The sequence below is a fragment of the Mesorhizobium sp. B3-1-9 genome, from assembly GCF_006439595.1.
In the GTDB taxonomy this organism is placed as follows: Bacteria; Pseudomonadota; Alphaproteobacteria; order Rhizobiales; family Rhizobiaceae; genus Mesorhizobium.
In genome coordinates this window covers 1-57671 of sequence record NZ_VFTJ01000018.1, presented here as the reverse complement: position 1 = coordinate 57671, position 57671 = coordinate 1, and the positions used below count along the sequence as shown (strand labels likewise).

The 57671-nt window shown below is 63.5% G+C and carries 51 protein-coding genes, 1 tRNA gene and 1 pseudogene (1 of these 53 running past the window's edge); 28 read left to right on the top strand and 25 right to left on the bottom strand.

The features are described 5' to 3' along the window. The 4 genes in view from FJW07_RS24880 to FJW07_RS24865 are tightly spaced (at most 46 nt apart) and all read right to left on the bottom strand, a layout consistent with a single transcriptional unit that may run on beyond the window. Nucleotides 1-288, bottom strand: partial view of an SDR family oxidoreductase gene (locus FJW07_RS24880; RefSeq protein ID WP_140859147.1) — the beginning only. 489 nt of this gene lie to the left of the window's left edge; only the first 288 of its 777 coding nucleotides appear in the window; its start codon is at nt 286-288; its stop codon lies off the left edge, out of view. 18 nt (nt 289-306) lie between these two features. Continuing rightward, nucleotides 307-1344 (bottom strand): phosphotransferase family protein, encoded by a 1038-nt coding sequence (locus FJW07_RS24875; RefSeq protein WP_140859146.1) that lies wholly within the window; start codon nt 1342-1344, stop codon nt 307-309. After that, nucleotides 1341-1826, bottom strand: coding sequence for a MaoC family dehydratase (locus FJW07_RS24870; protein ID WP_281405136.1), 486 nt, complete (start codon nt 1824-1826; stop codon nt 1341-1343). The genes FJW07_RS24875 and FJW07_RS24870 overlap by 4 nt, the downstream gene beginning before the upstream one ends. A 46-nt stretch (nt 1827-1872) precedes the next feature. After that, nucleotides 1873-2688, bottom strand: coding sequence for an SDR family oxidoreductase (locus FJW07_RS24865; RefSeq protein WP_140784376.1), 816 nt, complete (start codon nt 2686-2688; stop codon nt 1873-1875). A gap of 120 nt (nt 2689-2808) precedes the next feature. On the opposite strand from FJW07_RS24865, the gene FJW07_RS24860 reads away from it, so the two are divergent. From FJW07_RS24860 to FJW07_RS24835, 6 genes are all read left to right on the top strand, one after another. After that, nucleotides 2809-4050: an acyl-CoA dehydrogenase family protein gene (locus FJW07_RS24860; RefSeq protein WP_140859145.1), complete on the top strand. Its 1242-nt coding sequence runs from the start codon at nt 2809-2811 to the stop codon at nt 4048-4050. 5 nt (nt 4051-4055) lie between these two features. After that, a complete protein-coding gene (locus FJW07_RS24855) occupies nt 4056-5093 on the top strand; it encodes a zinc-binding dehydrogenase (protein ID WP_140859144.1) in 1038 nt (345 codons plus the stop codon). 230 nt (nt 5094-5323) lie between these two features. Beyond that, nucleotides 5324-6490, top strand: coding sequence for a glycosyltransferase family 87 protein (locus tag FJW07_RS24850; protein ID WP_140859143.1), 1167 nt, complete (start codon nt 5324-5326; stop codon nt 6488-6490). After that, on the top strand, nt 6483-7451 hold the full coding sequence (locus FJW07_RS24845; RefSeq protein WP_140859142.1) for a glycosyltransferase family 2 protein: 969 nt from the start codon (nt 6483-6485) through the stop codon (nt 7449-7451). Before FJW07_RS24850 ends, FJW07_RS24845 begins: the two co-directional genes overlap by 8 nt. After that, a complete protein-coding gene (locus FJW07_RS24840; protein WP_140859141.1) occupies nt 7448-8266 on the top strand; it encodes a ChbG/HpnK family deacetylase in 819 nt (272 codons plus the stop codon). Before FJW07_RS24845 ends, FJW07_RS24840 begins: the two co-directional genes overlap by 4 nt. Beyond that, entirely contained in the window at nt 8263-8670 is a 408-nt protein-coding gene (locus FJW07_RS24835; RefSeq protein WP_140859140.1) for a GtrA family protein, read from the top strand. The genes FJW07_RS24840 and FJW07_RS24835 overlap by 4 nt, the downstream gene beginning before the upstream one ends. A gap of 1 nt (nt 8671) precedes the next feature. On the opposite strand, the gene FJW07_RS24830 is transcribed toward FJW07_RS24835, so the two are convergent. The 3 genes from FJW07_RS24830 to FJW07_RS24820 form a co-directional block, all read right to left on the bottom strand. Continuing rightward, entirely contained in the window at nt 8672-11803 is a 3132-nt protein-coding gene (locus tag FJW07_RS24830) for an efflux RND transporter permease subunit (protein ID WP_140859139.1), read from the bottom strand. Beyond that, on the bottom strand, nt 11800-12954 hold the full coding sequence (locus FJW07_RS24825) for an efflux RND transporter periplasmic adaptor subunit (protein ID WP_140859138.1): 1155 nt from the start codon (nt 12952-12954) through the stop codon (nt 11800-11802). Before FJW07_RS24825 ends, FJW07_RS24830 begins: the two co-directional genes overlap by 4 nt. A 335-nt stretch (nt 12955-13289) precedes the next feature. Then, the gene (locus FJW07_RS24820) at nt 13290-14138 is read right to left on the bottom strand and encodes an SH3 domain-containing protein (RefSeq protein WP_246680861.1); all 849 of its coding nucleotides are present in this window, start codon (nt 14136-14138) and stop codon (nt 13290-13292) included. Nucleotides 14139-14578: 440 nt separating this feature from the next. Between FJW07_RS24820 and FJW07_RS24815 the strand changes: the two genes are divergently transcribed. Continuing rightward, entirely contained in the window at nt 14579-15391 is an 813-nt protein-coding gene (locus tag FJW07_RS24815; protein WP_140859136.1) for a hypothetical protein, read from the top strand. Between the two features lie 111 nt (nt 15392-15502). Here FJW07_RS24815 and FJW07_RS24810 read toward each other — a convergent pair whose 3' ends face one another. Then, a complete protein-coding gene (locus FJW07_RS24810) occupies nt 15503-16327 on the bottom strand; it encodes a MurR/RpiR family transcriptional regulator (RefSeq protein WP_140642359.1) in 825 nt (274 codons plus the stop codon). A 146-nt stretch (nt 16328-16473) separates the two neighbouring features. Here FJW07_RS24810 and FJW07_RS24805 point away from each other — a divergent pair, with 146 nt between their 5' ends. From FJW07_RS24805 to FJW07_RS24745, 13 genes are all read left to right on the top strand, one after another. Further along, on the top strand, nt 16474-17301 hold the full coding sequence (locus FJW07_RS24805; RefSeq protein WP_140651442.1) for an N-formylglutamate amidohydrolase: 828 nt from the start codon (nt 16474-16476) through the stop codon (nt 17299-17301). Between the two features lie 12 nt (nt 17302-17313). Continuing rightward, complete coding sequence (locus FJW07_RS24800; protein ID WP_140784366.1) at nt 17314-18852, top strand: amino acid permease; 1539 nt, start codon at nt 17314-17316, stop codon at nt 18850-18852. 89 nt (nt 18853-18941) lie between these two features. Continuing rightward, nucleotides 18942-20498: an amino acid permease gene (locus tag FJW07_RS24795; protein ID WP_140859135.1), complete on the top strand. Its 1557-nt coding sequence runs from the start codon at nt 18942-18944 to the stop codon at nt 20496-20498. Nucleotides 20499-20582: 84 nt separating this feature from the next. Beyond that, nucleotides 20583-21953, top strand: a complete 1371-nt coding sequence (locus tag FJW07_RS24790) for a glutamine synthetase family protein (protein ID WP_140859134.1) — start codon at nt 20583-20585, stop codon at nt 21951-21953. Nucleotides 21954-22130: 177 nt separating this feature from the next. After that, on the top strand, nt 22131-23519 hold the full coding sequence (locus FJW07_RS24785; protein ID WP_140859133.1) for an aldehyde dehydrogenase family protein: 1389 nt from the start codon (nt 22131-22133) through the stop codon (nt 23517-23519). Nucleotides 23520-23537: 18 nt separating this feature from the next. After that, a complete protein-coding gene (locus FJW07_RS24780; protein WP_140651450.1) occupies nt 23538-24710 on the top strand; it encodes an iron-containing alcohol dehydrogenase in 1173 nt (390 codons plus the stop codon). Nucleotides 24711-24955: 245 nt separating this feature from the next. Next, nucleotides 24956-26062 (top strand): ABC transporter substrate-binding protein, encoded by a 1107-nt coding sequence (locus FJW07_RS24775; protein WP_140859132.1) that lies wholly within the window; start codon nt 24956-24958, stop codon nt 26060-26062. A gap of 187 nt (nt 26063-26249) precedes the next feature. Then, a complete protein-coding gene (locus FJW07_RS24770) occupies nt 26250-27044 on the top strand; it encodes an ABC transporter permease subunit (protein WP_226892226.1) in 795 nt (264 codons plus the stop codon). Beyond that, nucleotides 27041-27832, top strand: a complete 792-nt coding sequence (locus FJW07_RS24765) for an ABC transporter permease (protein ID WP_140651453.1) — start codon at nt 27041-27043, stop codon at nt 27830-27832. The genes FJW07_RS24770 and FJW07_RS24765 overlap by 4 nt, the downstream gene beginning before the upstream one ends. Nucleotides 27833-27847: 15 nt before the next feature. Continuing rightward, the gene (locus tag FJW07_RS24760) at nt 27848-28912 is read left to right on the top strand and encodes an ABC transporter ATP-binding protein (RefSeq protein ID WP_140642338.1); all 1065 of its coding nucleotides are present in this window, start codon (nt 27848-27850) and stop codon (nt 28910-28912) included. Nucleotides 28913-29086: 174 nt separating this feature from the next. Beyond that, the gene (locus tag FJW07_RS24755) at nt 29087-30640 is read left to right on the top strand and encodes a sodium:proton antiporter (RefSeq protein WP_140859131.1); all 1554 of its coding nucleotides are present in this window, start codon (nt 29087-29089) and stop codon (nt 30638-30640) included. A 203-nt stretch (nt 30641-30843) separates the two neighbouring features. Continuing rightward, complete coding sequence (locus FJW07_RS24750) at nt 30844-31764, top strand: endonuclease/exonuclease/phosphatase family protein (protein ID WP_140859130.1); 921 nt, start codon at nt 30844-30846, stop codon at nt 31762-31764. Then, on the top strand, nt 31761-32606 hold the full coding sequence (locus FJW07_RS24745) for an EamA family transporter (RefSeq protein ID WP_140859129.1): 846 nt from the start codon (nt 31761-31763) through the stop codon (nt 32604-32606). Before FJW07_RS24750 ends, FJW07_RS24745 begins: the two co-directional genes overlap by 4 nt. Before the next feature lie 90 nt (nt 32607-32696). On the opposite strand, the gene FJW07_RS24740 is transcribed toward FJW07_RS24745, so the two are convergent. The 14 genes from FJW07_RS24740 to FJW07_RS24670 form a co-directional block, all read right to left on the bottom strand. Beyond that, complete coding sequence (locus FJW07_RS24740) at nt 32697-33944, bottom strand: MFS transporter (protein WP_140859128.1); 1248 nt, start codon at nt 33942-33944, stop codon at nt 32697-32699. Nucleotides 33945-34038: 94 nt separating this feature from the next. After that, the gene (locus FJW07_RS24735; protein WP_140784356.1) at nt 34039-34356 is read right to left on the bottom strand and encodes a Dabb family protein; all 318 of its coding nucleotides are present in this window, start codon (nt 34354-34356) and stop codon (nt 34039-34041) included. Between the two features lie 10 nt (nt 34357-34366). Continuing rightward, entirely contained in the window at nt 34367-35995 is a 1629-nt protein-coding gene (locus FJW07_RS24730; protein WP_140859127.1) for a choline dehydrogenase, read from the bottom strand. A gap of 6 nt (nt 35996-36001) precedes the next feature. Next, nucleotides 36002-36763 (bottom strand): 3-ketoacyl-ACP reductase, encoded by a 762-nt coding sequence (locus tag FJW07_RS24725; RefSeq protein WP_140859126.1) that lies wholly within the window; start codon nt 36761-36763, stop codon nt 36002-36004. A 208-nt stretch (nt 36764-36971) separates the two neighbouring features. Next, entirely contained in the window at nt 36972-38474 is a 1503-nt protein-coding gene (locus FJW07_RS24720) for a GMC family oxidoreductase (RefSeq protein ID WP_140859125.1), read from the bottom strand. Between the two features lie 61 nt (nt 38475-38535). Further along, a complete protein-coding gene (locus FJW07_RS24710) occupies nt 38536-39651 on the bottom strand; it encodes an ABC transporter ATP-binding protein (RefSeq protein ID WP_140859124.1) in 1116 nt (371 codons plus the stop codon). Between the two features lie 23 nt (nt 39652-39674). Then, nucleotides 39675-40619: a carbohydrate ABC transporter permease gene (locus FJW07_RS24705; RefSeq protein ID WP_140642314.1), complete on the bottom strand. Its 945-nt coding sequence runs from the start codon at nt 40617-40619 to the stop codon at nt 39675-39677. Continuing rightward, on the bottom strand, nt 40616-41575 hold the full coding sequence (locus FJW07_RS24700; RefSeq protein WP_140642312.1) for a sugar ABC transporter permease: 960 nt from the start codon (nt 41573-41575) through the stop codon (nt 40616-40618). The genes FJW07_RS24705 and FJW07_RS24700 overlap by 4 nt, the downstream gene beginning before the upstream one ends. Nucleotides 41576-41703: 128 nt before the next feature. Then, the gene (locus FJW07_RS24695; RefSeq protein ID WP_140642310.1) at nt 41704-42957 is read right to left on the bottom strand and encodes an ABC transporter substrate-binding protein; all 1254 of its coding nucleotides are present in this window, start codon (nt 42955-42957) and stop codon (nt 41704-41706) included. Nucleotides 42958-43015: 58 nt separating this feature from the next. Next, nucleotides 43016-44527 carry an aldehyde dehydrogenase family protein gene (locus tag FJW07_RS24690; RefSeq protein ID WP_140859123.1) on the bottom strand — a complete coding sequence of 504 codons (1512 nt, stop codon included), beginning with the start codon at nt 44525-44527 and terminating at the stop codon, nt 43016-43018. A gap of 10 nt (nt 44528-44537) precedes the next feature. Beyond that, entirely contained in the window at nt 44538-45314 is a 777-nt protein-coding gene (locus tag FJW07_RS24685) for an enoyl-CoA hydratase/isomerase family protein (protein ID WP_140859122.1), read from the bottom strand. Next, entirely contained in the window at nt 45307-46908 is a 1602-nt protein-coding gene (locus FJW07_RS24680; protein ID WP_140859121.1) for an acyl CoA:acetate/3-ketoacid CoA transferase, read from the bottom strand. The genes FJW07_RS24685 and FJW07_RS24680 overlap by 8 nt, the downstream gene beginning before the upstream one ends. Beyond that, on the bottom strand, nt 46905-47921 hold the full coding sequence (locus tag FJW07_RS24675; protein ID WP_140859120.1) for a Gfo/Idh/MocA family oxidoreductase: 1017 nt from the start codon (nt 47919-47921) through the stop codon (nt 46905-46907). Before FJW07_RS24675 ends, FJW07_RS24680 begins: the two co-directional genes overlap by 4 nt. Then, nucleotides 47918-48961, bottom strand: coding sequence for a LacI family DNA-binding transcriptional regulator (locus FJW07_RS24670; protein ID WP_140642298.1), 1044 nt, complete (start codon nt 48959-48961; stop codon nt 47918-47920). The genes FJW07_RS24675 and FJW07_RS24670 overlap by 4 nt, the downstream gene beginning before the upstream one ends. 243 nt (nt 48962-49204) lie before the next feature. Here FJW07_RS24670 and FJW07_RS24665 point away from each other — a divergent pair, with 243 nt between their 5' ends. From FJW07_RS24665 to FJW07_RS31800, 4 genes and pseudogenes are all read left to right on the top strand, one after another. Continuing rightward, entirely contained in the window at nt 49205-50359 is a 1155-nt protein-coding gene (locus FJW07_RS24665) for a dihydrodipicolinate synthase family protein (protein WP_140859119.1), read from the top strand. A 210-nt stretch (nt 50360-50569) separates the two neighbouring features. Continuing rightward, nucleotides 50570-50815 (top strand): annotated as a pseudogene (locus FJW07_RS24660) (DUF1330 domain-containing protein); the annotation flags it as partial. Nucleotides 50816-51192: 377 nt separating this feature from the next. Further along, entirely contained in the window at nt 51193-51606 is a 414-nt protein-coding gene (locus FJW07_RS24655; RefSeq protein WP_140859117.1) for a hypothetical protein, read from the top strand. Nucleotides 51607-51675: 69 nt separating this feature from the next. Next, a complete protein-coding gene (locus FJW07_RS31800; protein ID WP_181175468.1) occupies nt 51676-51843 on the top strand; it encodes a hypothetical protein in 168 nt (55 codons plus the stop codon). A 616-nt stretch (nt 51844-52459) separates the two neighbouring features. On the opposite strand, the gene FJW07_RS24650 is transcribed toward FJW07_RS31800, so the two are convergent. Together FJW07_RS24650 and FJW07_RS24645 are read right to left on the bottom strand one after the other, a co-directional pair. After that, nucleotides 52460-52534: transfer RNA gene (locus tag FJW07_RS24650), tRNA-Val, on the bottom strand. 127 nt (nt 52535-52661) lie between these two features. Further along, a complete protein-coding gene (locus tag FJW07_RS24645) occupies nt 52662-53024 on the bottom strand; it encodes a response regulator (protein ID WP_006199474.1) in 363 nt (120 codons plus the stop codon). A 164-nt stretch (nt 53025-53188) separates the two neighbouring features. Between FJW07_RS24645 and FJW07_RS24640 the strand changes: the two genes are divergently transcribed. Together FJW07_RS24640 and hisN are read left to right on the top strand one after the other, a co-directional pair. After that, a complete protein-coding gene (locus FJW07_RS24640) occupies nt 53189-54130 on the top strand; it encodes an N-formylglutamate amidohydrolase (RefSeq protein ID WP_140859116.1) in 942 nt (313 codons plus the stop codon). 356 nt (nt 54131-54486) lie between these two features. Then, on the top strand, nt 54487-55260 hold the full coding sequence (hisN, locus tag FJW07_RS24635; protein WP_140859115.1) for a histidinol-phosphatase: 774 nt from the start codon (nt 54487-54489) through the stop codon (nt 55258-55260). Nucleotides 55261-55305: 45 nt separating this feature from the next. On the opposite strand, the gene FJW07_RS24630 is transcribed toward hisN, so the two are convergent. Continuing rightward, nucleotides 55306-56262: an alpha/beta hydrolase gene (locus FJW07_RS24630; RefSeq protein ID WP_140642286.1), complete on the bottom strand. Its 957-nt coding sequence runs from the start codon at nt 56260-56262 to the stop codon at nt 55306-55308. Nucleotides 56263-56781: 519 nt separating this feature from the next. Between FJW07_RS24630 and FJW07_RS24625 the strand changes: the two genes are divergently transcribed. Beyond that, on the top strand, nt 56782-57249 hold the full coding sequence (locus FJW07_RS24625) for an Hsp20 family protein (RefSeq protein WP_140642283.1): 468 nt from the start codon (nt 56782-56784) through the stop codon (nt 57247-57249). Between the two features lie 117 nt (nt 57250-57366). After that, on the top strand, nt 57367-57671 hold a 305-nt coding region (locus FJW07_RS24620), incomplete at its 3' end, for a transposase (protein WP_140859114.1).

Sequence of the window (57671 nt, the reverse complement as noted above, 5' to 3'; positions counted from 1 at the left end):
GCGCACGAAGTTGTGTACGATGCCGGCATTGTTGACGGCGATGTCGAGCCGGCCGAATTTCTCGACGGCCAGTTGCACCAGATCCTCCGAGAGCTTTTCGTCGGCGATGTTGCCGGTAAGGTGAGCGGTCTCGGCGTCGAGCGTCGCCGCAAAATCGCCGAGCGCCGGCTCGTCGAGATCGGAGAGCACGAGCCGCGCGCCTTCCGCCGCGAAAGCCTTTGCCGCGCCGCTGCCAAGGCCGCCCGTCGCGCCGGTGACCAGCACCGTCATCCCATCGAAACGGCCCATCGCTCAGCTTTCCTTTCTTCAGTTCTTCCCGCCGCTCAGCTCCGCCGCGAGTATCGCGATCAGCTTAACCGCTTGCCCATAGGTCTTTGCCTTTTCCGGATTGGAGGCATTGCCGTCCAGCGCGCGGCGATAGACGCCCTGGCAGATCGCCGCCAGCCGGAAGAAGGAGAAGGCGAGGAAGAAGGTCCAGTTGTCGATCTTCCCGATGTCGCGCCGTTTGCAATAGGCTGCGACATAGGCCTCCTCGGACGGCAGGCCGGCAGCGGCGCGGTCGACGCCGCCGAGGCCGCGAAAGCCGGAGGCATGCGGCAGGCGCCATTGCATGCATTGATAGGCGAGGTCGGCGAAGGGGTGGCCGAGCGTCGACAGCTCCCAGTCGAGCAGCGCGATGACTTTCGGCGCATCCAGCGCGAACATCATGTTGTCCAGCCGGTAGTCGCCATGGACAAGCGAAACGCGGCCGTCATTGGCCGGTATATGGGTTTCGAGCCACGCAATCAGCCTGTCGATATCGGCTATGGCTTCGGTTTCGGAGGCCCGGTATTGGCCGGTCCAGCGCGCGAGCTGGCGCTCGAAATAGCTGCCGGGCTTGCCGAAATCGCCAAGGCCGACGGCGCCGACATCGACATCGTGCAGGGCGGCGAGCGTCGCGTTCATCGCGTCGTAGATCGCGGCGCGCTCGTCATTGCCGGAAACGTCAGGCAGCGACGGATCCCAGAAGATGCGGCCGTCGAGATATTCCATGACGTAGAACATGCGGCCGGTGGGGGAGTCTTCGCGCGACAGATGCAGCATGCGCGGCACCGGCACAGCCGTGCCGGCAAGCGCCTGCATGACCCGGAATTCGCGGTCGACCTGATGCGCGGATTTCAGCAATTGTCCCGGCGGCTTGGCGCGCAGCACATAGCGGCCGCTGGCGGCGGTCAAAAGATAGGTCGGATTGGATTGTCCGGATTTGAATTTTTCAATCGCGGACAGGCCGGTAAAACCCGGGATATGCGCCTCGAGATAGGGCGCAAGCGCCGCCTGGTCTATGGCGCCGGCCTCGCCGCTCATGCGTTTTCGGGCTGGCGCTCGATCAGCGTCAAGGTCAGCCAGCGCGCCGTCAGCGCCGGCTTCTTCGAGCCTTCGATCTCGATGGTCACATCATGCGCCGTCTGCACCCAGCCGGACGGCCGCACCTTGACGTCCGCCAGCACGAAGCGGGTGCGGATGCGCGAGCCCGTCTTCACCGGCGCCAGGAAACGCAGCGTGTCGAAGCCGTGGTTGACGCCCATCTTGGTGTTTTCCAGCGGCGGCATCGTCTCGAAGGTCATTGCCGACAGAAGCGATAGCGACAGGAAACCATGAGCGATGGTGCCGCCGAAGGGCGTTTCGCGCTCGGCGCGCTCCGGATCGCAATGGATGAACTGGTGGTCGTCGGTCGCATCGGCGAACTGGTCGATCATGCGCTGCGTCACCGTTCGCCAGGGCGAGACGCCGACCTCCTTGCCGACGCTTGCCACAAGCGTATCGAGACTGATCGGTTCCACGCTGATGTCCTCCGCACCCCCGCCCGGATTACGATTCCTCGAACCGGGCACCTTATTCCTTGAACAAAGTCATTCCATGCTGCACCGACTGGCCGCCGTCGATCGGCAGGATGGCGCCGGTGACATAGCTGCCGGCCCGGCTGCACAAATAAAGCGTTGCGCCGGCAATGTCATCCGCCACGCCGATGCGGCCGAGCGGAACATGGTTACCAACATGTTTCGCCTGCTCCTCGGTCGCGGTGGCAAACGCCGTCATACGGCTCTGGAAAGGACCGGGCGCAAAGGCGTTGACGGTGATGCGGCGGGCCGCGAACTCGATCGCCAGCGTGCGCGTCAAATGATGCACCGCCGCTTTCGATGCCGCGTAGGAATAGGCGTCGTCGGCCAGCGGCTGGGTGCCCATCACCGAGCCGAGATTGACGACGCGGGCAGGATCCTCGTCGCTCGCGGCGGCATCGAGCAACGGCAAGAGCTCCCGTGTCAGGTGGAAGACGGCGGTGACATTGACACCGAACACCTTGGCCCAGGCGTGGTAAGGGAAATCCTGCAGCGGCGCGCCCCAGGAAATGCCGGCATTGTTGACCAGGATGTGCAGGCGCTCCGCGCGCGCCTTGACCTCGGCGACCAGAGCGGCGATGCCCGCTTCGCTGGACACGTCGCCGGCAAAGCCCTCGGCATGGCCGGAGCCGCCGAGCGCGTTCAATTCGTTGGCGACTTTGGCGCAATCCCCGCCCTTGCGCGAGACGATCATCACATGAGCGCCGGCGCGTACCAGTCCGGTCGCCACCATGCGGCCGATGCCGGTCGCAGCACCCGTCACCAGCGCGGTCTTGCCGGCGACCGAGAACAGCTTGTCCAGATAGCTCATCGTGTTTCTCCGCATCCGGCCAGGCCGGGGACTCGCCCAAGGACTCGCGTTGACAAGGCTAGCCGAAGTACGGTCATCCTTGCCACGGGTAAAGATTTATCTTCGGAAAGGCCGGAAGCGATGACGGACATGAATCTCGGCATGACCGAGCGGCTGAGGCCAATCCACCAGCGAGTGGCGGCGATGGTGCGCGACGAGATCGCGCCGCTCGGCGAAGAATTTCTCGCCGAGATCGGCAAGGGTGGCGACCGCTGGTCCTATACGGCCAGGCAGACGGAAATCCTCGAAGGCTTGAAGAAGACGGCGCGCGAGCGCGGCCTGTGGAACTTCTGGCTGACCGATTCCAAGCGCGGCTATGGCCTTTCCACCGTCGAATACGCCTATCTGGCGGAGGAGATGGGCAAGGCGCATCTCGGCGCCGAGACCTTCAACTGCTCGGCGCCCGACACCGGCAACATGGAAGTGCTGGAGCGTTACGGCTCGCAAGGGCACAAGCGGGACTGGCTGGAGCCGCTGCTCGAGGGCAAGATTCGTTCGGCCTATCTGATGACCGAGCCTGACGTCGCCTCTTCGGACGCGACCAACATTTCGATGCGCTGCGAGCGGCAGGGCGACGACTATGTGCTGAACGGCGAGAAATGGTGGGCTTCCGGCGCGGGCGATCCGCGCTGCGCCATCTATATCGTCATGGTCAGGACCGGATCGGACGAAGAGCCGCAGCATCGCCGGCATTCGATGATCCTGGTGCCTTCCGACAGCAAGGGCATCACCAGGCTGCGGCCCATGCAGGTCTATGGCGACGATGACGCCCCGCACGGCCATATGCATCTGAGATTCGAGAATGTGCGGGTGCCGGCGGCGAACCTGATCCTCGGCGAGGGCAGGGGTTTCGAGATCGCGCAGGGGCGGCTGGGGCCTGGCCGCATCCATCACTGCATGCGCGCCATCGGCCAGGCCGAGATGGCGCTGGAGATGCTGTGCCAGCGCTCGGTGCGGCGCGAAGCCTTCGGTCAGTCGCTGGCCAAGCTCGGCGCGAATTTCGACATCATCGCCGAATGCCGGATGGAGATCGAGATGGCGCGGCTGCTCTGCCTCAAGGCCGCCTGGATGATCGACCAGGGCGACGCGCGCGCCGCCGCGCCCTGGATCAGCCAGATCAAGGTGGTGGCGCCGCGCGTCGCGCTGAAAGTCACGGACGAGGCGGTGCAGATGTTCGGCGCGCAAGGCATCAGCCAGGATACCCCGCTCGCCCGCTCCTGGACGCATCTGAGGACGCTGCGGCTGGCCGACGGGCCGGACGCGGTGCACCGGCGGCAGGTGGCGCGCACGGAACTCAGGAAATACACGCAGGAAAAGGTCTGACGATCATGACGCTTCCATCGCAAATGCGGGGCTTGCTGCTTGTCGGCGACGGTTACACCAGGACGCCTTCGCCGGCTGCGCTCGAAGCGATGGAGCCTTATCTCCAGCCCGGCAGCGTCGCCGTGCCCGCGCCCGGTCCCTCGCAGGCGCTCATCAAGGTCAGCCTCGCCTCGATCAACCCGTCCGACATCGCCTTCATCAAGGGGCGGTACGGCCAGCCGCGGGTCAAGGGCCGTCCGGCGGGTTTCGAGGGCGTCGGCATTGTCGTCGCCACGGGCGATGATCCCTATGCAAGGAGCCTCGCAGGGAAACGCGTCGCCTTCGCCACCGGCGTGTCGAACTGGGGCGCCTGGGCGGAATATGCCGTCGCCGAGGCGGCGTCCTGCATCCCGCTCCTCGACACGGTGCGCGACGAGGACGGCGCCGCGATGATCGTCAATCCGCTGACGGCCTTGGCCATGTTCGACATCGTCAGAGAGGAGGGCGAAAAATCCTTCATCATGACCGCGGGCGCCAGCCAGCTCAGCAAGCTGATCATCGGGCTGGCGAAGGAGGAAGGTTTCCGCCCGATCGTCACCGTGCGTCGCGACGAGCAGATTCCGCAGCTGGCGGAGCTCGGCGCCGCCCATGTGCTCAACGAGAAAGCGGCGGATTTCGAGACGGCGTTGCGCGAGGCGATGAAGGCCGAGCAGCCGCGCATCTTCCTCGACGCGGTCACCGGCCCGCTGGCTTCGACCATCTTCAATGCCATGCCGAAACGCGCGCGCTGGATCGTCTATGGAAGGCTCGACGCCGAGCCGACGGTGATCCGCGAGCCCGGCCAACTGATCTTCCAGCATAAGCGCGTCGAAGGTTTCTGGCTGGCCGAATGGATGCGCCAGTTCCGCGACAGGCTGGGCCCGGCGGTTCTGGAAGCGCAGAAGCGCTTTTCCGATGGACGCTGGTCGACCGACGTCGCGGCAGTGGTGCCGCTGGACGAGGCGATGGCGCGGCTGCCGGCCGAGCTCGCCAAGCCCAACGGAAAGGTGTTCATCAAACCGTAAGCTCCCCCGGGGCGCTGATCGTAGCTGTTCAGACCACGGCCAACGCCTTGAACACAAATCTGTGATCGACAAGGTGGCGGCGGAAAAACGCCGCTGTTGCGCCGTCCTTTGCCCCCGCGCCGGTAACAGTCACGCTCGTATGTTCTATTTCATTTCGATGTGATATCTCGCCGGCGCTGAAGGCTAGGCGGCGATGGGAACGCCATCCTGGTCGGAACGCGGGGTGCGCTATGACGGTAACCAAGCCGGTTTTCGACCGTTTGGGGTTTTGGCTGTGGGTCGGGTCGTTTCTGATTGTGCTTGGCCTGGTGCTATGGTCGCCCGATACGCGTTCGGTGGTCTATATTTACAGACATGGCAGCGAAGCTTTCCTGAGCCGTGAACCGCTGTATCACGTCCAGGCCGCGATGGGGTATCTCTACGCGCCCGCCTTCGCCGCCCTTTACGTTCCCCTGGTGAAGCTCGGGCCGCATCTGGGCAGCGTTTTGTGGCACGTGCTGGGCTTCGGCGCGCTGACTTTCGCCGCAATGCGTCAGGTGCGCAGGATCGACGGCCAGGAGCAGACATGGCTGCTGTCCTTCGGCCTGTTCCTTGCCTTGCCGATGGCGCTGGCGGCGCTTCGCAACGGCCAGGCGACGATCCTGCTCACCGGAGCGTGCTGGTTTCTCACGCTCTCGGCGCTCGAGGGGCGCCGGGCTGAAAGCTTCTTCTGGGCCACGCTTGCGGTCATAGCCAAGCCCACTGCGATCATCATGCTGCTTCTGGTGGGAGCGCTGCGTCCCCGGCTGATACCGGTGCTGGTGCTGGCGGTGCTCGTCGTGCTCGCCATCCCCTATGGTTTTGCGCCCGCGGACTACATCAACGCCCAGTACCACGATTTCTTCCGCATGCTGACGTCGATGACGGTCAACCCAACCGGTCCCTTCGTTCCGGCCGACTTCACAGCGCCTTTCACGCGGTTTGGGATGCCGCTGTCCGAAGCCGAGGCGACGATCGTGCGCGTCGTCGTGGGGTTGCTTGCGCTTTGGGCGGTGCTCCAGTTGGACCGCAGGCTGGACTCCAACATCGGCGGACTGGCCATCTTCCTCATTGCGGCGTTCTACATGTGCGTCTTCAATCCGCGGGTCGAGCAGAACACCTATGCCATGGTGGCGGTGCCAGCCGGCCTTTCCATCGCCCTGGTGTGGCGGAGGAAGGAAAACGCGGCCATGCGCTGGTTGCCGGCGATACTCCTCTTCGTTACCGGACTGACCAGTGTCGATCTCCGGCGGCACGATCTTTTCCACTTGTGGCTGTGGCCTATCAGCACCAGCATAGTCGCCTGCATGCTTGTCGCCTGGTTCTGGGGGCGAGGCGGGGACAAAGTGCCGACCCCCGGAGCCGTCGCGCATGGCTGAGATGCTCGACGTCATCGCGCCGTTCTTCAACGAGGCCGAATCCGCGATCGCCTTCGTCGGGTTGCTCGACAGGCTGGAAGTGGCCGTGGCGGAGCGCTTCGGCATGACCGTCCGCAAGATACTCGTCGACGACGGCAGCCGCGACGGCAGCGCCGAGACATTCGCCGCGACGTTGTCGGGCTCGTGGGAAATCGTGCGGCTCAGCCGCAATTTCGGCAAGGAAGCGGCGGTGCTCGCCGGCCTCGATCATTCCCGCGGCGACATGGTCCTGATCATGGACTCCGACCTCCAGCATTCCATGGATATCAGCCTGAGGATGATCGGTGAGCTGGTCGAGAATCCCGAAATCGATGTCGTCTACGCCCAGAACGACCGGCGCGAGGGGAGCTGGCGGCGCAGCCAGCTGGCGCGGCTCTTCTACAGGCTGATCAACAGCAGCCAGCGCTTCGATATTCCCGAGAATGCCGGAGACTTCCGTGTCATGCGCGGCGCGGTGGCACGTGCCTTGACCAGCGTGCGCGACAAGCGGCGTTTCAACAAGGGCCTATTCGCCTGGGCCGGCTTTCGCCAGAAGGCGGTGCTTTACTCGCCGGAAAACCGCTCCGGCGGCACGTCGAAATGGACCAGGTTCAACCTGATCGCGTTCTCGCTTGAAGGGTTCACCTCGTTTTCCGTGATCCCGCTGCGCGTCATCAGCCTCATCGGATTGCTCGCGGCATTCGCAGGTCTCGCGTATGGCGTGAAGGTGCTCTTCGAGGTGCTGTTCTATGGCATCGCCGTGCCCGGCTACCCCAGCATCATGGTCGCCGTCGTGCTTTTTGGAGGCCTCAACCTGGCGCTGCTCGGCCTGATCGGCGAGTATGTCTGGGTCACGCTCAGCGAAAGCAAGGACCGGCCCGTCTACATCGTGCGCGACGTGTTGCATGGCAATGCCGCCGAGCAGGTTGCTTCCGAGAGATGACCAGGTCGATCCGCCTGATCGCCGACGACTACGGGCTGGCGCCGGGGGTATCGGGTGCGATCCTCGACCTCATCGAGCGCGGCCGCCTGACCGGGACCAGTTGCATGACCGGCTTTCCCGAATGGGAAGAGGCGGCGGCGCGCATCAGGCCGTTCCGTCAACGCGCCGCCGTCGGGCTGCACCTGACCCTGACCGATCAGATAGCCGTGACCGGATCGTCCAGCCTGGCGCCGGAAGGCAAGTTGCCCGGGCTTGCCTCTCTTGCGCTGCCGGTGCGGCGCGAGCGTATCGACGAGCGGGACATTCATGCCGAGCTCGACGCCCAGTACGACCACTTCACCGAAGCGCTGGTTGGCCCGCCCGATCACATCGATGGGCACCAGCACGTGCATTTTCTTCCCGTGGTGCGGAATTGGCTGCTCGCCCGGTTTGGGGAAAGCGCACACAAGCCCGCGCTACGCGGCGCGCCCGGGCTTGCCGGCCTGGACGCGGCGGCCAAGATCGCGGCGATCGCTGCTCTGGCCGTGGGGTTCAACAGGTCGATGCAGCGGGCCGGCTTCAGCGTGATGACGCCGCTCTGCGGCATCTATGACTGGCGGCAGCCGCAAAAATTCGCTCCGACGCTGCGCGCCGCGGTCGACACCTTGCCCGAACAAGGGGTGTTCATGTGCCATCCGGGTCAAGTCGATGACATTTTACGGGCGCGAGACCCGATGCAGGGCGCGCGTGAGGTCGAGTTCACGGTTCTGAGTTCTGAGGATTTCGGCGCCAGCCTCGAACGGCCCGGAATGCGCGTCATGGACGGCAAAACATGAGCGCCGGCCAGCCGCAGCGTTCGACCGGCAACAAGATCGTTCGTTTCGCCTTGGTCGGGCTGGTCAACAGCGGCATCGACCTCGCCGCATTCTTCCTGCTGCTCAAGCTCGCGGTACCGGCTCTGGCCGCCAATATCGGCGCCTGGTTCGTCGCGGTCCTTTTCTCCTTCGCGGCGAACGGCTTCTGGTCGTTCGAGCGCGACCCGGGCATCCGGCTCCGCCAGTCCTTCCTGCGCTTCGTCTCGCTGGGCGCGTTGATTTCGCTTGGCGTTTCCAGCCTGTCGATCGCCGCTCTCGCGGGGGCAATCGGCGTGTGGCCGGCCAAGATCGTCGGTGTCGTGGTGGCCGCTGTGCTGAACTTCCTGGCAGCACGCTGGTCGATCGAGGGTCGGCTGTTGAGATAGTCTACTCGGCCGGCTCCGCGTCGACATACACGGCTTCCTCGAGCTCGCGCTTCAGCCTCGCTTCCTCATGCGCTTTCGGCGTGACGAAGCGGCCAAGCAAGAGATAAGCGACAGGCGTCAGGAACAAAGTCGAGACAGTGGCGAGCCCAAGGCCGCCGACGATGACCCAGCCCAGCGCGACGCGCGCCTCGGCGCCGGCGCCGGCGGCGAGCACCAGCGGCACGCCGCCGAGCACGGTGCAGATCATGGTCATCATCACCGGGCGCAGCCGGATGGTCGAAGCCTGTTCGATCGCCTCGCGCACGCCGAGCCCGCGGTCGCGCAGCTGATTGGCGAACTCGACGATCAGGATGCCGTTCTTGGCCATGACGCCGACCAGAAGCACCAGTCCGATCTGGCTGTAGGCATTGAGGCTGGTGCCCGACAGGAGCAGCGCGAAAATGGCGCAGGCGAGCCCGAGCGGCACCGTCGCCATGATGATGAGGGCGCTGACGAAGCTTTCGAACTGGGCCGCCAGCACCAGAAGGATGATGACCAGCGCGAAGCTGAAGACGGCGATCATGGCGTTGTTGCTCTCGCCGAGCGTCGCGGCTTCGGCGAGCGGCAGGATGCGCGCGCCGGGCGGCAGCAGCGGCGCCGCGATCTGATCGGCGCGGGTCAGCGCCTCGCCGAGCGCGAAGCCGCTGCCGAGATTGGCGGTGATCGCGACCGAGGGCTGCTGCTGCTCGCGCGTCAGCGACGGCGGCACGGCGCGCTCGGTCAGCGTGGCGATGGTCGACATCGGCACGAAACGGCCATCGGACGTCTTCAGGAAGATGTTTTCCAGGTCGGTCGGGTCGTTGATCGGGTTGGTGGTCGAGACCAGCTTCACGCCATAGCTGCGGTCGGCGATGTAGACGTCGACGACATCGTTGCCGTCGAGCATGGCCTGCAGCGTGTCGGCCAGCCCGGTGATGTCGATGCCGAGATCGGAGGCGCGTTCGCGATCGATGGCCACGGCAAGCTGCGGCTGCGTCGGGTCGACGGAGAGGCGCGGCGTCTGGAAGCGCGGGTCCTGACGCATCTCGTCGACGATCTTCACCGCCGCCTCGCTCAGCGCCTTGCGGTCATTGCCGACCAGCGCGAATTGCAGGCCGTTGCCGGCGCCGCGAATGCCGAGGCTGTTCGGCTGCACCGGAAAGACGCGCACGCTCGGCACCTGCCTGGTCAGGCGGCTGATGTCGGCCATGATCTCCTGCTGGCTGCGGCTGCGCTCGTCCCAGGGCGCCAGCGTCATCACCATGAAGCCCGAATTGTAGGAGCCGTTGTTGCCGGCGTTTTCGAAGGTTGAGCGGATCTCGCCGGAATCGCGCAGCGGCTGGATCAGCCGCTCGATCTTGCGCATCTGCTCGGTGGTGTAGTCGAGGCTGACGCCTTGCGGCGCGCTGATGCGCAACAGCACCACGGCACGGTCTTCCGGCGGCGTCAGTTCCTGGCGGATGGTGCCGAACAGCGTGAAGGCGGTGCCGGCGAAAATGAGCGCGACCAGGACGACGATCCAGGGCGCGTCGAGGCAAAGACGCAGGCAATGCTTGTAGAGCCCGTGCAAGGCGCCGCCGATGCGCGCGCCGATGCCGGTACCGCCTTCATGGTGAAGCGATGCGCTGGTCAGCATGCGCGAGGCAAGCATGGGGCAGAGCGTCAGCGCGACCACGCAGGAGAGCAGCACCGACATCGCCAGCACGAAACCGAATTCGCGGAACAGGCCGCCTGTCTGTCCCGGCAGGAAGGAGATCGGCACGAAGACTGCGACCAGCGTCAGCGTGGTGGCGACGACGGCGAAGAACACTTCCTGCGTGCCAAGCACCGCCGCCGCGCGGGGCCCCATGCCTTCGTTGCGGCGGCGCACGATGTTTTCGAGCACGACGATGGCGTCGTCAACGACAAGGCCGGTCGCCAGCACCAGCGCCAGCAGCGTCAGGATGTTGACGGAGAAGCCGGCGAGATAGATCGCGGCGATGGTGCCGATCATGGCGACCGGCATCGCCAGGCCGGGGATCAGCGTGGCGCGCCAGTCGAGCAGGAAAGCGTAGATGACGACGAGCACGATCGAGACCGACAGCGCCAGCGCGATCTCGACTTCGTGCACGGCGCCATTGACGAAGACGGCGTCGTCGCTGGTCACCTTGATGGACATGCCGGCGGGCAACGTCTCTTGCAGCTTCGCGACGGCGGCCCTCACGCCGGTCGAGATGTCGAGCGTGTTCGATTCCGCCTGGCGTATGATGCCTAGGCCGATACCGGTCTTGCCGTCGGAGCGCAGCGAGGTCTGGCCGATATCGGGCCCGAGCGTCACGGTGGCGACGTCGCGGATACGGGTCGCGCCGCCGATGACGATGTTCTCGAACTCCTCCGGCGTGGTCACGTCGGCGGTCGTGCGAACGATGAGGTCCTGATTGGTCGTGGTGATCGAGCCGGCCGGGGAATCGAAGGCGACCGAGGCAAGAGCCTTTCGAAGGTCGGCGACGGTGAAGCCCAGGCTCGCCAGCTTGTTCTGGTCGACGTCGATGCGGAAGATCTTGTCGCGGTCGCCGGAGACCTGGACGTCGGCGACACCCGGCACCGCGGCGAGCTCGTCCTCGATGCGGTCCTGCACGAACACTGTCATGTCCTGCACCGACATGGTGTCGGAGGTGACGGCCAGCCGCATCACCGGGTCCGAATTCGCGTCGGCCTTGACGATGCGCGGCGCGTCGGCAGTCTCGGGCAACTGATTGGTGATCCGGCTGACGGAATCGCGCACGTCGGAGGCCGCGACGTTGAGGTCGACGCCGTCGTTGAATTCGATGGTGACGCGGCTTTGGCCGAAGGAGGAGGTGGACGAGATCGACTTGACGCCCGAAACGCGCGCGACCGCGCCTTCGATCGCGTCGGTCAGCTCACGGTCGACGGTTTCGGCGGCCGCGCCGTCGAAGGTGGTGTTGACGGTGATGACGGGGCGGTCGACATCCGGCAATTCGCGGATCTCGACGCCCCAGAATGCGGCAAGCCCGGCCACCGCGATCAGCGTGTTGAGTACGAAGGCCATGACCGGCCTGCGGATGAAAAGCGCCGTCAGGCCAGATCCCGCGGCGGCGTCGCCGGCGCCGCTCATGAGCCCTCGGTCCCGGCGGCGCGATCCTCGCCGGCGATGCGGACATCGCCGCCTTCGCTGACGCTCTGCGTGCCTTCGGTCACCACCATGTCGCCGCTCACGACCGGAGCATCGATCAGCACGGTCTCGGTGTTGCGCTGGATGATGCGTACCGGAACGCGCTTGGCCTTGCCGTTGTCGACGGCCCAGATATAGGCGCCGTCGGTCCCCCACTGGATGGCGAGCGGGCTGACTGCCGGATAGGTATCACCGGGGAAGCGCATGCCGATCTGGAAGGACATGCCGGCGCGCAGCGAATCGGCGGGGTTGGCGATCGTCGCTTTCACGAGCAGCGTGCGGCTGTTCTCGTCGATATGGTTGTCGATGGCCGAGACGGTGCCGGTATAGACCTGGTTGGGGTTGGCCAGAGGCGTGGCCGACAGCTGGGCGCCAACCTTGACCGCGGCGGCGAAGCGTTCCGGCACCCAGAAATCGACCAGGATGCTGGAGCGGTCGTCGAGTGTGGCGATCGCCGATTGATTGGTGACATAGTTGCCGGCGGCGATCGGCAGGATGCCGACGGTGCCTTCGATCGGCGCCATGATCGAGCGGCGCTCGAGCGCGAGCTCGGCATCGCGCAGCGCCAGCCTGGCGTTGGCGAGCGTCACCTGGGCGTCGGCGACGGCTACAGGCGTGGCCGCATTGGACGCCCTGAGCGATTTTACCCGGTCGAGCTTGGACTGGGCATCCTCTATCGCCACCTGGGCGCGGTCGCGCGCGATCACTTCCGTCTCGGAATCGAGCCTGGCGATGACATCGCCCTTTTCGACATGCGTGCCGGACTGGACCAGCAGTTCGGTGAGGCGTCCGGATGAGTATGGATTGACGGTGACGGTCGCGTTGGCGCGGCCGGTGCCGATCGCCTGCAGCCTGTCGTTGATGGTGGCGGTGCCGGCAGGCGAGGCGACGATGGTGACGATCTGACCGCCGCGGTTGCGTGCGGACTGGCCGGTGCCGGCGGCGCTTTCCGTCGCGGGAGGTGTCGCGGCGATGGCCCAATCCATTCCCCAACGCGCCAGTATCTGAGGCGCGCCGGGATAAAAGCGTGCCCAGGCGGCCACGGCGGCGACCAGAATCACAAATGCTGCAACAATCTGTTTCCAGCTCGACATCGACACTCCAGCGGCAGGATTCGTCTGCCGGATTCCAGCGGAAGCAGGCACTTCGACGATACGGGCTGGGGGCGAAAACCGGCCACGCCACACCCCGATATCAGCGGTTTATGGCAATTATCACGCAATCGTGCACATTAAATCTCGGTAACGTGAGGCCCGGACGCGGTTCATTAGCTCCATTTCCGATGTGCTGGAACGGGATCAAGTCCTTCAATTTGAGCATGATCTTTTCCGAAAACCGGGTTCAACTTTGCGGGGGCACGCTCTAGGAGCGCGCCTTCAAGAACTTCGAGGTTAAGGCGCCACACTTTCCGCCCATCTCCCCATGATGCCTACTGGCAGCACACCTTGCGAACGTAGGTGTTGCCGAAGGTCGCGTAGGCGTCGTCGGGGATTGCACCACGGGCCTTCATCTCGCTGACCAAGGTGCTGGCCATTGGCTCGTCGTAGGTGTTGTCGAGTGTGATCGCGAACCACCCGTTGGTGGCAAGATACGCGGAGACTGGTATGGCCGATGTTCGGACGTAGGCCTCTGCCTCAGCGTAGTTGTCGAAGCTCTTGACTTGGATGTGGCGTCGTCCGAATGGGCCGCTGTCGTACTGATCGACGTGAACCCAGGTGTCGTGCATGTAACCGATCTGGTTCCCGGCCTGGACTCGGTACCAGCGGCCGCTGGCGCCAAGGATTGCCACCGGACTTCCATTCCTCAGCACCGCTACGTTAGGTGACTTTCCCCCCGGCAACGCCTTGAGGGGTGCAGAACCTCTAGGGTGTCCAATCCTGCCAGAATGAGCCTCTGGAATCATGAGCGATGGATTTGCAGGAGGTGGCGGTGTGGAGATCGCGGTCGATGGTGTGGGCTGAGGCGGCGGCATCGGGGACGGCTCCGCACTTGCAACTGTTGCTTGACCCGCGTCGGGGGTGAAAGTGACGACCTTGTACTTCGCCATCTCGCTCATGGAGAGGTAGCGGATATCGTTGCTGTCGTATTGCAGTGAGAGTTGGAGCAGCGCAGGGTCCACACCCATCTCGATCATGTAGGTAATAACGTCGGCGGTGACTTGCTGAACGGCGGAGACAGCCTCTTGGGCACTGAGCGGAATGTCGCCCTGAAAGGACGACTTGTGGACGCCTATGGACCCCGCCTCGGCAAAGCGTATCACTCCGCCGAGGAAGGCCAACGAGCAAGCGGACTCGCACTCAGAGGCTCTAAACTGCGCGGTCCCCAGGCCCAGCCGTCGAATGAGCCGGCCCAGGTCCATAGCCTTCTGAATGTTGCCGCCCGGGGAACGAAATGTAACTGCCGTGGAAGCGTTGGTTCGCACTAGGGCCTCAAAGACCGATAGGTCATCTTGAAAGGCAAAATCCCCCGACACCAAAATGTAGTGGAGCCCGCCGTCAGTCTGTCTGGCCTCGAACTGCAACCCAGCGCAAGCGGACGAAGCACCGAACAACGCCGACGCGAGGCACAGCACAATCAGAATTGAGAAAACGCGAAACATGGCCCCGAGCACTACCCCAGATCGAAGTCTAGCGTTGTCAGAGCGAAGTTGTCGAATCCTTGTTGCGAAAATAATGAATTTCAGCGCCGAGTCTGATTGTCAGAGGCGGAGCGATTCGAATGGGCGAGGCCAAGCAGCGAAAAACATTCTCCCAGCGGATCAGAGAAGACCAGCCGTTCTGCATTTTTTGTGGCGGCCAGACTTCGAGTGAGACCGTCGAGCATTACCCGCCGCGCAGCATCTTTGATGGCAAGCATCGTCCCCGTGGTCTGGAGTTTGGAGCGTGTAAGGCGTGTAATGAGGCATCGCGGGAGGCCGACCTCGTTGTAGCTATGTTGAGCCGCATGATGCCCGACACCAAGACTGAGGCTGGGCGGGCAGAGGTGCAGAGGCTGATCAATTCGGCGCTTCGCATACCGGGGCTCTCCAAGGAGGTGCGCCCTGAAAGGGACCAACTTGGCACCTTGATCCGCTATCGGGACATTGCGGACCAACTCCCCACTTGGAAATTCCTCAGGATCGACGGGCCCATCGTGGCGAGGTCCATGACGATATTCGGCTCGAAGTTAGGACTAGCTTTGCACCGGGCCACCACCGGGCGCATCCTCTCAACCTCCGGGGTCATCAGCATCCAGTGGTACTCCAACCTCCAGGCCTATCAAGACGCACTGCCGAAGGAGTTTCTTGCCATGTGCGGCCCCGGCAGGACCCTTCGCCAGGGCAACTTCGAGGTAGGGCAGCAGTTTCGGGTCGCCAATGTGGTTCCGGACAACAGTGGCTTAATGTCGGGACACTTCGCCGTCTTCAGGGAGTCGTTCGCCGTCTTGATGTTTGCCACCGAGGAGCCCGAGGAAGCGCATAAGGGTTGGTCAGTGTCGCCTGGGTTCCTGAAGCGCCCCCTCACGGTGGTCCCGGTGCAACAGACGCCGTAGCGGCTTCATCCCCGTCGTGGCCTCAATGCAATGCGAGAGCTCGGTATTTAAAGCACTCATATTGAGCACCTACTCCAAGTGACCGTCGGCAGAGCGGCGACCTTCAACCCCCTAGCGCAAGCTCTCTAGATCGCGGATGCGTTTGGCGCCGGCCGCTTCCAATTGCCTGGTCACGGCGCCGATAAGGGTTTCGGCGACCACGAACAGGGCGGCGGAGGAATCCCAGGCCGAAGGCACGGCGGTGCGCCCGGCGATCACATGGCGGGCGAAGCGGGCGATCGGCGAAAGCCACTGGTCGGTAAAGAGAATGATCTGCACGCCGCGGTGATGCGCCTTCTCGGCGAAGCGGACGAGACTTTCCTGGTAGCGGCGGATGTCGAAGATCACCAGAACGTCGCGCTTGCCCATGTCGATCAGGCGGTCGCGCCAGATGCTCTCCTGGCCGGCGAGGTGATAGACATCGGGCTGGATGATGGCGAGATGGGCGGCCATGTAGCGGGCCAGCGGATCGGTGAAGCGACCGCCGATGAGGAAGGTCTTGCCGCGCCGCTCGGCAAGCCGTGCGGCTATGTCGGCAAGCTGTTTGTCGGTGAGGTGCCGGAAGGTCTCGCGCATGTTGTCGAGCGTCGCCTCGAGCATCGGCGAGACGGCGCCACCGGCCGAGCTTGGATCGAGCGTGCGCGAAGCGGGCGACTGCAATTGCGCCGCCAACTCATCCTGCAGCGCCGACTGGAATTCAGGATAGTTCTGGAAGCCGAGCCTGGCGACGAAGCGCAAGATCGTCGGCGAGGACACGCCGGCCGCGGCCGAGAATTCGGCGACCGTCTTCAGCCCGGTCAAAGGATAGTTGGCAATCAGCGTCTGGGCCGCGCGGCGCTCGCCGGCCGGCATCGTCCCGATGCGGTCCGAGATCAGTTCGGCAATGCTGGAAATCATGTTTTCCCCCGCCTGTTGGCCGCCCGCCGCCGTTTTCCCGAATTCGCGTTTGACAAAGCCGGTCAAACTGTATGAAATCATTCACAGGGACGCAATGAGACAAAATACGTAACATACGATACAGCGCTCCCCCAGGGGACGGCAGCATGGAGAAAGCACGGCCTGTCAGCCTTGCACCGTCTGAAACCGTAAGGGTGACCAACCCTGGCGGCTCAAGCCCCTTCGTCATCACTTGCGACCACGCTTCCAACGTCCTTCCCGCCGAGTTTGGGACGCTCGGCCTCCCGGCCGCGGACCTTTCGCGCCATATCGCCTGGGACCCGGGCGCGCTTCCCGTCGCACGCCGCATGGCCGAAGCGCTCGATGCCACTTTGATCGAGACCCGCGTGTCGCGGCTCGTCATCGATTGCAACCGGCCGCTGGACGCGCCGGACCTCGTTCCGCCGGTCAGCGAGACGACAGCCATTCCCGGCAATTCGGGCCTGTCCGACAAGCAGCGCGCTACGCGGATCGACCTTGCCTGGCGCCCATTCCACGACACGATCGCCCGGATCATCGACGAGCGGCTGGCGCGCGGCCAGGAGACGCGGCTGGTGTCGGTGCACTCCTTCACGCCGATCTACAAGGGCAAGAGCCGGCCATGGCATATCGGCATCATCCATGACGAGGATCGCCGCTTGGCGGCGCCGCTGATATCGGCGCTGCAGCGGCTCTCCGGCGTCACTGTCGGCGTCAACGAACCCTATTCGCCGGCCGACCGCGTCTATTTCACGCTGGAACGGCACGCGCGTTCGCGCGGCCTCGCCTGCGCGATGATCGAAATCCGCAACGACGAAATCGCCGGCGATGCCGGGCAGCGGAAATGGGCGGATCTGCTCACAGGCATATTCTCGAATCTGGAGCCCGACGAGGCCAGGGGCTTCCGACCGCGCGCAATGGGAAAGTCAGTAGGAACGGCCAGCCAAGAACGATAGGGGAACTCCAACATGACAACAGATCACGCAGAGAAATCGGAGGACGTAAAAATCCTTCACAGCATGGGCTATGCCCAGGAATTGGCCCGCCGCATGAGCGGCTTCTCCAACTTCGCCATTTCCTTTTCGATCATTTGCATTCTAGCCGGCGGCATCACGTCGTTCCCGCTGGCGATGGGCACCGGCAGCGGTTTCGAGGCGACCATCGGCTGGGTTATAGGCGGTCTGTTCGCCCTTGTGGTCGCGGCTTCGCTCGGCCAGATCGGTTCGGCCTATCCTACCGCCGGCGGGCTTTACCATTGGTCGTCGATCTTGGGCGGGCGCGGCTGGGGCTGGGCAACGGCCTGGATCAACCTGCTCGGCCTGATCTTCGTCGTCGCTTCGGTGAATGTCGGCGTCTACCTGTTGTTTTCCGGGCTCGTTGCGGGACCGATCCTTGGCCTGGACACATCGACCTGGGGTTTCTGGCAGCAGACGACGGCGGTTGTCATCATCACCGTCACCCAAGGCCTGTTCAACCATCTCGGCATCAAGACGACGACGATGTTGACCGACTTTTCAGGATACCTCATCCTCGTTGTCGCGGTCGTGCTGACGCTGACCTTCCTGATCTGGGGCGCGCATGGCTTCGATCTTTCGCGGTTGACGACTTTCGTCAACACGACCGGCGATGCCGGCGGTGGCTATGTTCCGACGGCCCGCACGGCGCTGGTGGCCTTCCTGATCGGCCTTCTCTACCCACTTTATACGATCACCGGCTTTGACGCCTCGGCGCACACCGCCGAGGAGACGCACAATGCTCGCACCGCAGTGCCCAGGGGCATGATCCACGCAGTCCTGTGGTCTCTCGTCTTTGGCTTCGTCATGGCGGTCTCCTTCGTCCTCGCGAGCCCCGATCTCGTGGCTACCGCAAAGGACGGCGGCAATGCCTGGTTCAACCTGTTCAACAACCTGCCGGCGCCAACCTGGCTGAAGGATCTGCTCGGCATCTGCATCGTGCTGGCGAATTATCTGTGCGCGCTGGCCGGGCTCACTTCGACCTCGCGTATGATCTTCGCCTTCTCGCGTGACGGAGGCCTGCCGGGGTCGTCTTTGTGGAAGCAGGTTTCGCCGACCTGGCGCACGCCCGTCCCGGCCATCTGGCTTGGCGTCGTGCTGTCGATCGCGGCCACGCTCTATTCGCCGGCCTTCGCGGCGTTGGCAGCAGGCTGCGCTCTCTTCCTTTACGTGTCCTATGCCATGCCGGTGGCGGCAGGCCTGTTTGCGGAAGGCAAGACTTGGACAGAGTTCGGCCCGTTCCGTCTCGGCGTCTGGTCAAAGCCTTTCGCCATCGTCACCGTGCTCGGGGTCCTGGTGCTGATGTATGCCGGCATCCAACCGCCCTTCGACATCCTGATCAACTACGCCATCGGATTGATCATTCTGCTGGCCGTTCTGTGGTTCGGTATCGAATCGCGGCGCTTCAAGGGGCCGCCGATCGGTGCCGACATTGCTCGTCGCGCGGCGGAGATCGCGGCCGCGGAAAAAGCAGTCGGCCAGACAGCGGGCTAACGGCAAACGCAATATCGCCCGGTCGGCTCAGGTCGATCGGGCATCACGGTGCAGGACCGGCCAGCCAAGAACCATAGGGGAATTCCAACATGACGACACCGGGTTATACAGACGTCGACAAGGCGGAGGACGTGAAAGCCCTCCACAGCATGGGCTATGCCCAGGAACTGGAGCGGCGGCTCAGCCGCTTCTCGAATTTCGCGGTTTCGTTCTCGATCATCTGCATCCTGTCGGGCGGCATCAATTCGCTGGCCCAGGCCACGTCGGGCGCCGGCGGCATCGGCATCGGCATCGGCTGGCTGGTCGGCTGCTTCGTGTCGCTCACCTTCGCGGTTGCCATGTCGCAGATCAGCTCGGCCTATCCGACGGCCGGCGGCCTCTATCACTGGGGCTCGATCCTCGGCAATCGCGGCACCGGCTGGGTGACGGCCTGGCTCAACCTGCTCGGCCTGATCACCGTGCTGGGCGCCATCAATGTCGGCACCTGGACCTTCTTCATCGGCGCCTTCGGACCGGCGCTCGGCATCGAGGGCACGCTGACCAACCAGATGATCTTCCTGGTCGTCATCACCGGCGCCCAGGCGCTGATCAACCATCTCGGCATCAAGCTGACAGCGAAACTGACCGATTTCTCGGGCTATCTCATCTTCTTCGGCTCGATCCTGATCGCAGTGGTCTGCCTGCTTTCGGCCGAGACCTGGGATTTCAGCCGCCTCTTCACCTTCCATAACTACTCCGGCGACGCCGGCGGCGTTGTGTGGCCATCGGTTTCGAACGCCTGGGTGTTCGCGCTCGGCCTCCTGCTGCCGATCTACACGATCACCGGCTACGACGCCTCGGCGCATACGTCGGAAGAGACCATCAAGGCAGCCTCTTCGGTGCCGCGCGCGATGGTGATGTCGGTCGTCTGGTCGGCGCTGTTCGGCTACCTGTTCCTGGCCGCCTTCGTGCTGATGATCCCGAACATGGACGACGCCGCCAAGCAGGGCTGGAACGTGTTCTTCTGGGCTTTCGACCAGCGCGTCAGCCCCGGCCTCAAGGAGTTCGTCTACCTCGTCGTGTTCATCGCGCAGCTGCTGTGCGGTCTTGCCACCGTCACCTCGGCCTCGCGCATGATCTTCGCCTTCTCGCGTGACGGCGGCCTGCCGGGCTCGGCAGCGCTTGCCAAGGTCAGCCCGACCTATCGCACGCCGGTGGCGGCGATCTGGACGGCCTCGATCCTGTCGGTGCTGTTCGTGTGGGGTTCGACCCTGGTTTCGGTCGCCGGCACCTCGGCCTATACGATCGTTGTATCCTGCACGGTCATCTTCCTGTTTTTGTCCTTCATTGTGCCTATCGTGCTTGGCATGATGGCCTGGGGAACGCCGAAGTGGGACAAGATGGGCCCGTGGAACATGGGGCGCGCCGTCTTCATGCTGTTCGGCGTTCTCTCGATCCTGTCGATGATCCTGATCTTCGTCATCGGCATCCAGCCGCCGAACGACTGGGCGCTCTATATCACCGTCGGTTTCTTCATCCTGACGGCGATCGTCTGGTTCGCCTTCGAGCGCAACCGCTTCCAAGGTCCGCCGCTTGGCGACATCATCGCGGCGCGCCAGGCAGCGATCAAGGCGGCCGAACAGGCGGTCGGCGAGACCGGCCACTGATACTTCGCCTCATGGCCATGGCCGGCGCAACGCCGGCCATGGTTTTGTTTCCCCTCAATCGACAAGCGCTGGAGTGCCAAAGGAATGGCCGGGAATTTCTCGTTCGATCAGTTGAAGAAAGCGGTCTCGAACGGCGAGATCGACACGGTGCTGGCCTGCATCGTCGATATGCAGGGCCGGCTCTCGGGAAAACGCTTCCTGGCCCAGTATTTCGTGGATTCCGCGCATGGCGAGACGCATGGCTGCAACTATCTCTTGGCCTGCGACATCGATATGGAACCGGTGCCGGGCTACAAGGCGGCGAGCTGGTCGAAGGGCTATGGCGACTTCGTCATGAAGCCGGACCTGTCGACGCTGCGGCGCATTCCGTGGCTGGAGAAGACGGCGCTGGTCATCTGCGACGTGCTCGACCATCACGACCATGAGGATTTGGCACACTCGCCGCGCGCCATCCTGAAGAAGCAGGTCAAGCGTCTGCAGGAGCGCGGCTATATCGGCTATTTCGCATCCGAGCTCGAATTCTATCTGTTCAGCGAGACCTACGAGTCCGCCCGCAAGAAGCACTGGCAGGGGCTCGATAGCGCTTCGCCCTATATCGGCGACTACCAGATCGGCATCACCAGCAAGGAAGAAGGCGTCATGCGCCGGCTGCGCAACGAGATGGAAGCCGCCGGCATCCCGATCGAAAATTCCAAGGGCGAGTGGGGCCCTGGGCAGGAAGAGATCAACGTGCGCTATGCCGAAGCGCTCGACATGGCCGACCGCCACGTCATCCTGAAGAATGGCGCCAAGGAGATCGCCGATTCCGAGGGCAAGGCCATCTCCTTCATGGCCAAGTACAATTACGGGCTCGCCGGCAATTCCAGCCACATCCACAATTCGTTGTGGAGCGCGGACGGCAAGACGCCGCTGTTCTTCGACAAGAAGGCCGATTGGACGCTGTCGAGCCTCGGCCAGCAATGGGCGGCCGGGCAGCTCAAATACGCCAAGGAATTCACCTGGTTCCTGGCGCCCTACATCAATTCCTACAAGCGCTTCCAGGCCGGCACCTTCGCGCCGACCAAGATCATGTGGAGCGAGGACAACCGCACCGCCGGCTTCCGGCTCTGCGGCGAGGGCACCAAGGGCATCCGCATGGAATGCCGCATAGGCGGCGCCGATCTCAATCCGTATCTCGCCTTCGCCGCCCTGATCGCGTCCGGCCTTGCCGGCATCGATGAGAAGCTGGAGCTGCAGAAGCCTTTCGTCGGCGACGCCTACCAGGCCTCGCGCCTGCCCGAGATTCCGAAGACGTTGCGCGACGCCACCGAGACGCTGGCCAAGTCGAAGATGCTGAAGCAGGCCTTCGGCGACGACGTGATCGAGCACTATGTGCACACCGCCCGCTGGGAGCAGTTCGAATACGACCGCCGCATCACGGATTGGGAGCTGCACCGGGGCTTCGAGCGGTACTAGGTGGCCGGGTTAGCGTCGGCGCTGCCCCTCACCCTTACCCTCTCCGTGAAGAACGGGGAGAGGGGTCGCCAGCGCGGGAGCTTCCCCCGTGACTATACGGGGAGAAGGTGCCGGCAGGCGGATGAGGGGCGGCGCCAAGCCAAGTGATTTCGATTGTTGTAAAACTGCGAGGAAGAAATGACCGAAACGGTCAAACTCAAATCCCCCATCGACGGCTCGATCTATGCCGAACGTCCCGTCGCCAGCGACCAGGCGATCAACGCCGCGGTCGAGCGCGCCAGGGCCGCGCAGGAGAAGTGGGCTGAGACGCCGGTCGTCGAGCGCGGCAAATACATGCTGGCGATGCTGGAGGCGCTGGTCGCCATGAGCGACGAGATCGTGCCCGAGATCGCCTGGCAGATGGGCCGGCCGGTGCGCTATGGCGGCGAGTTCGGCGGCGTCAAGGAACGCACCAACTACATGGTCGAGATCGCCGAAGCCGCGCTGAAGCCGGTGCTTGCCTCCAATACGAAGGACGGCTTCCGCCGCTATGTGAAGAAGGTGCCGCTCGGCGTCGTGCTGGTGATCGCGCCGTGGAACTATCCCTATCTCACAGCGGTCAACACCATCGTGCCGGCGCTGATGGCGGGCAGCGCCGTCATCCTCAAGCATGCCGCGCAGACGCTGCTGGTCGGCGAACGCTTCAGCCAAGCCTTCGACAAGGCCGGCCTGCCGAAGGGACTGTTCCAGAACCTGGTCATGAACCACGCCCAGACCGAGAAGCTGCTCGGCTCGGGCAAGATCGACCATGTCAATTTCACCGGCTCCGTCGGCGGCGGCCGCGCCATCGAGAAGGCGGCCGCCGGCACTTTCATGACGCTCGGCCTCGAACTCGGCGGCAAGGACCCGGCCTATGTGCTGCCCGACGCCAAGATTGACCATGCTGTCGCCAATCTGGTCGACGGCGCCTTCTACAATTCAGGCCAGTGCTGCTGCGGCATCGAGCGCGTCTATGTGCATGAGAAGGTCTATGACGAGTTCGTCGAGGGTTTCGTCGCCGAGACCAGGAATTATGTCGTCGGCAATCCGCTGGACCAGGCGACCACGATGGGTCCGATGGCGCAGGCGCGCTTCGCCGACCTGATCCGCGAACAGAAGGCAGAAGCGCTGCGCAAGGGCGCCAAGGCGCATATCAACATGAAGGTCGAGAACGACAAGCCGGGCTCGCCCTATCTGGCGCCGGAAGTGCTGACCGAAGTCGATCACCAGATGAGCGTCATGCGCGAGGAGAGCTTCGGGCCGATCGTCGGCATCATGAAGGTGCGCAACGACGAGGAGGCGATCGCCCTGATGAACGACAGCCCCTATGGGCTGACCGCCTCGATCTGGACGCGCGACACGGAGCGCGCAATTGCCATCGGCGACCGCGTCGAAACCGGCACGGTGTTCATGAACCGCTGCGACTATCTCGACCCGGCGCTGGTCTGGACCGGCGTCAAGGACACCGGCAAGGGCGCCGCGCTCTCGGCCATCGGCTACGACAATTTGACGAGGCCGAAATCCTATCACCTGCGTGAAGCGATCTGACTTTTTGAAAGACAAGACATGTCCAAGCTCATCTCCAAATGGAACTATCCCACCACCGTTCGCTTCGGCGCCGGCCGCATCAAGGAACTGCCGGACGTACTGGCTGCGGCGGGTATCAAGCGCCCGCTCTTCGTCACCGACCCGGGTCTGGCAAAGCTTCCGGTTGTCGCCTCGACGCTGAAAATCCTCGACGACGCCAAGGTTCCCTATGGCGTGTTTTCGGAGGTGAAGCCGAACCCGGTCGAGTCCAACCTGACCGCCGGCATCGCCGTGTTCAAGAAGGGCAAGCATGACGGCGTGATCGCCTTCGGCGGCGGCTCGGCGCTCGACCTCGGCAAGCTGATCGCCTTCCAGGCCGGGCAGACCCGGCCGGTATGGGATTTCGAGGACGTCGGCGACTGGTGGACCAGGGCCAACTCGGACGCGATCGCGCCGATCATCGCCGTGCCGACCACGGCGGGAACCGGCTCCGAGGTCGGCCGCGCCGGCGTCATCACCAATGAGGCGACCCACACCAAGAAGGTCATCTTCCATCCGAAGCTTCTGCCGGCGATCGTCATTGCCGATCCGGAGCTGTCGGTCGGCATGCCGGCCTTCATCACCGCCGGCACGGGCATGGACGCGCTGGCCCATTGCCTGGAGGCCTATTGCGCGCCGGGCTATCACCCGATGGCTGACGGCATCGCGGTGGAAGGCATCCGGCTGGTGTTCGAGAATCTGCCCAAGGCCTTCGCCAACGGCAAGGATCTGGTCGCCCGCGCCCACATGATGAGTGCCGCCGCCATGGGCGCCGCCGCCTTCCAGAAGGGGCTCGGCGCCATCCATTCGCTGTCGCATCCGATCGGCGCGCTCTACGACACCCATCACGGCATGACCAATGCCGTGTTCATGCCCTATGTGCTCGCCTTCAACAGGGAGAGCATCGAGGAGCGCATCGCCCGGCTCGCCGCCTATTGCGGCATCAAGGGCGGCTTCGACGGCTTCGCCAAGGCGATCATCAAATTGCGCAAGGAATTGAAGGTGCCGCACGCGCTGCCGGGCCTGATCAAGGGCCTCGACATGGACAAGAAGCGCAAGGCACTGATCGCCGACATGGCGGTGGTCGATCCGACCGCCGGCGGCAATCCGGTCAAGCTCACCAAGAAAGCGGCGCTGACGCTGCTCGAAAATGCGATCGCCGGCTCCGTCTGAGAGCCGGCTTTCAATGCCGAAGAGTTGAATGAAGGGGCGTTCCAGAGCGGAGGGGGAGGGCAAAAGGCAAGGCGACTAACCATTAGCCGGAAAATTAAGCGCGGGCTAATTGCTACAGTCCGTTAAAAAGAGTTAACTTTTTTGGCCGCGGGGCTCGGGTTTCAAAAAGTCTTCATCTGGCTGTCACACGAAAACGATACCCGCATCGCAGGCGCTTAAACGCGCCAGTTCAACGGAGAGAACACATGTTCAAGTTCACGGGGAAAGTGCTTTCCCTCTCGGCCGCGGCGCTCCTTGCGTCGACGGTGATTTCGTCCGCGGATTCGCTGGACGATCTCGTCAAGGCCGCGAAGGCTGAAGGCCAGCTCACCACCATCGCGCTTCCGCATGACTGGTGTGGCTACGGGGCAGTGATCGACGCTTTCAAGGCTAAGTATCCGGAAATCAAGATCAACGAACTCAACCCGGACGCCGGCTCGGGCGACGAGGTCGAGGCGATCAAGGCCAATAAGGACAACAAGGGCCCGCAAGCGCCCGACGTCATCGACGTCGGTCTGTCGTTCGGCCCGACCGCCAAGGCCGACGGCCTGCTGATGCCTTACAAGGTGTCGACCTGGGACTCGATTCCGGACAGCGCCAAGGATGCCGATGGCGCCTGGTACGGCGACTATTACGGCGTGCTGTCGTTCATGGTGAACAAGGACCTGGTCAAGGAATCGCCGGCCGACTGGGCCGACCTGCTGAAGCCGGAATTCGCCAATTCGGTCGCGCTCGCCGGTGATCCGCGCGCTTCGAACCAGGCCATCCAGGCGGTCTATGCCTCCGGTCTGTCGTCGGGCGCCGCCGCTGGTGAAGCCGCCGGCACCGCTGGTCTCGACTTCTTCAAGAAGCTCAATGCCGCCGGCAACTTCGTTCCGGTCGTCGGCAAGCCGGCGACGCTGGCCCAGGGCCAGACGCCGATCCTGATCAACTGGGACTACAACGCGCTTGCCGGCCGCGACACGCTGAAGGGCAACCCGCCCGTCGACGTGATCGTGCCGAAGACCGGCGTTGTCGCCGGTGTCTATGTGCAGGCGATCAGCGCTTACGCGCCGCATCCGAATGCCGCGAAGCTGTGGATGGAATACCTCTATTCCGACGAAGGCCAGATCGGCTGGCTGAAGGGCTACTGTCACCCGATCCGTTTCAACGATCTCGCCAAGAACGGCAAGATCCCGGCGGACGTGCTGGCCAAGCTGCCGCCGGCTGAGTCCTACGCCTCGGCGGCTTTCCCGACGCTCGACGAGCAGGGCAAGGCCAAGGAAGCCATCAGCAAGAACTGGGACGCCACTGTCGGCGCCAACGTCAAGTAAGACTTGAAGTGCACCGGGCGGCCACTTGGCCGCCCGGCTTTCCCTCGAAGACGGTGCCGGGCGCATGACCGATCTATCGCTTTCAAATCAGTCAGTTGCCACCAAGCCCGTGCCGCCGAACGCGGCGACCGCTTTTCGCCTGCCGACGCAATGGATCGGTGTGGCGCCATTCTTCGTCTTCACCCTGATGTTCCTGATCATGCCGACGCTTTATCTCGTCATCGGCGCGTTTCAGACCGGGGAAGGCGGGTTCACGCTCGACAACATCCTGCAATTGGTGAGCGATCCTTCAATCAGCAATTCCTATTGGGTTTCGATCAAGATCAGCTTCTGGTCGGCCATCGTCGGCGCATTTGCCGGACTGGCGATCGCCGTGGCCATCGTGCGCGGCGGCCTGCCCAGCTGGGTTCGCTCCGCGACGCTGACCTTCTCGGGCGTCGCCTCGAATTTTGCCGGCTTGCCGCTTGCCTTCGCGTTCATCGCCACGCTTGGCCGCGTCGGCATCGTGACGGTGCTGCTGCGCGACATATTCAATCTCAACATCTATGCGATGGGGTTCAATTTCCTGACCACGTGGGGCCTGATCGTGGTCTATCTCTTCTTCCAGATCCCGCTGATGGTGGTCATCATCGTGCCGGCGATCGACGGTTTGAAGAAGGAATGGAACGAGGCCGCCGCCACGCTTGGCGCCACCCAGTGGCAGTACTGGCGCATGGTGGTGATACCGGTGCTGTTTCCGAGCTTCCTCGGCACCGTCATCCTTCTGTTCGCCAACGCCTTCGGCGCCATCGCAACGGCCTATGCGTTCGCCGGCCCGCAGCTCAACATCGTTCCCATCAAGCTCTATTCGCAGATCAACGGCGATGTGCTGCACAACCCGCAGCTCGGCTACGCGATCGCCTTCGGCATGATCGTCATCACCGGACTGGCGAATGTCTTCTACATCTGGTTCCGGACCCGTTCCGAGAGGTGGCTGAAATGAAGTCGGGCAAATTCTGGGCCTGGGTCGTCTTCGGAATCGGCACGGCCTATTTCTTCATCCCGCTGCTGGCGACGTTCGAGTTTTCGCTGCGCATGCGGCGCGGCGTCCATTCCTTCGACGCCTATCAAGTCGTGCTCGGCGATCCGCGCTTCCAGGCGACGTTCCTGTATTCGGTGGTCGCCGCGATCTTCACCATCATTCTCGGCGTGCTGATCGTGGTGCCGGCCGCCTATTGGATCCGTCTCCGTTTGCCTCAAATCAGACCGATCGTCGAATTCATCACGCTGCTGCCGCTGGTCATTCCGGCGATCGTCATCGTGTTCGGCTATATCCGCATGTACGGCTCGAATTCGCCGCTGCCGTTCCTGGCCAGCGATCTCGGCGCCAGCGCCTTGCTGGTGATCGGCTATGCGACGCTGGCGTTGCCCTATATGTACCGCGCCGTCGACACCGGTCTTCGTACCATCGATGTCAGAACGCTGACGGAAGCCGCCCAAATCCTCGGCGCCGGTTGGGCCACGATCATCACCCGGGTCATTCTTCCCAATGTACTGATCGCCGTTCTGTCGGGCGCCTTCCTGACCTTCGCCATCGTCATCGGCGAGTTCACGATAGCCAGCCTGCTGAACCGTCCGGCCTTCGGCCCCTATCTGCAGAACATCGGCGCCAACCGCGCCTACGAGCCGGCGGCACTTGCCATCATCGCCTTCGCCATTACCTGGGGCTGCATGTCGCTGATCCAAATCCTGTCCCGTTTCGCGCCGAAATCGGCGAACCGCCCGAATTGACCTGAGAGAAAAGCCATGGCCGAGCCATTCCTGTCTATCCAGCATGTGCGAAAGTCCTACGGCGCCAACACCGTGGTGCAGGATTTCAGCCTCGACGTCGAGCCCGGCGAGTTCGTCTCCTTCCTGGGGCCATCCGGCTGCGGCAAGACCACTGTGCTGCGCATGGTCGCCGGGTTCGAGGAGCCCTCGGCCGGCAAGATCGTCGTCGCCGGCAAGGACATCACCAGGCTGAAGCCCAATCAGCGCAATGTCGGCATGGTGTTCCAGGCCTACGCGCTGTTCCCGAACCTGACGGTGGCGCAAAACATCGCCTTCGGTCTGAAGGTGGCCGGCATGTCGAAGCCTGACGCGGACAAGCGCGTTGCAGAGATGCTCGACATGATCAAGCTGCCGCAGATGGCCGATCGCTATCCCTATCAGCTGTCCGGCGGCCAGCAGCAGCGCATCGCGCTCGCGCGGGCAATTGCTCCGAAACCCAAACTGCTTTTGCTCGACGAGCCGCTGTCGGCGCTCGACGCCAAGGTGCGCGTGTCGCTGCGCGAGGAAATCCGCTCGATCCAGAAGAAGCTCGACATCACCACCATCTTCGTCACCCATGACCAGGAAGAGGCGCTGTCGATCTCGGACCGCATCGCGGTGATGTATGGCGGCAAGGCCGAACAGGTCGGCACGCCATTCGAGATCTACAACCGGCCGGCGACCAAGTTCGTCGCCAATTTCGTCGGCACGCTCAACGTGCTCGAAGGCAAGGTCACCGACGCTTCAACGGGCAAGGTGCAGGTCAACGCCCAGGAAGTCTCGCTCAAGGGCAAGCTCAATGGCTCGAAGTCCGGCGATACGCTGTCGCTGGCGCTGCGGCCGGAAGCGATTTCGCTGGCGCGCCAGCCCGGGCACGATACCAGCCTTTCGGGCGAGATCGCCGAAGTGCATTTCCTCGGCTCGGTCATCCGGGTGCGCGTCGGCATCGGCGGCAACACGGTGTCGCTCGACACCTTCAACAACTCGACGACACCGCCGCCGATCGTTGGCGACAAGGCGGATATTTCGTTCTCGTCGGGCGATATGCTGGTCCTGCACTGACGGCCTGGCCGTCTTGACGCCGATAAGGCAGGCGAAGCCTTTGCGCCGGCCGAGGGGTAATCCATCGATCGGCCGGGGACGCGGCCTGCCGGGCACACAAGCCTTGTCGGATAAATCAACAGTATCCTGCTTCAGGGTACTGCCAAGCTTCGTGCTTCGCCGTTACGATAAGCCATGGCGCTGTTCGAACTTACTCTGATCCTGCTTCTCATCGCCGTCGCGCTGACGGCGGTATCGCGATGGCTGGAGGTACCTTACCCGTCGCTGCTGGCGCTTGCCGGGGTCGGGCTTGCCTTCGTGCCGGGCGCGCCGGTGATCGAGATCGATCCGGAACTGGCGCTTGCACTGTTCATCGCGCCGGTGCTTCTCGATGCCGCCTATGACACCTCGCTGCGCGACCTGAAGCGCTATCGCCTGTCGCTGGTGCTTTTGGCGCTCGGCGCCGTCGTCTTCACCACCGTGGTGGTTGCCTTCGTCGGCTGGAAAATGGCTGGGCTGCCGATCGCGGCGGCGATCGCGCTCGGCGCCATCGTCGCGCCACCGGACGCTGTGGCGGCAAGCGCGGTGCTCAATCAGTTCAAGGTCCCGCACCGCCTCACCGCTATCCTGCAGGGCGAGAGCCTGCTCAACGATGCCACGGCGCTGCTGATCTACCGGATATCGGTCGCGTCAGCGGTCGGCACGCTCATGCTGAAAGACGCAGTGCCCGTCATCCTGCTTGCAACGGTCGGGAGCGTTATCGCCGGCTATCTGTTCGGCCGCTTCTCGCTGCTCACGCTGACACGCATCGAGGATGCGGCAAGCAGCACCGTGGTGCAGTTCGCCGGAACCTTCGCGGTCTGGATCATTGCCGACAGACTCGGCCTTTCCGCCATCATCACCATCGTCGTTTATGCCATCACCATCGCGCGCACCGCGCCACGCCGCATGTCGGCCCGACGCCGCGTCAGCACCTATTCGGTCTGGGAATCGGCCGTGTTCGTGCTCAATGTGCTGGCTTTCGTGCTGATGGGCTTGCAGGCCCGTTCGATTGTCGGCCGGCTTTCCGGCGACGGGCAAGGCGAAGCCTTTCTCTTCGCCGCAACGGTGCTTGCGGTCGTCATCGTGGCGCGTCTCGTCTGGGTGGCGGGCTATGTCGCGGTCATACGCTGGTTTGCCCGCTATGACAGCGAGGAAGAAAGGCGCGATGCACCGACATTTCGCGGCGCCGTGCTTGTGGGTTGGTGCGGCATGCGCGGGCTGGTGACGCTGGTAGTGGCAATTGCCTTGCCGGCCGACTTCCCCGGTCGCGATCCGATCGTGCTGGCCGCCTTCGCGGTCGTCCTCGGAACGCTCGTGCTGCAGGGCATGAGCCTCAAGCCGCTGCTGCGCCGGCTCAACTTCGAGCGGGATACCTCGATCGACCGCGAGGTGGCCGAGGCGCGGGTGGCGATCATGCAGGCCGCGCTCGATGTGCTGAGCCGCAAGACGTCGGCCGCTGCCGCCGTCGTGCGCGAGCAGTACGAGGCGCAGCGGCGGGTTGCCGAAAATCCCGAGGACGCACAAGCCGCGACGGAATACGACCGGTTGCGTCTTTACGCCATCAAGCGGCAGCGCGACAGGTTGGAGGAACTGCGCAGCAATGGCACGATCGGCGACGAGGCCTATCACCGGCTGGAAGAGGAGATCGACTGGTCGGAACTGGCGGCGTCGCCCGCCGGAAGCTTCCAGCCACTGACGACCTATTAGGCGCAGCGGTTCGCTGGTCTCCGTTGGACTATTCCGCTTGGCCTCGCGGCCCATTGCAACGCAAGAGGCGGGGCGATAGAGCGGTTCACCGAAGACGGCGAACCACTCTATCCCTTTGTTTTGACGCAATTCCGAACGGAAAACCGCTCACACTTTTCCTGGAATTGCGCTACTGCGATCACGAGAAGTGAGCCGGTTAATCAATGAAGCTGATCAGCTACAACATCCAGTACGGCTATGGCAGCGACGGGCGCTACGATCTCAGCCGCTGCGCCAGGCTGGTGAACGGCGCCGACATCATCGCGCTGCAGGAGGTCGAGCGGCACTGGCAGCGCAGCAATGAGGACGACCAGCCCGAGATCCTGTCCAGCCTGCTGCCCGACTATTACTGGGCTTACGGCCCGGCCTTCGATATGGACGCCAGCGAGAGACGCGACGGCCGCGTCGTCAACCGCAGGCGGCAGTTCGGCACGATGGTGCTGTCGAAGCTGCCGATCGTCTGGTCGCGGCTGCACACGCTGCCGCTACGGCGCACGCTGAGGCCGCTCAACACCCGCAACGCGGCGCTGGAATGCATGATCCGCACGCCGGCGGGACCGGTGCGGGTGCTTTCCTTGCATCTGGCGCATATCGCGGCGGAGGAGCGGCTGGAGCAGATCGATTATCTTAATGCCGAGCATCGCCGCGCGCCGTCCGACGGCGGCCCTTGGAGCGGCGTCGACGACGAGCCGCGGCGCAACTGGACGAACGGCCAGACGGAACCGGAAAATCCGTTGGCGGCGATCTGGCTGGGCGACTTCAACATGGAGCCGGGCAGCGCCGAATACCGGCGTATTGTCGGTAGCACGCCCTACCATCGAGGCGCCGCTTACATCGACGGATTCGTCGATGCCGTAGCGGTCGCCGGCGAGTCCGGGCCGGACTTCCATACGCACGAAAAGATCATCGATGGCAGGCTGGCGAAACGACGGCTCGACCATTGTTTCGTCGGCGGCGGGTTGGCCGATCGCGTGCGTTCGGTAACCGCCGATATCGGCGAGGTGGCTTCCGACCATTTTCCGCTCAGGGTCGATATCGATCTGGAAACGCCTTTCGGCTCGACAAGGTCGATGAAACCGACATGACGCTGTTCGTCTTCCTGGCGGTGCTCTCGGCGGCGGCCATGCACGCGATCTGGAACGCGCTGGTCAAGGTGCATCTCGACCGCTTCCTGTCGATCACGCTGATGACGCTCGGCATGGGATTTGCGGCGCTGTTCGCACTGCCTTTCGTCGAGTTTCCGAGGGCCGAAGTGTGGCCCTACATCATCGCCTCGGTGATCTTCCACATGGGCTATCGCACCTTTCTGGTCGGCGCCTACAAGGCGGGCGATTTCGCCCAGACCTATCCGCTGGCGCGCGGCACCGCGCCGCTGCTCTCGGCGCTCGGCGGCATCGTCATGGTCGGCGAGGTCCCGGCGCCGTTCGCCATCGTCGGCATCGTGCTTCTGTCGGTAGGCACGCTGGTCATGTCGTTCCGGGGCGGGGCGCATCTGGAGAAGCTCAATTTGCGCGCGGTCGGCTTCGCGCTCGGCACATCGATCTTTATCGCCAGCTACACGCTCTCCGACGGCAGCGGCGCGCGGCTCGCGGCAACCGCGCAAAGCTATGCGGCCTGGCTGTTCGTCTGCGATGCGGCGTGGGCGCTCGTGCTGTGCATCGCCGTCCGTGGACCGCAGTCGCTTCCGGTGCTGGCACGCGACTGGAAAGCCGGCCTGTTCACCGGCGTGCTCAGCGGCGCGGCCTACTGGATCGTGATGTGGGCAATGACCAAGGCGCCGATCGCCTCGGTCGCGTCGCTGCGCGAGACCTCGATCCTGTTCGCCATGCTGATCTCGGTGCTGGCGCTGGGTGAAAAGATGACGGCCTGGCGCGCAGCCGCGGCGCTCGGCATCGTTGCCGGAGTCGCGGCGCTCAGGCTCGGATAGAGGGCGCCGTCTCGCGGAAACGGCGCCCTCTATCTCTTCGTTTTTAGCAATTGCGGACGGGCTGCGGCGAAGTCGCCGAGCCTGACCGTTTCACACTTTTTCCGGAATTGCTCCAACCTCATGGTCCAACACGGTCATCACCTGGCCGCGCTTCTCAGGGCTGAAGCGGATGACGATGATGATGCAGACCGCGACCACACCGGCGAAGAGCGCCAGCGCGTAGCCATAGCTGCTGCCGGGCGCCTCGGCGATGCCCGCCTGGTACGGGCCGCCATAGGATGCCGCCAGATTGCCGGCCTGGTAGATGAAGCCGGGCAAGGTCGCGCGCATGGCGCCTGGCGAGAGCTCGTTGAGATGCACCGGGATGACTCCCCAGGCGCCCTGAACCGCCACCTGCATGACGAAGGCGCCGACGGCCAGCATGAAGGGTGTCGTCGAATAGGCCCATAGAGGCAGTGCCGGCAACGCGATCAGGCAAGCGAGCGTAATGGCATTGACGCGGCCGATCTTCTCGGACAGCGCGCCGAAGGCCAGTCCGCCGACGATGGCGCCGATGTTGGCGACGATGGTGATCCAACTCACCGTATGCGGGTCGAAGCCATGCTGCTTCTTGAGGAAGGTCGGATAGAGATCCTGCGTGCCGTGGCTGAAGAAGTTGAAGAACATCATCAGCACCACGGCATAGAGCGCGATCCCCCAGTGCTTCCGCAGCGTTTCGAGCAATCCTGGCTTCACGCGCTGGCGGGCTTCGACGAAGGCTGGCGATTCCGGCACATGCGAGCGGATGAAGAGCACGATCAGCGCCGGTATGAAGCTCAGGAGGAACATGGCGCGCCAGCCGAAGGTGAAGTCGCCGATCTTCTGCCCGTAGAGCAGCCCGTAGACCACCGCGGCCAGCAGGTAGCCCGCCGGATAACCGCATTGCAGGATGCCCGAGACCATGCCGCGCGCGCTTGGCGGAATGGACTCCATGGCAAGCGAGCTGCCGAGGCCCCATTCGCCGCCCATGGCGATGCCGAACAGGGCGCGCAGCGCCAGGAATATGCCGAGATTGGGCGAGAAGGCGGCTAAAGCGCCGATCACCGAATAGCTGACGATGTTGAGCATCAGAATGGGCTTGCGACCATATCTGTCGGCAAGCATGCCGAAGAAGAACGCGCCGATGAAACGCGTCGCCAAGGTCAGGAACAGCGCTTTGGAGACCGCCGGCACGTCGGTCTGGAATTCCGTTGCAATATCGGTGAGCAGGAAAGTCAGAAGGAAGAAATCAAAAGCGTCGAGCGTCCAGCCGAGGAACGACGCGAGTACGGTTTTCTTCTGCTCGGTGGTGAGGTTCAAGGCGGTCCTCCTTTTGCATCCCCCAAAAGCAACGATATGTTCCAGGGCGGGTAAAAGAGAACCGGACAGCTGCCGGTTTTAAGCCGGCGAGCGGTCACATTTGCGTCACCTCGAGATCGATGACCATCAGCCCCTCGGTGCCGCCTTCGAGGGCGGCGACCAGACGGGCGCCGGCGCGCTGATGCGCTTCGTGCACCAGATAGGCGTCGCGCGCGGCGGCATTTTTAAAGTCGATGGTGAAGCCGTGGCTGAAGCCGCGCGCGAACGGCTCCGGGCTGACATTGGCGCTGAACTCCACCTTGCCCATGCCGTCGATGACGGCGCGCAGCGCTTCGAGATCGGCGTGGATCGCCGCCCGCTCGGTTTCAGGAACGTCATCGCGAAAGCGGACAAAGACGCAGTGACGGATCATTATCGGTGCCTCACGCCGCCTGGTTGCCCTTGAACACGGCCGGCGGCAGCGGCTCGCGGCCGAGAATGAGGTCGGCACCTTTTTCACCGACCATGATCGTCGGCGCATTGGTGTTGGAGGACGGCACGCGCGGCATCACCGATGCATCGCAGATCCGGAGACCTTCGATGCCGCGCAGCCTCAAGTCCGGCGTCACCACGGCCATCGCATCATGGCCCATGCGGCAGGTGCCGACGGGGTGATGATCGGTCTTGGAGGTGCGGCAGGCATAGTCGGTGAGGTCGGCATCGCTCTCTAGGTTTGGCCCGGGCAGCACCTCGCGAAATACGTAGGGGGCAAGCGCCTTCTGCCGCATGATCTCGCGCGCCAATCTAAGGCCCTTGATCGACATGTCGCGATCATAGGGATCGGACCAGTAGTTCGGATCGATGAGCGGATGATCGGCCGGGTCGGCGCTCTTCAGCCGCACCGTGCCGCGCGAGCGCGGACGCAGGAAGGCCGAGTTCAGCGTCACGCCAGGATTCTTCAGTTTTTCCACGCCGGCCTCGATGCCGGAGCCGAGGCCCAAATGGAACTGGATGTCGGGGGAGGCGGCCGTCGGGTCGGCGTACCAGAAGCCGCCGGTCTCGAACAGGCTCGAGGCGACCGGCCCCTTCTTGAGCAGCAGGTACTGCAGACCGGCCCATAGGGTGCGGTGCAGCTTGGCGTAATTGTCGTAGGTGTGGTCGCCGGTGCATTCGGCGATCACGAACAGGTCGAGATGGTCCTGCATGTTGGAGCCGACGCCGGGCAGGTCGTGAACGGGCCTGACGCCGACCGATTTCAAATGGTCGGCCGGGCCGATGCCCGACTGCATCAGGAGCTTGGGCGAGCCGATGGCGCCGGAGGAAACGATCACCTCGCGTTCGGCGCGCAGGATCGTCTTTTCGCCGCCAGGTCTGTCGACCACCTCGACACCGATGGCGCGGCCCTTCTCGACAACGACACGGGTGACCAGCACATCGGTCCTGACCGTCAGGTTCTTGCGGGCGCCGATCGGCTTCAGATAGGCGACGGAGGCGGATGACCGCCGCGCATTCTTTTGGGTCAGCTGATAGTAGCCGACGCCTTCCTGGGCAGCGCCGTTGAAGTCGGGATTGAAGGGGATGCCCATCTCCTGGCCGGCGCGAAAATAGGCCTCGCAGATCGGCAGCGGCGAGATTGGGTTCGAAACGCCGAGCGGGCCCTGGTCGCCATGGAAATCGTTGGCGAAGCGCTGGTTGTTCTCGGCGCGCTTGAAATAGGGCAGCACGTCGCGATAGCCCCAGCCGGCGAGGCCTTCCTCCTTCTCCCAGGCGTCGTAGTCGCGGGCATTGCCGCGCGTGTAGATCTGGGCGTTGATCGACGAGCCGCCGCCGACCACCTTGGCCTGTGTGTACCAGAAGACGCGGTCCTTCATGTGCTTCTGCGGCACGGTCGACCAGCCCCAGGAGGCGATGCCCTTGGTCATCTTGGCGAAGCCCGCCGGCATGTGGATATAGGGATGCCAGTCCTTGCCGCCGGCTTCGAGCAGCAGGACGGAATTCGACGGATCCTCGCTCAGCCGGTTGGCGAGAACGCAGCCGGCCGGACCAGCGCCAACAATGATGTAATCAGCCATTGTTCCTCACAAGCGTGGCACGGAGAGCGCGCCGTCGACATCGATGATCGATCCGGTCGAAAAGCCGAACTTTCCGGAGGCAAGCGCGGCCACGACGGCCCCGATATCGGCGGCTTCGCCCCAGCGTTTTGCCGGCACCAGGCCGTCCTCGATCAACGCGTCATATTTGGCGGAAACGCCCGCCGTCATATCGGTGCGGATGATGCCCGGCCGTACCTCGAACACGCCGATATTTTCGGATGCGAGCCGCAGCGCCAAGTTCTTCACCCACATGGATAGGCCGGCTTTCGAGACGCAGTAGTCGGCGCGCTCCGGCGAGGCCATGGCGGCGCTCACCGAAGTGATGGTGATGATCGATCGGACCGCATCCGAATGGGCTGCCAGCATGGCCTTGGCGACGGCCTGGCTGAGGAAGGCCGTGCCACGCAGATTGATGCCTAATGCGCGGTCGAAATTCTCCGGCTTCAGGTCCAGCAAGTCGCCGCGCATGACGGCTCCGATGCCGGCATTGTTGACCAGGCAGCCGATGTGGCCGAAGGCTTTGGTCGCAGCATCAACGAGTGCAGCATGGCCTGCGAGATCAGCGATGTCGCAGCGATGGTAGGCAAACTTCGCGCCGCGCTTGGTGATGTTGGAGGCCAGATTGACATCGGGCTTCTCGGCAAGGTCGGCGATCAGAATGTCGAAGCCGGCGTCGGCCAATGCCTCGGCACAAGCGAGCCCAATTCCACGCGCGCCGCCGGTGATAATGGCCGCCGGGCGGGTCATTGGAGACTAGCCTTGCGAATGTCAGCGCTGCCCCTCATCGCCCTGCCGGGCACTTCTCCCCGTATAGTGACGGGGAGAAGGATGCTGTCGCCGGCGCTTTCGCCAATCGCCAGCGCTGCAGAATGAGTGCCGGCGTTGCGGCCAGCCCTCTTCTCCCCGTTTACGGGAAGAAGGTGCCGGCAGGCGGATGAGGGGCGGCGCCGACCGATCATGAAGAAAGCTCCGTCTGGCGGATATGGTCGGCGACGCGCAGCGCCTGCGCCGCGATCGACAGCGCCGGATTGACGGCGGCCGATGTCGGCAGGAAGCCGCCGTCGACGACGTAGAGGTTCTGGTGGTCCCAGGCGCGGCAGAGCGGATCGAGCGGCGAGGTGGCTGGCTCGTTGCCCATCTTCACCGTGCCGCACTGATGCGAGGGCGTGCGCTTGTCGAAGGGGCGCGACAGCACGATCGGATAGCCGCAGGCGCGAAGGTTCTCGCGCATCACCTTGGACAGGCCTTCCAGCGACTGCATGTTGGAGCGCCGCCACTGCATGACGATCTCCTTGCCGTCGACCATGATGCGGCTTTCCGGATCGGGAAGGTCCTCGCACATCAGGTACCAGTCGACGGCGTGGCCGGCCATGTAGTCGAGCGCGAATTTCGGCATCGTCTTCACATTGGCCTTGAGCATGTTGCCGTCGATCTTGCCGAGCAGTTGCACATTGCCGAGCGGCTTGCCGCCCTTGCCGTCGGACAGATAGTAGTCGTTGAGCATCAGCGTCTTCTGGTAGACGCTATCGTTGCGGCGGCGCGGATCGATCGCCAGCATCGCGCTCGAATTGTGGTTCATGAAATTGCGCCCGACCTGGTCGGAGCTGTTGGCGAGGCCTTTACCGTTGGCCGAAGGCGAGCGCAGCAGGATGGCGGCCGAGTTGATCGCGCCGGCGGAGAGGATCGCCAGCTTCGGCGACAGCGTCTTTTGCGCACCGTTCTGGGTATAGTGGATGGCGGCGATCGACTTGCCGTCCGGCGCGGTTTCGAGCCAGTCGACATAGGCGCCGGTTTCGAGCCGGATGTTCGGATCCTTCAGCGCTTCGGTCAGCGGACCGGTCTGCGCGTCGATCTTGCCCTGGCCGGTGTTGGGAAATGCGTCCCAGCCCGTCTTGCCGTCTTTCAGCCAGGCCTCGATGTCGACGCCGAGCGGCAGCGATGCCGGATGCAGTCCGAGGCTCTTCAACTCGGCGCGGGCGCGCGCGATCGGCGGCTCGTCCGGCACCGGCTGGAAGGCGTAGGGGATCGAATGGAACGGCTCGGTCGGATCCTCGCCGAGCGTGCCGCGCACGCGAAAAAGCTGCTCGGCCTTGGAGTACCAGGGCTCGAATTCATCGTAGGAAAACGGCCAGGCCGGCGAGACGCCGCCGAAATGCTCGAGCTCGGCAAAATCCTCCTTGCGGTAGCGGATCAGGACCGCGCCGAAGAACTTCGAATTGCCGCCGACATAGTAGTAGTTGCCGGGGTTGAAGGCAGCGCCGCCAGCCTCGCGCCACATCTCCTTCGGCCGGTAGTGCTCGTCGACGAAGATGGAACGCGTCGAGCGCGCATGCGGCGTCGCGGGCAGCGGTTCGCCGCGCTCCAGGATCAGGATCGAGGCGCCGCTGCCGGCCAAGCCGGAGGCGATCGTGGCGCCGCCGATGCCGGAGCCGATGATGACGATATCCGGATTTTTCATAGATCTTTGTTTTGCTGCATGTCGTTGCCCCAAAACCGGACCCACTTTTGGGCGACAGGCATCAGAGGATGCGCTTCTCGGTCGCGGGGTCGAAGAACACCGCCTTGCTGAGGTTGAAGGCTAAAGGCGTGCTGGTGCCGGGCTGGATCCTGGCATCGGCCCGCAGCCGCGCCACGACGCCCTTGCCGCCCAGATTGGTGACGGCGAAAGTGTCCGATCCCGCTGGCTCCACCACTTCGATATGGCAGTCGGCGGTGGCGATGTTCGAACCGTTGCGCTCGGCGCCTTCCGGGTCGGTCAGCGCCTCGGGGCGCACGCCGAAGATCACCTGCTTGTCCTTAAAGGCCGCAAGACCGGTGGGTGCGCCCGGCATCGGCAGCACGATCGGCTGGCGCGCGTCGCGGTCCAGCACCACCGACAGCCCGCTGCCATTAGCGTCGATTTTGGCCGGGATCAGGTTCATCGCCGGCGAACCCATGAAGTCGGCGACGAAGATGTTGGTCGGGTTGTTGTAGATTTCGGCCGGCGTGCCGAATTGCTGCACCTCGCCGTCGCGCATGACGGCGATCTTGGTCGCCAGCGTCATCGCCTCGATCTGGTCGTGCGTGACATAGACGATGGTCGTGCCGGTCGTGGCGTGCAGGCGCTTGATCTCGATGCGCATGTCGACGCGCAGCTTGGCGTCGAGATTGGAGAGCGGCTCGTCGAACAGGAAGAGTTTCGGGTCGCGCACCAGCGCGCGGCCCATGGCGACGCGCTGGCGCTGGCCACCGGAAAGCTGGCTGGGCTTGCGGTTGAGCAGGTGGCCGATCTGCAGAACCTTGGCCACCTTGTCGATCGCAGCCTGGCGCTCCGTCACCGGCACGCCGCGCATCTCCATGCCGAAAGCGATGTTGCCGGCCACCGTCATGTTCGGATAGAGCGCGTAGCTCTGGAACACCATGGCGATGTCGCGCTTCGAGGGATGCAGGTCGTTGATGGCGCGGCCGTCGACGCGGATCTCACCCTCGGTGATCTGCTCCAGGCCGGCGATGGTGTTGAGCAGCGTGGACTTGCCGCAGCCGGACGGGCCGACCAGCACGAGGAAGCCGCCCTTTTCGAGCTCGACATTGATGCCCTTCAGGATCTCGACATTCCCGAAGCGCTTCTTCAGCCCATCAATTTCAAGAAAAGCCATGATCGTTCCTTCAGAAAATAGGGTCAGCCCTTGACCGCGCCCGCCATCAGCCCGCGCACGAAATAGCGGCCGGCGACGACATAGACGATCAGGGTGGGGAGCGCGGCAATCATCGCCGCCGCCATGTTGACGTTGTATTCGACGACGCCGGTCGAAGTGTTGACGACATTGTTCAGCGCCACCGTCATCGGCATCACGTCGCCGGACCCGGCATAGGCGGAGGCGAACAGGAAGTCATTCCAGATGTTGGTGAACTGGTAGATCACCGTCACAACGATGATCGGCAGCGAATTGGGCAGCATGATGCGCCGAAATATCTGGAAGAAGGAGGCGCCGTCGACCTGTGCCGCCTTGATCAACTCGGTTGGGAAGGCCTCGTAGTAGTTGCGAAAGAAGAGCGTGGTGAAGCCGAGGCCGTAGACCACGTGGACGAAGACGAGATTGACGGTCGAATTGCCGAGGCCGAAATTAAAGCCGGTGGCGTTCTGCAGGGTGACACCGAAGCGGCCAAGGCTGCCCAGAATCGTCGCCATCGGCAACAGCACCGACTGGAATGGAATGAAGCAGGCGAACAGCATCATGGCGAAGACCAGGGTGTGGCCGCGGAAGCGCCATTTGGTCAGCACATAACCGTTGAGTGCGCCAAGCAGCGTCGAGATCAGCACCGCCGGCACGACCATCTTGATGGAGTTCCAGAAGTAGCCCTTCATGCCGACGCAAGTCAGGCCCGAGCAAACTTCGCTCCATGCCTTTATCCATGGTGCGAAGGTCGGCGCATGCGGCAGCGACAGCATGTTGCCGTTCTGGATCTCGTCCATGGTCTTGAACGAGGTGACTAGCATGACGAAGAGCGGCATCAAATAGAAGATCGCGAACAGAGCGAGCAGCCCGTAGATCACGATGCGGTTGAACGTTCTGGCACGGACGCCGCTTGTGGCCTGGCGGGCGGGTGAAGTGACGGCGCTCATCGCGACTTCTCCCTGAGCTCGGAGTAGAGGTACGGAACGATGATGGCCGTGATGGTCATCAGCATGATCACCGCGCTTGCCGAGCCGACCGCCATTTCGTTGCGCTTGAAGGTGAACTCATACATGAAGTTGGAGGGCAGCCAGGCCGAGCCGCCGGGGCCGCCGCTGGTCAGCGCCACCACCAAGTCATAGGACTTGATGGCGAGGTGCGCGAGCACGATGAAGGCCGACAGGAAGACGGGCCGCAGCAGCGGAATGACGATGCGGCGGTAGAGCTGGAAGGTGGATGCGCCGTCGATCTGCGCCGCCTTCATGATCTCGCCATCGATGCCGCGAAGCCCGGCCAGGAACATCGCCATGACGAAGCCGGAAGCCTGCCAGACGCCGGCGATCACCACCGTGTAGATGACGAAATCCTTGTTCTTGATCCAGTCGAAATGGAAGCTCGTCCAGCCCCATTGATGCAGCGTCTGCTCCAGCCCGAGGCCAGGGTCGAGGAACCACTTCCAGGCGACGCCGGTGACGATGAAGGAGAGCGCCATCGGGTAGAGGTAGATCGGCCTCAAGACACCTTCGCCGCGGATCTTCTGGTCGAGCAGAATGGCCAGGAACAGGCCGAGCGCCAGGCAGATTCCGATATAAAGGAAGCCGAAGATGCCCATATTGGTGATCGAGGTGTACCAGCTCGACGGCGGGTCGCTCTCGAAGGTCCAGCGCCATAGCCGCTGATAGGCGCGGGGGCCGGTGATGGCATAGGACGGGAAGGTCTTGGAATTGGTGAAGGACAGATAGATCGTCCACAGGATGAAGCCGTAGACGAAGACGATCGTCGCCGCGAAGCTTGGCGCCAACACGATCTTCGGCAGCAGGTCCTGCAGCCGCGAACGGACCGACGCGCCAGGTCGGGCGTCGTGCTCCGGTGTCAGCTTGATCTGGGTTTCGGCAACTGTGCTCATCGGCTTGTCCAGTACCGGTTTGTCACGGGACCGACCGGCGCGAACCGCGCCAGCCCGAGCAATCCCGGACCTTGCTTCGGTAGGAGACCTCCCCCGCCAGGGCAGGGGAGGCTCAGTTCAAGGCACGCTTACTTTGCGTCGTCGATCGCCTTGACCAGCTCGGTCACGGCTTCGTCGGAGGTCTTGATCTGACCATGGACGAACTTCGACACGACATCCTTGTAGGCGTTGGCGACGGCCGGCGGGGCGCCGTAGCCCTGCGCCAGCGAGCCGAACAACGTGCCGCCTTCATTGGCCTTCTTCAGGTCGGCGATGCCCTTCTTGCCGCAAGCGTCGAAGTCGGTGTCCGGCACGTCGGTGCGGGCCGGGACAGAACCCTTCACCACGTTGAAGGCCGACTGGAAGCTCTTCGACAGGGTGGCAGTGGCCAGAGCGACCTGGGCGGCCTTGCGGTCGTCCGGAACGTTGAACATGCCGAACATGTCGGAGTTGTAGATCACCGAGCCGTCGGTGCCCGGGAACCGATAGCAGAGGAAGTCGGTGCCCGGGGTCTTGTTGGCGGCGTGGAACTCGCCCTTGGCCCAGTCGCCCATGACCTGAACCAGCGCGTCGCCCTTGATTACCATGGCGGTGGCGAGGTTCCAGTCGCGGCCCGAGAAGTTCGGGTCGACATAGGTGACCAGCTTGGCGAGGTTGTCGAACGACTTCTTCATCGTGTCGGACTTGAGCGACTCTTCATCGAGGTCGTTCATCGCCTTCTTGTAGAACTCCGGACCGCCGGTCGACAGCACGACGGAGTCGAACATGGTGGCTTCCTGCCAGTTCTGGCCGCCGAGTGCCAGCGGGGTGACGCCGGCCGCCTTGGCCTTGTCGAGCAGGGCCACGAAGTCGTCGAATGTCTTCGGCTCGGTGCCGCCGATCTTGTCCATCACCGCCTTGTTGATCCACAGCCAGTTGACCGAGTGGACGTTGACCGGAGCCGCGACCCATTTGCCGTCATAGACGGAGAACTTCTGCAGGGCGGCCGGAACCGACTTGTCCCAGCCTTCCTTCTTGGCGGTCTCGGTCAGGTCGCCCATGACGCCGGCGGCGGCATAGTCGAGCACGGTGTAGCCGAGCATCTGCGATGCGGTCGGATAGTTGCCGGCCGCGACCATCGCCTTCAGCGCGGTCATGGCGGCGTCGCCGCCGCCGCCGGCCACCGGCACGTCCTTCCAGGCATAGCCTTCCTTGGCCAGATCCTGCTTCAGCACGTTCAGAGCAGCCGCTTCGCCGCCCGACGTCCACCAATGCAGCATCTGCACTTCCTTGACGTCCGCGGCATGCGCCGAGAACGCAAAGCTCGTCGCAAGAGCCGTTCCGATAAGCAGTTTGCGCAACATGTACTACCTCCCTTGTTGCATACACATAACCGGCGGGTGTCCGCCGGGGTCTCCCAACTCAGCCGACCCACCACCCGGTGCGCTGGCCGCGATGAAACTGGATGGTCTTTTCCTCGGTATAGTCCTCGACTGCGCGCTTGCCGAGTTCGCGTCCCAGACCGGACTGCTTGTAGCCGCCGAAGGGCAGTTCGGGATAACCTTCCATGAACGTATTCACCCAAACCGTCCCCGAACGCACACCGCGCGCCACCGACATGCACGTGTCGACGCCGGCGCTCCACACCCCTGCAGACAAACCATAGGGCGTGTTGTTGGCAATGTGCAATGCCTTTTCAATCGTTTCAAAAGTGAGCACGGACAGCACCGGCCCGAACACTTCCTCGCGCGCGATCGCCATATCCTCTGTAACGTTACGGATGATGGTCGGATCGAGATATTGGCCGGCATTGGATGCAAGCCGGGCGCCGCCGGTGAAAACGTTGCCGCCGTGGGTTTTCGCCGCCGTTACATAGCCGGCTACCTTTTCCACATGATCGGCCGAGATCATCGCGCCGACCTTGGTGCGGTCGTCGAGCGGATCGCCGACGCGGACCTTCTGGGACAGCGCCTTGACCGCGTTGAGGAAGTCGTCGGCAATCGCCTCATGCACGATCAGGCGGCTGCCGGCATTGCAGCATTCGCCGGCGTTGAAGAAGCCGCCGAACACCGCGGCATCCGCCGCGGCTTCGAGGTCGGCGTCGGGGAAGACGATCTGGCCATTCTTGCCGCCGAGCTCCATCGAGACCTTCTTCAAGGAATCGGAAGCGGCGGCCATGGTCATCTTGCCGACACGGGTCGAGCCGGTGAAGGATACCATCTCGACCAGCGGATGGCTGACCATCGGCGCGCCGACATCGGCGCCGAAGCCGGCAAGGATGTTGACGACGCCTGCAGGAAGCCCTGCCTCGAGCAGGATGTCGCCGAGCACGAAGGTCGAGGCCGACGTCATCTCGCTCGGCTTCACCACCGCCGTGCAGCCGGCGGCGAGCGCGAAGGGCAGCTTCTGGCTGACGATCAGGAAAGGGAAATTCCACGGCGTGATGATCGAGACGACGCCGATCGGCTCGCGCAGCACGACGCCCAGCATATCGTCGCCGAGATTGGCGTAGCTTTCGCCATGCAGCGTGCGGGCGAGCGAGGCGGCATAGCGCCAGATGTCGATCGCGCCGCCGATCTCGCCGCGCGCCTGGGCGATCGGCTTGCCGGATTCCAGCGCATCGAGGCGGGCGATCTCTTCCAGCCGAGTCTCGATCAGGTCGGCCGTCTTCAGCAGAACCGCCGCGCGTTCCGATGCTTTCATGCGCGGCCACGGGCCGGTTTCGAACGCCTTGTGCGCCGCCTGAACCGCAGCCTCGACGTCCGCTGCGCCTGCTTGCGCATAGCGGGACACGACAAAGCCATGGCCGGGGCTGGCGCGCTCGATCGCGCGGCCATCGCGCGCTTCGATATGCTTGCCGTCAATCAGGAGCTTGTAGGTCTTGGGCGCCTGGGACGCCTCGGCCGGCATGGCAATGTTGAGCGGTGCGTTCATCGTCTCTTCTCTAGGATCTCGAAAAGGCCGGTTTCTGCTTGGCCTTGAAGGCGCTAACGCCGGTTTTCAGGTCGGCGGTGAGCGCTATGAAACCACTGGCCAGCGCCTCGGTCGCGGCGGCGTTTTCCTCGCCCTCGGCAATGCCGATCATCAGCTTGGCGGCCTCGGTTGCCAGCGGCCCGCGCTCGGCGATTTTTTCTCCCCAAGCTTTCGCTTCGTCGAACGCCTTGCCGGTTTCTACGACACGGTCTACGACGCCGAGCGCAAGCGCGTCAGAGGCCAGCAAAATCTCGCCACCCAGCGCCATGCGCCGCACCACTTGCGCGCCAAAGCGGCGCACGGCGCGCTGCGTGCCGGACCAACCGGGCACGACGCCGATGGAGGTTTCCGGGAAGCCCAGCTTCACCTGGGTTTCGGCGACGCGGAAATCGCAGGCCGCCGCCAGTTCCAGCCCGCCGCCCAGCGCATGGCCGGACAGCACCGCGATGGACGGCTGCCGCAGGCGCGCCAGCCGGTCGAAGACGCGGTGGCCGTAGCGGACCCATTGCACCTGGAAATCGGCCGCGCTCATCGTCCCCCAGGCCTCGACGTCGCCGCCGGCGCAAAAGCCCTTGCCATCGCCACCGATGAGCACGGCGCGAACGCCCTCGGCCAGTTCCGCTTCGTCAAGCGCTGCTTCGAGCGCACGCAGCATCGGGATGTCGAGCGCGTTGAATTTATCCGGCCGCCGCAGTGTGATGATGCCGACGGCGCCGTTCTGTTCGAAGGTGACGAGATGCTCAGCCATGCGCACCTCCGAGCGAAGCGCCGCCATTGAGCGACAGGCCGATCGGCCGGTCCTGATAGAGCGCCGCAGGCGTGACCTTGAGGTCGTTGGCGACGGCGAGCGGGATCTCGGCCTGCGCCAGCACGTCGCGCTCGAGGTCGATGCCGGGCGCCAACTCCGTCACCATCAGGCCGTCGGGGGTCAGCTTCATCACGCAGCGTTCGGTGACATAGGTGATGTCCTGGCCTTGCGCGACGGCGCGTTTTCCGGAGAAGGAGATGTGCTCGACCTCCTCGACAACCTTCTTGACCTTGCCTTCCTGGTCGATGCGGATCGCACCATTGGCCAGCGAGAGCTTGGCGCCGGCATTGAAGAAGCCGGAAAAGACGATCTTCTTCGCCCGCGCCGTGATGTCGACGAAGCCGCCGGCGCCAGCGGTGACATGCGGCCTTGCCGAAAGCTTCGAGACGTTGACCGAGCCGTGGCGGTCGATCTGCAGGAAGGAGAGCAGCGAGGCGTCGAAGCCGCCGGCCTGGAAGTAGATGAACTGGTGCGGCGAAGGCATAATCGCCTCGGCGTTGGAGGCGCAGCCGAACTTGAAGTCGAGCAGCGGCACGCCGCCGACCGCGCCCTGCTCGATCACCCAGGTGACCTTGCCGTGCTGGCCTTCTTCGAGAAGGATGCGCGGCACGTTGGCCGAGATGCCGAAGCCGATGTTGACCGCCATGCCGTCGCGCAATTCCATGGCGACGCGGCGCGCGATCACCTTCTGCACGTTCATCTCGGCGTTGCGGAAGCTCGACAGCGGTCGGAAGATTTCGCCCGAGATCGCCGGATCGTAAGGGGTCTGCGTCGTCTGCAGCTGGTCGGGCGCAATGACGATATGGTCGACCAGAACGCCCGGCACGCGCACGTCATGCGGCTTCAGCGTGCCGTTCTCGACCACGCGCTTGACCTGCGCGATGACGATGCCGCCATTGTTGCGGGCCGCCAGCGCCTGCTCCAGGCCGCCGAGATAGGCGCCCTCATGCTCGTAGGTCAGGTTGCCGCGTTCGTCGGCCGTGGTGGCGCGAATGATCGAGATGTTGGGAACGATAGCGCGGAAATAGAGCCATTCCTCGCCGTCGAATTGCTTAACCGAGACGATCGGCTCGCTGGCCGCCGCATTCATGGCGCAGCCCTGGTGACGTGGATCGGCAAACGTGTCGAGGCCGACCTTGGTCAGCACGCCCGGGCGCTTGGCGGCGGCCTCGCGATGCATGTCGAAGAGGATGCCGGAGGGCACGTTGTAGGCGGCGACGGAATTGTCGCCGATCATCTTCCAGATCCGCGGCGGCTCGGCGGAGGAGGGGCCGGACGGATAGGAGCCGCAAAGCGTGCGTTTCAACAGACCCGGCTTGGCGAGATGGTCGATGCCCTTGATGCCGTACATGTCGCCGGCGGCGATCGGGTGCAGCGTGGTGATCGCCTTCGGATGGCCCTCCGCGTCGAAACGCTCGCCGATCGCGGCAAGCACGGCGTCCGGGCAGCCAAGGCCGCTCGACGACGACACCGAGACGATCATGCCGTCCTTGATCAGGCTGGCGGCCTGGGCCGCGGAAACAACCTTGCTCAATTTCCGCTCCCGAGTTTCGGATCGATCGAAACAGTCTTGCCGGTCTTCGCCGACTGCAAAGCCGCTTCGGCGGAGGCCAGCGACCAGATGCCGTCCTCGCCGGTGGCCGAAGGCTGGCCTTCGCCGCGGATCGCGGCATGGAACTGGCGCAGCGAGCGGGCGTAGAGGTCCTCGCGGTCGAAGCTCAATTCTTCTTCGCCCTTGGCCGTGCGCAGCAGCACCGAGCCGACCGGCTTCTGTGTCATCACATTGGTGGCGATCAGGGAGCCTTCCGAGCCATGCACCTCGAAGCCGGTGCCGGCGAATTTTGTCGTGAAGCCTTCATGCGACTGCGCGATGACACCCGACTTGAAGCGCCAGATGCACATGGCACCGTCCTCCAGGCCGCCGCCGGCCATGCCTGCCGACTGCGTGAAGGCCGAAATTTCGACAGGATCGTCGCCGAGCACGAAGCGCAGCGTGTCGGCATCATGCACGGTGATGTCGAGCACCACGCCGCCGCCGGCCTCGGGTTTGGCGATGCGCCAGCCCTGCAGGTTCTCCGGCAGGTAGACGGAGTGGAAGACGCGCGCCGCGACCGGTTTGCCGATACGACCGGCGGCAATCGCCTCGCGCATGGCGCGATGGGCGCCGGCGTTGCGCAAATGGTGGTTGGTGCCGAAGACGATGCCGGCGGCCTTGGCTGCCGCAACCATCTTGCGGGCATCGGCGCTGGTCAGCGCCAGCGGCTTTTCGCACAGCACATGCTTGCCGGCCTTGATTGCGGCAAGACCCTGCTCGAGATGCAGTTCGTTGGTGGTCGAGATATAGACGGCGTCGATGTCGGCGTCGAGCAGCGCGTCGAGGGTCGAGACGGCGGTCGGAATGCCGTTCTCGCCGGCATAGGTCTTGGCGCGCTCGGGATTCGAGCTCATCACGGCGGCGACCTCGCCATCGACCTGCGCGCGGATGGCGTCGATCACGAACTGTCTGGCGATCGTGCTCGCGCCGATCAATCCCCATCGCACGCTCATGCCGCGTCTCCCACCTGGCTGTTGCGTTCCGGGCCGCTGCTTTCCCGCACAACCAGGCTGACGGCGCCGATATGGTCCTCGGCGCGCGTGGTGCGCGACTGAATCATCTTCAGCATGACGTGGGCCGCGCGTTCGCCGAGACCCGCTGTGTCGACGGCAACGCTGGTCAGCGCCGGACTGTAGTGCTCGGCCTCGGCGACGTCGTCGAAGCCGACGACGGCAAAGTCCGCTCCTGCTTCCAGATTGCGACGACGCAGCGCCAGCATGGCGCCGAAGGCGACCGCGTCGTTGAAGCAGAGTGCCGCAGTTGGCGGTTCGGCCGCGGCGAGCGCCGTCTCCAGGCAGGCCATGCCTCCCTTGCGGCTGGTCTCGCCCTCGACGATCAGCCGGTCGGAGGCCGGAATGCCGATCGTTTCGCAAGCCTCGAGGAAGCCGCCCAGGCGCTCGTGATAGACGACGAGATCGGACGAGCCGCCGAAGAACGCCAGGCGGCGATGGCCCTTGCGGATCAGATGCTCGGTGGCAAGCACCGCGCCGCGATGATTGTCCGGCGCGATCACCGGGATGCGGCTGTCGGGCAGGCGGCGCATGGCAAAGACGATCGGCACTCCGGCCGTCTCGATGCGGCGGAAGGCGCCCGGCGTGGTGCCGCGCGCCGGCGAGACGATCAGTCCGGCGACACCCTGCTCCATCAGCGATTTCAGCACCTCTTCCTGGCGCACCGGGTTTTCCGCCGTGTTGGCAATGAAGGGGACGACGCCCGCCGCCTGGAAGACGCGCTCCATGCCAACGGCAAGCTCGGCGAAGAACGGGTTGGTGAGATCGTTGATCACCATGCCGATGACGTTGGAATGGGCCTTGCGCAGATTGGCGGCGCCGCGGTTGTAGACATAGCCGACATCCTCGATCGCCTTGCGCACCTTGGTCGCGGTTTCAGGCCGGATCAGCCCGCTGCCCTGCAGCACGAGCGACACCGTCGATTTGGACACGCCGGCCTCGCGGGCGATGTCCAGGATCGTTGCCTTGGCCCGGCTGGCCATCCTCGTCCCGTCCTCCGTGTTTTTTGAACGAATTTATTGGAACGTTCTAATCATCGTTCGAAATCAGAGTCAATTGCGATTCCGATAAGATTCAAAAAATTGATTGGAGCGGTTCAAAATCTCAATGAATGCAAGGATTATCCTCTAGAGACACGATGCTTCACCGGCTGGGGCGCCTTGAATCATAAAGGTTCTTGATTTATTGGAACGTTCCATTTATAGCGGCCGCAACGGGAGAGTTCCATGGACATCATCTTGCCTGCGGCAAACCGCGGCCGGGTCAGCTACCGGCTCGTCGGCAAACCGGTCGAACCGAGCATGGGCGCGCGATTTTCACGCATCGCCTATGCCGCCGCCCATGTCGTTGCCGATCCCATCGCCATGACCAATCCCTGGTCTCGGCCAGCGGTCGACTGGGACAGGACGATGGCGTTTCGCCATCATCTGTGGCGGCTCGGCTTCCGCATCGCCGAGGCCATGGACACGTCCCAGCGCGGCATGGGTTTCGACTGGGCGAGCGCGAAGGAACTGATCCGACGCTCGATCGCGGAGGCTAAAACGGTGCCGGGCGCCGACCTCGCATCGGGGGCGGGGACAGATCATCTGGCGCCGGCTGCGGCCAAGACGGTCGACGACGTCATCCGCGCCTATGAAGACCAGTTCGCCTTCATCGAAGGCGAGGGCGGCAAGGCGATCATGATGGCGAGCCGCGCTCTGGCGGCGGTGGCCAAGGGGCCTGACGATTATGCCCGCGTCTACGACCGTATGCTCTCCCAGGCGTCCGGCAAGGTCATCCTGCATTGGCTGGGCGACATGTTCGATCCAGCGCTTAAGGGCTACTGGGGCAGCAACGATTTCGACGCGGCGCTCGACACGGTCGTCGCCATCATCGAGCGGCATGCGGGCAAGGTCGAGGGCATCAAGATATCGCTGCTCGATGCGCAGAAGGAAGTGCTGCTGCGCGACCGGCTGCCCGGCGGGGTGGTGATGTTCACCGGCGACGATTTCAATTATCCGGAACTGATCGCCGGCGACGGCAGGAAACACTCGCACGCGCTGCTCGGCATCTTCGACGCCATCGCGCCGGTGGCAAATGCCGCGCTGGCGAAGCTGGCAGACGGTGACAAGGCTCGTTACGACGCGCTGATGGCGCCGACCGTGCCGCTGTCGCGCAAGATCTTCGAGGCGCCGACCGAATACTACAAGGCCGGCATCGTCTTCATGGCATGGCTGAACGGGCACCAGGACCATTTCACCATGATCGGCGGCATGCAGTCGGCGCGCGGCATATGCCATTACGCGGAGGTCTTCCGGCTCTCCGACCAGGCCGGCCTGCTGGCAGACCCCGATCTTGCGACCGCCAGGATGAAGACCCTGCTGGCGATGTCGGGCATCTGAGCCCATCCCCCGCGCGGGGGATTTGCGTTCCGCCGATAAATCGTATTCGCTTGCCGAATTCAGGATGAGCGCGGCAATGCGGCGATCGCGGCGGCTGCCAAGATCGGCGATCGATCCGAACGAGACGCGTTCAATCGGCGAGTTCATGGTGTAGGCCGGCAATCATCAGGGAGCGGTTCAGCGTAAAGGGATACTGGCTCAGACCAGGAGGCGCAGGCCGAGTACAGCCGCCTCTGGATGCCGATCGGCGAAAAATACCAGGCACGAACCAACACGACAAAGCAGCCGCCTCTGCTCGTCGAGGCGCGCGATGCCAAGCGCATGGTCCTTGTGGAATTTCCGTCGCTGGAGATCGCCAAGGCCTGTTACGCGGACCCGGACTATGAGGAAGCCATGCGCTTCGCGCTCAAGGCGTCGAACCGCGTGCTCGTGATGTTCGAAGGAGATCTCGAGTAGTTGTGCCGCCGGAGTGTTCTCCGCCAGATGGCTTGACTAAGTTATTCGGAAGGCGTGACAAGGATTGAACTTGTGACCCCTGCAATGTCAATGCAGTTCGTTCTCTGATTTCATTGCGAAATGAGCCCTAAATGAACGTGAACAGAGCAAAAACATTCGAAATATCTGTGCCGTTCCTGTGCCAGAGAGTGCGATCTTCCCTGTGTGTCAGCCAAAGGAAAAGGTGCCGTTTCGGCGGGCCGGCAAAATATGATACTCAATCGAGCGGTTATCGAATTCTTCGCCAATAACGGTCATTTGATAGCACGACACATGGTGTTTTGCCGGGGCGCCTCTAGAACACTCGGGATATCTACTTCAACGAAGGGGCAACAAAGATGGGCTACCGCGTTACTGCTGTTGGGATCGCGCTTATTTTTTTGGGACTTGGCGGAGGCCAGGCCGCCGCATGGGGGAACTCGAAAACCCTCGAAAGGACAGCGCTTTCGGGGAAGGAAATCAAAGTCTACGACGGAGCTAGCGTTAACCCCGACTGCTCGAACGCGGGCCCGGTCGATCTGAAGGCGGTTTCCGGACCGAGTCACGGGAAAATCTCCATCGTCAACGCGAAGACGTTTCCTCACTTCACCAAAAGCAACATTCGATGGAAATGCAATTTCCGTAAGGTGGACGGCATAAAGGTGCTGTACCAGTCCATGTCAGGGTTCAAAGGCCATGACCAGATCGCCCTGTCGGTACACACATACGATGGCGCATCCTACAGCATCACGATCAACGTGAAGGTTGAGTAGCGCAATTCGCGTTCCCTCGGAGGGCACCACGGCCACCACCCGCCCGTTCACCATCGCCGCGGACGCACCTTGAACGCTATCGATCCCGTCTCAACCTACATCGCCGCCATCGGCGCCGTGATGCTCGCCATCGCAGTTTGGCGCTACCGGCAGCGCGATTATGATCGGGATGGCAGCAAACGCTCTCATGGCCGTGCTGCTCTTGCCGCCTTAGTTCAGACGAGCCCTGTCATATGATTGAGCAACATTGCGCAAGCCGCGTATCCGGCCAACGAAACCAGTGGAAAGGCATAGAAATCTATATCAATGCATGGATGCTAATTTAGCCTTCTCTTTGGCCGACTCACCCTTACCGAGTCGGTTAGGCCCGGCGGTTCAACCCAACGCAAACCCCAACGCGGAACTGTCGGGCCGCTCTATGGGGAAGGCGTGCAGCTCTTGCGCTGCTCCGACGCGCTGGCGCCCTTCGTTGCCGACAAGGCGCCCAGGCTGAATTAGCTGGCCAGACATACGATACCCGGCCTGCGGGAAGTCGGGGGACTAGGGCAGACAGGCCGGGCCCTTACCCCGGATTGCTGCGCGGGGCAGGCGAATATTATGCGCCAATTGGCAGGTTTCTGCATCAATGATTTTAGTGACAACTAATGAAATTAGGCCGCGCAACAGAAATCCCGCCGACAGAGGCCTACGGGCTGTTCAGCGAGGGGAATCCATCGCAGCACGGCTGCGTGCACTTTCACAAATATTAAGACGCCGCCTGCTCACGTCGCCACCGGGCGCGACCAGTGGCTGCAATGCTCCTAGCCGGTGTGCTCGGGGTCTAGTGGCGGAGATCGGCGAAGTTATTGGAGGATGGTGGGCGTGACAAGGATTGAACTTGTGACCCCTGCAATGTCAATGCAGTGCTCTCCCGCTGAGCTACACGCCCATCCGAAGCCGCGCATACACCACTTTTGATCCGGCGCGTCAATAGCGGGAATGTGGAAAGACGGCTTCCGTTTGTCGCATCGGCGAAGCGCCTGCCGATGGGGCCTCAATGCGAACCAGAAGACGGCTCAGGCCGCCTGCAGCATCTTCTCGACCTCGTTGACGAGATCGCGCAGATGGAAGGGCTTCGACAGCACCTTGGCGTCCTTGGGTGCCTTGGAATCGGGATTGAGCGCGACCGCGGCAAAGCCGGTGATGAACATCACCTTGAGGTCCGGATCGATCTCGGTGGCGCGGCGGGCGAGCTCGATGCCATCCATCTCCGGCATGACGATGTCGGTCAGGAGCAGCGAAAAAGGTTCCTCGCGCAGCCGCTCATAGGCACTGGCGCCATTGTCGAAATCGCTTACCTGGTAGCCGGCGCGCTCCAGCGCCTTGACGAGGAAGCGGCGCATATCGTCATCGTCTTCCGCCAGCAGAATGCGTGCCATCATATCCCGTCCGAATCACCCGCCCCAAGCCTGCCGCCGGGCAAGACCGTTAACCATCCTGTATATGCGGTCGCGCCGGTAAACATCAAGTGAATGAAGGGCATCCGACATCCAGCTCGAGGCGCGGTTTCACCGCCTGAAATGCTGGACATGCCGGGCGCAAGATGGCAATTTCATGCCATGATGCAGTGCTGTTTCCTGGTTCGTACAAATTGAAGACGGCAGCCGAGGATTTTTCGGTCATTCCACCCTTCGAAATCCGATCGGGCGCCGAACAGCGCGTGCCTTTCCTGTACAATTCACCGCATAGCGGCCGCCACTATCCGGAGCGGTTCCTGGCCATGGCGCGGCTCGACCGCAACGCCATTCGCCGGTCGGAGGACTGCTATGTCGAGGAGCTCTTCGGCGGCGCCGTGGCGCTCGGCGCGCCGTTGCTGGCCGCCAATTTTCCGCGTGCGTATCTCGACGTCAACCGCGAGCCTTGGGAACTCGATCCGCGCATGTTCGCGGAGCCAGTGCCGTCCTTCTGCAACATCCGCTCGGCGCGTGTCGCCGGCGGGCTCGGCACGGTGCCGAAACTGGTCGGCGAGGGGCTCGATATCTATCCTGGCCGGTTGCCGCTGGCCGAGGCGGTGGGACGCGTCGAAGCGGTGTACAAACCCTATCACGAGACGCTTAAGCGGCTCCTGACCAGGACGCATGCCAGGTTCGGCTATGCCGTGCTTATCGATTGCCATTCGATGCCGGCCTCAATCCGCGTCGGCGACAATGGTGTGCGGCCCGACTTCATCATCGGCGACCGGTTCGGCATTTCGGCATCGCCGGCGCTCACCGAGATGGCCATCAGCCTGCTTGTCGGCATGGGCTACACGGTCGCGCACAACAAGCCCTATGCCGGAGGCTTCATCACCGAGCATTATGGCAGGCCGGCAAGGCATCTGCATGCGCTGCAGATCGAGGTCAATCGCGGGCTTTACATGGACGAGCGGACGTTCCAGAAATCGGCCGGCTTCGACGCTTTGGCCTGCAACCTGACCCGCTTCTCGGCCGATTTGATGTCGATGCCCGACCATCATTTCGTCGATTTGCCGCTCGCGGCGGAATGACGGCGCGGTCGGCGCGCCGAGTTCTTATAAACGCAATTCCGGACGGAAAACCGCTTCACACTTTTCCTGGAATTGCTCGAAAAAAAGACCGCATCGTTTTCACGACACGGTCGAAGTCTAGGGAGGAAACGCCCAAGGAGGGCATGGACAGGAAAACCTGTCCGATGACAAAATTATTGTGCGCCGCACAAATGTCAATCGACAGCAGGCTTTTTTAATTCAATATGATGTGGAAATTCCGCTTCGGCGGCTCAGATGTGACATTCGGGCAACAGAAAACGGGCATCTGGCCGGTCTTCAGCGCGCCTGTTCCGTGAGAAAGAGCGGCTGGCAAAGGCCGGGATGGGGAGAGCGACTTGGATATCAGCACCGATTTCATGCGGCGCATCGCGCATGCCGCCGCCGCCGAAACCTTGCCGCGCTTCCGCAGCCAGGGGGCGGTCACCAACAAGCTTGCGGGAAGCTTCGATCCGGTGACGGAGGCCGATCGCGAGGCGGAGCGCGCGATCCGGGCGCTGATTTCGGCCGAATATCCCGAGCACGGCATTCTCGGCGAGGAACATGGCAGCCAGAACCTCACCAGCCGGCATGTCTGGGTGATCGACCCGATCGACGGCACCCGCGCCTTCATTTCCGGGGTCCCGGTGTGGGGAACGCTGGTCGGGTTCACCGTCGACGGCGACGCGGTCGCCGGCATGATGTCGCAACCTTTCACCGGCGAGCTGTTCTACGCCAATGCTTCCGGCTCGCACTACGAGGGACCGGGCGGCCCGCGCAGGCTCGCGACCCGCAAGACGACCGACCTTGCGCAAGCGACGCTGTTCACGACCACGCCGGCCCTGTTCAAGGGCGATGCGCGCAAGCGTTACGACCAGTTCGAGACAAAGGTGCAACTCGCCCGCTACGGCACCGACTGCTACGCCTTCGCCATGCTGGCCGCGGGCAGCATCGACATCGTCGCCGACCCGGGCCTGAAGCCCTACGACATCGTGGCGCTGATCCCGATCATCGAGAAGGCCGGCGGCGTCATCACCACTTTCGAAGGCGGACCGGCGGAAAAGGGCGGCGACGTATTGGCAGCGGCGACGCCCGAGCTTCACGCGGCGGCGATGGCGGCGCTGCGCGGCTGATGCGCCCAGCGGCAAGGGCTGGTCGCCGCAGGATTTCGATCGCGCTCAGGGAGCGTCGCCGGTGCCCGGAATGAAGGCGTCGAAAGCGGCGAGGAGCTGCTCGCGGTAGATGTCCTTCTCCTGCAGGATTTCGTGCTCGGCGCCATCGATCATCAACAGCGAGCCGACGCGCAGTTTCCTGGCATAGGCTTCCACCGCCCTGGTCGAGACCACCCGATCGGCGCCGGCGGCGACGATCAGCATCGGCACCTTCACCCTGGCCATGAAATCCGGATCGCTGACGGCTTCCGCGGCGGCAGCGGCGGCCTTCAGCCAGCGGATCGTCGGGCCGCCGAGCGCGAGCTGCGGCCAGGCCTCGTAGATCCCGACATTGCGTCGGTAGCGCCCGGGATCCGAGGTCACCTTGTTCATTTCGAAAGGCGGCGGCACTTTCGGCCGCGGACCGAGCGCGGCATAGAGCCAGCCGAGACCCAGCGCGCAGAAGACCGCGCAGACGCGCCGCACCGTGCTTATCGAAACCGGCAGGTCGGGCACCGCGAGGAAGGGCGTCAGCAGCACCATGCGGCGCACGCGGTTGACCATCGATGGCGAGGCAAGCAGCGCAATCACCGCGCCCGTGGAGTGGGCGAGGATGTAGTAAGGGCCGCGGCAGTCAGGCAGCACGATCTCCTCGAAGAATTGCTCGAGGTCGCGCGTATAGTCGCGAAAGCTGCGGACATAGCCGCGCTGGCGGTCGCGCAGCAGGCGGCTGGAATCGCCTTGGCCGCGCCAGTCGAGGACAGCGACGCTGAAGCCGCGATCGGCGAGATCGCGAATGGTCTCGAAATATTTCTCGATGCATTCGTTGCGCCCGGTCAGCAGAACCACCGTGCCCTGCAGCGGGCGGCTGACAGCGGCAAAGACGCCGTAGCGGATCTTCTTGCCGTCGCGCGTGATGAAGAAGCCGCCTGCGGCATTCTGCGGCGCGGGATTGTCCTCTGTGTGATGGAAAAGATCCGTCATTCGGCGCGTCGATGGTTGCTGTTTTGCCCGGACGGGCGAGGCGTCGGCATGGTGATAGACGGCCAGGCGGCAAAAGCAAAGGCGTTGCGAGGATTTACGCGGCTGCCAGCGCAGGGGGAAGGCCGGAAGTGCCTGCGGCGCACTTCCGGCCTCTGTCGATCCGGGAGGAAGGGACGTTGCACCCGGTTCGGCCTCGTCGCGGCGCAGGGAAAAAGGCGCCGCTTGTCTCTGTGTCTTGACGCAATTCCGGACGGAAAACCGCTTCACACTTCTCCTGGAATTGCTCGAACGTGACCAAAGCCTAGCGCTGCATGACTGAACGGATGCCGAAGCGGTGGTTCATCCACCGTTCATGAACGTGGCCGCATTGCGACCGCGAAGAAAACCTTGAAATGGCTTTTTGAGCTTCCCAAATGAAGGTTGTGGCCGCCGATGTCGGGGCCGCTGGCCCATACGGAACGCCTTTCGAGGGTTTCGCACCGGTCACACGCAAACCATGTTGCTCAAAGGAGAACACCTATGCGTCACGTTGATTTTTCCCCGCTTTATCGTTCGACTGTCGGCTTCGACCGGCTGTTCACCATGCTCGACTCGCTCGGCCAGCCCGAGACCGCGCAGACCTACCCGCCCTATAATATCGAGCGCACCGGCGAGAACGCTTATCGCATCTCGATGGCCGTTGCCGGCTTCTCCGAAGACGAGATCTCGATCGAGGCGCACCGCAACGTGCTGACCGTCAAGGGCGAGCGCAAGGAAGAGAACAACGGCGAGGGTTCGGAGCTGCTTTATCGCGGCATCGCCTCCCGCTCCTTCGAGCGCCGCTTCCAGCTGGCCGATCACGTCGAAGTGGAAGGCGCCACGCTGAAGAACGGCCTGCTCTTCGTCGACCTCAAGCGTAACATTCCCGAGGAGCTGAAGCCGCGCAAGATCGCGATTACCCAGTCTTCGGACAAGGCCAAGCAGATCGAGGCCAAGGCCGCCGCGTAATCCGCGGGCTCCATCGCAGACGACGTCTCCCTCCCGAGACGGAAGCGGCGCTGAGAGGCGCCGCCAGACTGCTGACAAACCTCTGGCATTTGCCGGGGGTTTTTGATTCACTGGGTCATGTTGAAGCGACCCGCCCCCGAACAGACCGCGCTTGAGATGGTGACGTTGGATCAGCTGGTTCCGGCTGACCACCTGTTGCGCAAGATTGATCGCGCGATTGACTTCTCCTTCATCCACGATCTGACGGCGCCGCTCTACTGCGCCGACAATGGCCGACCGCCGCTCGATCCGACCTTGATGTTCAAGGCGCTGTTCATCGGCTACCTGTTCGGGGTGCGCTCGGAGCGGCAGCTGGTGCGCGAGATCGAGGTCAACGTCGCCTACCGCTGGTTCCTGCGGCTGAAGCTGACGGACAAGGTGTT

What these genes read in the sequence shown, in the direction of transcription:
- FJW07_RS24750 (WP_140859130.1), top strand. Translation starts at nt 30,844, where the DNA reads ATGAAGCTGATCAGCTACAACATCCAGTACGGCTATGGCAGCGACGGG.
- FJW07_RS24710 (WP_140859124.1), bottom strand. Translation starts at nt 39,651, where the DNA reads ATGGCTTTTCTTGAAATTGATGGGCTGAAGAAGCGCTTCGGGAATGTC.
- FJW07_RS24705 (WP_140642314.1), bottom strand. Translation starts at nt 40,619, where the DNA reads ATGAGCGCCGTCACTTCACCCGCCCGCCAGGCCACAAGCGGCGTCCGT.
- FJW07_RS24855 (WP_140859144.1), top strand. Translation starts at nt 4,056, where the DNA reads ATGACGCTTCCATCGCAAATGCGGGGCTTGCTGCTTGTCGGCGACGGT.
- FJW07_RS24665 (WP_140859119.1), top strand. Translation starts at nt 49,205, where the DNA reads ATGGACATCATCTTGCCTGCGGCAAACCGCGGCCGGGTCAGCTACCGG.
- FJW07_RS24655 (WP_140859117.1), top strand. Translation starts at nt 51,193, where the DNA reads ATGGGCTACCGCGTTACTGCTGTTGGGATCGCGCTTATTTTTTTGGGA.
- FJW07_RS24765 (WP_140651453.1), top strand. Translation starts at nt 27,041, where the DNA reads ATGAAGTCGGGCAAATTCTGGGCCTGGGTCGTCTTCGGAATCGGCACG.
- FJW07_RS24770 (WP_226892226.1), top strand. Translation starts at nt 26,250, where the DNA reads ATGTTCCTGATCATGCCGACGCTTTATCTCGTCATCGGCGCGTTTCAG.
- FJW07_RS24805 (WP_140651442.1), top strand. Translation starts at nt 16,474, where the DNA reads ATGGAGAAAGCACGGCCTGTCAGCCTTGCACCGTCTGAAACCGTAAGG.
- FJW07_RS24675 (WP_140859120.1), bottom strand. Translation starts at nt 47,921, where the DNA reads ATGAGCGTGCGATGGGGATTGATCGGCGCGAGCACGATCGCCAGACAG.
- FJW07_RS24810 (WP_140642359.1), bottom strand. Translation starts at nt 16,327, where the DNA reads ATGATTTCCAGCATTGCCGAACTGATCTCGGACCGCATCGGGACGATG.
- FJW07_RS24745 (WP_140859129.1), top strand. Translation starts at nt 31,761, where the DNA reads ATGACGCTGTTCGTCTTCCTGGCGGTGCTCTCGGCGGCGGCCATGCAC.
- FJW07_RS24835 (WP_140859140.1), top strand. Translation starts at nt 8,263, where the DNA reads ATGAGCGCCGGCCAGCCGCAGCGTTCGACCGGCAACAAGATCGTTCGT.
- FJW07_RS24700 (WP_140642312.1), bottom strand. Translation starts at nt 41,575, where the DNA reads ATGAGCACAGTTGCCGAAACCCAGATCAAGCTGACACCGGAGCACGAC.
- FJW07_RS24670 (WP_140642298.1), bottom strand. Translation starts at nt 48,961, where the DNA reads ATGGCCAGCCGGGCCAAGGCAACGATCCTGGACATCGCCCGCGAGGCC.
- FJW07_RS24785 (WP_140859133.1), top strand. Translation starts at nt 22,131, where the DNA reads ATGACCGAAACGGTCAAACTCAAATCCCCCATCGACGGCTCGATCTAT.
- FJW07_RS24780 (WP_140651450.1), top strand. Translation starts at nt 23,538, where the DNA reads ATGTCCAAGCTCATCTCCAAATGGAACTATCCCACCACCGTTCGCTTC.
- FJW07_RS24730 (WP_140859127.1), bottom strand. Translation starts at nt 35,995, where the DNA reads ATGGCTGATTACATCATTGTTGGCGCTGGTCCGGCCGGCTGCGTTCTC.
- FJW07_RS24720 (WP_140859125.1), bottom strand. Translation starts at nt 38,474, where the DNA reads ATGAAAAATCCGGATATCGTCATCATCGGCTCCGGCATCGGCGGCGCC.
- FJW07_RS24860 (WP_140859145.1), top strand. Translation starts at nt 2,809, where the DNA reads ATGACGGACATGAATCTCGGCATGACCGAGCGGCTGAGGCCAATCCAC.
- FJW07_RS24815 (WP_140859136.1), top strand. Translation starts at nt 14,579, where the DNA reads ATGGGCGAGGCCAAGCAGCGAAAAACATTCTCCCAGCGGATCAGAGAA.
- FJW07_RS24800 (WP_140784366.1), top strand. Translation starts at nt 17,314, where the DNA reads ATGACAACAGATCACGCAGAGAAATCGGAGGACGTAAAAATCCTTCAC.
- FJW07_RS24775 (WP_140859132.1), top strand. Translation starts at nt 24,956, where the DNA reads ATGTTCAAGTTCACGGGGAAAGTGCTTTCCCTCTCGGCCGCGGCGCTC.
- FJW07_RS24640 (WP_140859116.1), top strand. Translation starts at nt 53,189, where the DNA reads ATGGCAATTTCATGCCATGATGCAGTGCTGTTTCCTGGTTCGTACAAA.
- FJW07_RS24865 (WP_140784376.1), bottom strand. Translation starts at nt 2,688, where the DNA reads ATGAGCTATCTGGACAAGCTGTTCTCGGTCGCCGGCAAGACCGCGCTG.
- FJW07_RS24760 (WP_140642338.1), top strand. Translation starts at nt 27,848, where the DNA reads ATGGCCGAGCCATTCCTGTCTATCCAGCATGTGCGAAAGTCCTACGGC.
- FJW07_RS24875 (WP_140859146.1), bottom strand. Translation starts at nt 1,344, where the DNA reads ATGAGCGGCGAGGCCGGCGCCATAGACCAGGCGGCGCTTGCGCCCTAT.
- FJW07_RS24630 (WP_140642286.1), bottom strand. Translation starts at nt 56,262, where the DNA reads ATGACGGATCTTTTCCATCACACAGAGGACAATCCCGCGCCGCAGAAT.
- FJW07_RS24845 (WP_140859142.1), top strand. Translation starts at nt 6,483, where the DNA reads ATGGCTGAGATGCTCGACGTCATCGCGCCGTTCTTCAACGAGGCCGAA.
- FJW07_RS24685 (WP_140859122.1), bottom strand. Translation starts at nt 45,314, where the DNA reads ATGGCTGAGCATCTCGTCACCTTCGAACAGAACGGCGCCGTCGGCATC.
- FJW07_RS24825 (WP_140859138.1), bottom strand. Translation starts at nt 12,954, where the DNA reads ATGTCGAGCTGGAAACAGATTGTTGCAGCATTTGTGATTCTGGTCGCC.
- FJW07_RS24690 (WP_140859123.1), bottom strand. Translation starts at nt 44,527, where the DNA reads ATGAACGCACCGCTCAACATTGCCATGCCGGCCGAGGCGTCCCAGGCG.
- FJW07_RS24840 (WP_140859141.1), top strand. Translation starts at nt 7,448, where the DNA reads ATGACCAGGTCGATCCGCCTGATCGCCGACGACTACGGGCTGGCGCCG.
- FJW07_RS24790 (WP_140859134.1), top strand. Translation starts at nt 20,583, where the DNA reads ATGGCCGGGAATTTCTCGTTCGATCAGTTGAAGAAAGCGGTCTCGAAC.
- FJW07_RS24755 (WP_140859131.1), top strand. Translation starts at nt 29,087, where the DNA reads ATGGCGCTGTTCGAACTTACTCTGATCCTGCTTCTCATCGCCGTCGCG.
- FJW07_RS24830 (WP_140859139.1), bottom strand. Translation starts at nt 11,803, where the DNA reads ATGAGCGGCGCCGGCGACGCCGCCGCGGGATCTGGCCTGACGGCGCTT.
- FJW07_RS24795 (WP_140859135.1), top strand. Translation starts at nt 18,942, where the DNA reads ATGACGACACCGGGTTATACAGACGTCGACAAGGCGGAGGACGTGAAA.
- FJW07_RS24625 (WP_140642283.1), top strand. Translation starts at nt 56,782, where the DNA reads ATGCGTCACGTTGATTTTTCCCCGCTTTATCGTTCGACTGTCGGCTTC.
- FJW07_RS24735 (WP_140784356.1), bottom strand. Translation starts at nt 34,356, where the DNA reads ATGATCCGTCACTGCGTCTTTGTCCGCTTTCGCGATGACGTTCCTGAA.
- FJW07_RS24645 (WP_006199474.1), bottom strand. Translation starts at nt 53,024, where the DNA reads ATGGCACGCATTCTGCTGGCGGAAGACGATGACGATATGCGCCGCTTC.
- FJW07_RS24695 (WP_140642310.1), bottom strand. Translation starts at nt 42,957, where the DNA reads ATGTTGCGCAAACTGCTTATCGGAACGGCTCTTGCGACGAGCTTTGCG.
- FJW07_RS24725 (WP_140859126.1), bottom strand. Translation starts at nt 36,763, where the DNA reads ATGACCCGCCCGGCGGCCATTATCACCGGCGGCGCGCGTGGAATTGGG.
- FJW07_RS24850 (WP_140859143.1), top strand. Translation starts at nt 5,324, where the DNA reads ATGACGGTAACCAAGCCGGTTTTCGACCGTTTGGGGTTTTGGCTGTGG.